Here is a 57146-nt window from a genome sequence, read left to right as displayed (position 1 = left end):
GTTGGACTCCCCTAAACAAGGTCAATGGAACAAGAATTACGGATTCAAACAAAGAATTTTCTCAGGATCACTTTTTATTAATGGCCCAAAGAGGTTTTAGATTAATTTTTACTTACCGCATATTGCTGATCAGTGGATCAGAAATAGACCCGAGATCATACCGCAAAATTAGCCAGAGATCTTCATTCTTTTACACAGTTTTTATGCTTTTTATCCACAGGTAAATGTGATAAGGCATCTCTTATGATAAAGAAACAGACAGGATGATCGTCATTACCCGCTATTTTTCCACATGGCTGGGGATAACTTTAGACGATTTCTCGAAAATATTCTGCTTGATCAAAAAATATTTTCAGATCACTTCAAGATCCTTGCGCTTTGGGGCGGAGTCCGTATAATCTTCCTCCCTGTGTACAGTACTGATGTGATTTTTACACAAAACTGAGGTAAACTTGCTGGGTACCGCTACTCTATTTTAACGCTGACGTTAAAGAGAGAGGGGTTAAAAGCAGGTGGTCAGCCAGTATGAAAGTAAAATAATCAGTTGGCTGTCACAACATATGTCGGCAAACCTGTCAGCCAGGCTATAAATAAAAGTGGTTTGATTGCGTCATTTCATTGACGTGACCCCCTATGTTTTATTACAATCCTGCCTCTTTCTATATTGTTGCGATAGAGGCACAGGTGTAAATCAGTTTTCACTGGTTGCCAACGCGTTTACTGAATCAGTAATAAATTTTAAAGTTAGGTAGAAATCGTTATGAAACGCACTTTTCAACCGTCCGTACTGAAGCGCAACCGTTCACACGGTTTCCGTGCTCGTATGGCTACAAAAAATGGTCGTCAAGTTCTGGCTCGCCGTCGTGCGAAAGGCCGCTCTAGTCTGACCGTTTCATCTAAGTAATAAAGCTAGCCCTCTATTCCAGTGGTTACGCTCGCTTTTACCCGGGAGTTACGTTTGTTAACTCCCAGGCATTTCGATAATGTCTTTAAGCAGCCGCAGAGGGCGAGTTCCCCAGAGATAACTATCCTTGGTCGCCTAAACGAGCTGGGGCATCCCCGCATCGGTCTTACCATCGCCAAAAAAAATGTTAAACGAGCTCATGAGCGAAATCGTATCAAACGGTTAGCCCGTGAATACTTTCGTTTGCATCAACATGAGTTGCCTTCAATGGATTTTGTGGTATTGGTAAGGAAAGGGGTCGCTAATCTCGACAATCAACAGATTACGGAATCGTTGGATAAGTTATGGCGTCGTCACCGTCGCTTGGCTCAAAATTCCTGATCATGCTGATCAGAGGCTACCAACTGGTGATTAGCCCGTTGTTAGGGCCTCGTTGTCGCTTCAATCCCACATGTTCAAATTACGGAATTGAGGCATTGCGCAGGTTTGGTATGCTAAAAGGGAGTTGGTTAACGGCGAAACGCATATTAAAATGCCACCCTTTACACGCTGGTGGAGATGATCCTGTCCCACCTAGAAAAACTGATGATAATAGAGAATTATAACGATGGATTCGCAACGCAATCTTCTACTCATCGCTTTGTTGTTCGTGTCGTTCTTAGTTTGGCAGGCCTGGGAGAGCGATAAAGTTGCTCAGGAAGTTAAAACTGTTCAAACTACGCAACAAGCGGATATGCCAAGCAGTGATGCTCAAGCCGTAACTGGCAGCGGGCAAGGTAAGCTCATCACAGTCAAAACAGATGTATTGGATATTCGTATCAATACTCGTGGTGGTGATATCGATGAGGCTGACCTGTTAGCCTATCCTGCGACCCTTCATTCGGAAGACCCTTTCCGTTTACTGGAAACTAACCCAGGCTTTGTCTACCAGGCACAAAGTGGTTTGATTGGCCTTCATGGCCCAGACAACCCCGCAAATAATAATGGCGAACGTCCACTGTACTCTACAGACTCTGCAACTTTCGTTTTAGAGAACGGTCAGGATGTGTTACGTGTTCCAATGACATTTACAGATAGCAACGGTGTTGTTTATCAGAAAACGTATATTGTGAAACGTGGCCAATACACTGTTGAAGTTGAATACAGTATTCAAAACCCGACAGCTCAACCTTTAAGTCTCGCTTTCTTCGGTCAGTTGAAACAAACTATCGAGTTACCAAAAGAGCGTGATACAGGTAGTAGTAATTTTGCTTTGCATACTTACCGTGGTGCAGCTTACTCTTCAGATGAAAACAACTATAAAAAATATAGCTTTGGTGACATCGAAGATAAAAGCCTTGATTTGACCACTAAAGGTGGCTGGGTCGCGATGTTGCAACAATATTTTGCAACCGCATGGATCCCTGCAAGTTCTGAAAAGAGCACCTTCTATACCATCGACCTTGATAAAAAATCTGCCATTATTGGTTATAAGAGTGAACCAATGACCATTGCTGCAAATGGTGCAGGTACTTATTCATCAACGTTATGGGTTGGTCCAGAAATTCAATCTGAAATGGCGGCAGTTGCTCCTCATTTAGATTTGACCGTAGATTACGGTTGGTTATGGTTTATCTCTCAGCCTCTGTTCAAACTGTTGAAATTTATTCACGGTTTCGTGGGTAACTGGGGTATTGCCATCATTGTTATTACCTTTATCGTCCGTGGTATTATGTACCCACTGACTAAAGCGCAATATACCTCAATGGCGAAAATGCGTTTACTGCAACCAAAATTGGCTGCGATGCGTGAGCGTATTGGTGATGACAAACAGCGTATGAGCCAAGAAATGATGGCGATGTATAAAGCAGAAAAAGTAAACCCACTGGGTGGATGTTTACCTCTGCTGATCCAAATGCCAATATTCCTTGCACTTTATTATATGTTGATGGGTTCTGTTGAACTGCGTCACGCCCCATTCTTTGGTTGGATCCAAGACTTGTCTGCGCAAGACCCGTATTACATCCTGCCAGTATTGATGGGTGTGACGATGTTTGTTATCCAGAAAATGTCACCGACCGCTGTGACTGACCCAATGCAGCAGAAGATCATGACGTACATGCCTGTCGTGTTTACTATTTTCTTCCTGTGGTTCCCATCAGGTCTGGTTCTGTATTATATCGTGAGTAACTTAGTCACCATTATCCAGCAACAAGTGATTTACCGTGGTCTGGAAAAACGTGGTCTACACAGTCGCGATAAAAAAGAGAAAAAATAATTTCGCTTCTCAGTAAATTGAGAATGGCTTCACAAAGCGAGATTCTATAGTAGTATTAAGGCGACCAATTATGGTCGCCTTAATTATTTTCAAAAAACAGTTTTCAAGTCAAAGACAGAGAAACCTCATGCAAATCAACGATACTATCGTCGCACAGGCAACACCTCCCGGTCGTGGTGGTGTCGGTATTTTACGTATATCTGGCCCAAAAGCTGCATTAGTGGCTGAAACCGTGTTGGGTAAACTCCCTAAGCCACGTTATGCGGATTATCTCCCTTTTCGTGATGTAGAAGGTTCTGTCCTTGACCAAGGTATTGCGCTTTACTTCCCTGGGCCAAATTCCTTTACAGGGGAAGATGTCCTTGAACTACAAGGACACGGTGGTCCGGTCATTCTTGATTTATTGCTAAGAAGAATACTCACTATTGATGGTATTCGTATAGCAAATCCGGGTGAGTTTTCTGAGCGTGCATTTTTGAATGATAAGCTTGATTTAGCCCAAGCTGAGGCGATTGCCGATTTAATCGATGCGAGTTCAGAGCAAGCGGCGCGCTCTGCAATGAACTCCTTACAGGGGGCTTTTTCTTCCCATATTCACCAATTAGTGGAAGCACTCACTCACTTGCGCATCTATGTGGAAGCAGCGATTGATTTTCCCGATGAAGAAATTGATTTTCTATCTGATGGTAAAATTGAAGCCAAGCTTAATGAAGTGGTTGCCGATTTAGAACAGGTTCGCTCCCAAGCTCGCCAAGGTAGTTTGTTGCGAGAAGGGATGAAAGTGGTGATTGCTGGGCGTCCAAACGCCGGTAAATCTAGCTTACTGAATGCGTTAGCAGGGCGAGAGGCAGCGATTGTCACGGATATAGCGGGTACAACCCGTGATGTGTTGCGTGAACATATACATATTGATGGAATGCCATTACATATCATTGATACAGCAGGCCTACGGGAAGCCAGTGATGAAGTTGAGCGTATAGGTATCGAGCGTGCATGGAAGGAGATTGAACAGGCTGACCATGTGCTGTTTATGGTGGATAGCACCACGACTGATGCCACTGAGCCACAAGAGATTTGGCCCGAATTTATGGCACGCCTACCCGATGAGCTACCCGTAACTGTGATCCGTAATAAAGCAGACATGACCGGGGAGCCGGTTGAGTTTATTGATAACACTCGTTACCCATTAATCCGTTTATCTGCTCGTGAAGAAAATGGTATTGATTTATTGCGGGATCATCTAAAAGAAGCGGTTGGCTTTAATAGTAATACAGAGGGTGGTTTCTTGGCACGTAGCCGCCATTTACAAGCATTGAATGCGGCCGCAGTTCACCTAGAACAGGGCTATGACCAGTTAGTGAATGCCCGCTCCGGTGAGCTTTTGGCTGAAGAGTTGCGTCTAGCCCAATTAGAACTCAGCGAAATCACGGGGGAGTTTACTTCTGATGATTTATTAGGCCGTATTTTCTCAAGTTTTTGTATTGGGAAGTAATACGGTATCGTATTAACCTACACGGCGTTGTGTAGGTTTCCTTTCTTTTTTGTCGTCTTAATCCAATATTAAGCATTTAGTGTTTTTATTTTTCTAAAATGGTCGATTAAACCAACTAACAGATAAAAGCATGGATAAGTTATTGCAAGTTAACACTCAAAGTTACGCTCAACGCCCTGACTTAATAGAAGAGTGCGAGTTATTTCTTGATAAGTTATGGCCTCAGTTTATGAGCCAATCATCGGTATGTGATGAATATTGGAACAGGCTTGATGAAGAGCCCAATTCTTATTTTCAATTTATTGCCACTGTAAATGAGAACGAAGAGGAGCGGGTCATTGGTATTATTCGCTCTGTGCCTTTTTTATGGCCTTATGGTGATTTTAGCAAATTAGCGGAAATGGGCTGGGATGCGATTTTTAACTTCGCGATGGAAAATCAACAAGGCGGAGAGCCTTATATTTCGGCACTTTCTGTGACGGTTGACCCGCAATATCGTGGGTGTCAAATCCCTGCTTTATTGATTAATGCATTAAAACACGCAGCAAAAGAATATGCGGCAAAAGCGGTGATTGTGCCTGTTCGCCCAACATTAAAACATTGTTATCCATTACAGGATTTTGAGGCGTATTGCGGCTGGCAAAATGAGCGAGGGGAGCCTTTTGACCCGTGGATCAGAACGCATTGGCGGTTGGGTGCCACGGTACTACAGCCCGTTCATCGTTCAATGGTCATTATAGGCTCAATTGCTGATTGGCAATCATGGACAGGTATGTATTTCCCGCAATCAGGGCAATATATTGTACCCAACGCTTTGGTGCCAGTTACTGTTGATATTCAGCGCCAACAAGTTGAATATATTGAGCCTAATTTGTGGATGCTGCACTCGCTTTAAGGCTCAGTATTGTGTCTATCTTTGAATGATACTTATCGATATATTTCTACACTCTATAGCGTGTTATTTATATTTTACCTGTTATAGCGTGTAAAATGATGTTTACCGGTTGTAGTAGGTAAATATCATTAGTGCCAAACAAGGTAGGTGTTAAAATGAAAGTGACCAATACCCGACAACTTAGTGCTTACATGAAAGATGTCAGAGAGACGAAAAAATTATCTCAAAGTAAAGTCGCAAGTAAAGTGGGTATTCGGCAAGATACCGTCTCCAGTTTTGAACTCTCTCCTGACTCTACCAAATTAGAAACCTTCTTTAAGATTTTATCTGCCCTAAATTTAGAACTCGATATTAAACCGCGAAATGAAAGTGGCTCATCAAACTCAAACTCAAATTCAAACTCTGGATGGAAGGAGGAGTGGTGATGGCGATTTTGCATGTATATATGAATGGTTATTGGGTAGGTGACTTTATTCGCTCAAGTACTGGGGCTCATCAGTTTAAATGATGTGCCCCATAGTTTTATTTTAAATGTAGGTGAAATAAAGGCGTTAGCGGTTGAACGTTTTGAGCGTAAATATTCTTCTGATTCCTCGTGGATTATGCGTTTACCACAAGAAGATTTTTGTCAAACATTGAATATTTCACCGGCAAGAAAATATCAAAATCATGGTGGACCGGGTATTTCTGAAATTATGAATTACTTATTAGGTTCAATAAATGCAGAGAAAGATAGATATCAGTTTATGAAGAGCCAGGTTTTGTTTTGGTTACTTGCAGCGACGGATGGCCATGCTAAAAATTTTTCATTATTTATTGAACCTGAAGGCCGTTATCAGTTAACACCTTTTTACGATATTTTGTCCATGTATCCTAGTTATGGGGGGAGGGGAATTAACCCTAGAGATGCCAAATTGGCTATGGGGCTGAAGGGAACAAGGGAGATGAAATACAATATAGAGCAAATTTTTCCAAGGCATTTTTTTGCAACGGCCAAGGAGGTTGGTTTTGACCGCACTGAAATGGAAAAAATCTTAATTGAGTTTGATGAGCAAATGGAAAGTGTTATTACAAAGGTTAGGGAACAGCTTCCAACCAATTTCCCTAAGCACATTGCAGACTCAATTTTATCAGGGTTACATCATAAAGCCGCACGATTAAAAAAAGGTTGGGATTAATCCTTTACCCGACTCGGATGGGTAAACACGGTGGCTTTCCCCTGACGGCAAAAACCGACTAAGGTTAAATTGGCTTTTTCCGCCACTTCGATAGCGAGTGCCGTGGCAGCAGAAACGGCAAATAAAATTTCTGCACCGCAACTGGCGGCTTTTTGTACCATTTCATAACTTGCGCGGCTAGAAACCAATACAGCACCTTGTTGCCATTGGTTACGATGCTTCATTCCGAGTAGTTTATCAAGTGCGACATGGCGACCGACATCTTCGCATCCCCCCACTAATAAACCTTCTGGTGATATCCATGCGGCGGCGTGGGTACAGCCCGTTAGGGCACCTATTTCTTGTACCTTTTTCAATTCATGTAGCGCGTTATCTAAGTAAGACAAGGAAAATGTTTGTGTAAAAGGTAGGGGAGCGATGGGTTTAAAAATTTCATCGAGTTGTTCGGTACCACAAATACCACAGCCTGTACGCCCTGCTAAATTACGGCGGCGTTCTTTTAGCTCCATAAATCGGCGGCTAGATAATTCAACCTGTACTTCAATTCCTCGGTTACAGCCTTCAACGATATCAATTCCACGTATTTCATCACCTGACTGTATTATCCCTTCTGAAAGTGCAAACCCGACGGCAAAATCCGCTAAATCTTTTGGCGTTGCCATCATAACAACATGTGATATGCCATTGAACACTAGAGCGACAGGATATTCTTCTGCAACATAATCATTAACGGGGGAGTTAAGGTTGCCTTTTTGTTGCACGCTTGTGTGATTTAAGCCAATCATTTTAGTTAATTTGGAGTCATTTGTAGTATTTGTTTCATACATTAGATGAATTCCTAGCATTAATGATACATAATATTAATTATGGGTAAAAAGAATTTACACCATTTGCCAGGCAATGTACCTGGATACGATAGGGAAGACGTTGAATAAGAACAGTTTACCTGATTATCGCGATTGGCGTTAGGTAAACATGAGCAATGTATAATGAGGAGATCCCCATGCAAGTCAGCAGAAGGCAGTTCTTTAAGATCTGCGCTGGCGGTATGGCAGGTACGACGGCAGCAGCATTAGGGTTTGCACCCGCCACTGCGTTAGCGTCAACGCGCCAGTATAAATTACTGCGTGCGAAGGAAACCAGAAATACCTGTACCTACTGTTCTGTCGGCTGTGGGCTGTTAATGTACAGCCTTGGTGATGGCGCGAAAAATGCGAAAGAAAGCATTTTCCATATTGAAGGGGACCCGGATCATCCGGTAAACCGTGGTGCACTTTGTCCTAAAGGTGCTGGACTTATCGATTTTATCCACAGTGAAAGCCGCCTTAAGTACCCTGAAGTGCGTGAGCCAGGGACAAATGAGTGGAAACGTATCACTTGGAATGAAGCCTTTGATCGTATCGCTAAGTTAATGAAAGAAGACCGCGATGCGAACTTTATTGAAAAAAATAAAGAGGGTGTCACTGTTAACCGTTGGCTAACCACCGGTATGCTATGTGCATCCGCAGGAAGCAATGAAAGCGGCTTTGTAACCCAAAAATTTACCCGCGCTCTCGGCATGCTTGCCGTAGATAACCAAGCGCGTGTCTGACACGGACCAACGGTAGCAAGTCTTGCTCCAACATTTGGTCGCGGTGCGATGACCAACCACTGGGTTGACATTAAAAATGCAAACCTAGTTGTCGTTATGGGTGGTAATGCGGCAGAAGCGCATCCAGTCGGTTTCCGCTGGGCGATGGAAGCTAAAATCCATAATAAAGCCAAACTAATCGTTATTGACCCTCGCTTTACCCGTACTGCGGCAGTGGCGGATTTTTACACGCCTATTCGCTCAGGTACTGATATTGCGTTCTTGTCTGGTGTTATCAAATACTTATTGGATAATGAAAAAATTCAGCGTGAATACGTGGAAGCGTATACCAACGCCAGTTTAGTTATTCGTGAAGATTATGGTTTTGATGACGGCCTGTTTACAGGTTATGACGAAGAAAAACGTCAATACGACAAAACCACGTGGAACTATGAGATGGATGAAAACGGCCTTGCGCTGCGCGATCCGACTCTGAAACACCCACGTTGTGTGCTAAATCTATTAAAAGAGCACGTCAGCCGTTATACACCTGAAGTGGTGAATAACATCTGTGGTACGCCAATTAAAGACTTCTTGCAAGTCTGTGAATACCTTGCAGAAACGAGTGCTAAAGATAAAACCGCTTCGTTCTTGTACGCATTAGGTTGGACACAACATACTGTTGGTGCCCAAAACATTCGTACTATGGCGATGATCCAGTTACTTCTGGGTAATATGGGGATGCTAGGCGGTGGTGTAAACGCACTGCGCGGGCACTCCAATATCCAAGGGTTAACTGACTTAGGCTTGCTATCTCAAAGCTTGCCGGGTTATTTGACCTTACCATCCGAAAAACAAACGACATTAGACAGTTATTTAACTGCCAATACACCGAAAGCGACGGTTGCAGGCCAAGTTAACTATTGGAGCAACTATCCGAAATTTTTCGTCAGTATGATGAAAACTTTTTATGGTGATAAAGCGCAGAAAGAAAATGACTGGGGCTTTGATTTATTACCGAAATGGGATCAAGGCTACGATGTGTTGCGTTATTTCGAAATGATGGATAAGGGGGAAGTTAACGGTTATATCTGCCAAGGCTTTAACCCGGTTGCTTCATTCCCGAATAAAAACAAAGTCATTAAATCACTTTCTAAGTTGAAGTATTTAATTACCGTTGACCCGCTGAATACGGAAACATCCAATTTCTGGCAAAACCACGGCGAAATGAACGATGTGAAACCGGAAGAAATCCAAACTACGGTATTCCGTCTACCTTCTTGTTGTTTTGCTGAAGAAAATGGCTCGATTGTTAACTCAGCTCGTTGGTTACAATGGCACTGGAAAGGTGCGGATGCTCCGGGCGAAGCCATTAGTGATGGTGAAATTCTTTCGGGGATTTTCCATCGCATGCGTCAGTTATATGCTGCCGAAGGTGGTGCTGTGCCAGAGCAGGTTCTGAGTATGACTTGGAACTACTTTGACCGTGATAATCCAACTCCGGAAGAAGTCGCTCAAGAAAACAATGGCTATGCTTTAGTTGACTTGAAAGATGCAGATGGCAACGTGATTGTTAAAAAAGGCGAATTACTTAGCTCCTTTGCTCAATTACGTGATGACGGTACGACATCAAGTGGTTGCTGGATCTTTACGGGTAGCTGGACACCAAAAGGCAACCAGATGGCTAACCGTGATAACTCTGACCCAACAGGTCTGGGTAACACATTAGGTTGGGCATGGGCATGGCCCTTGAACCGTCGCGTGATTTATAACCGCGCATCAGCTGACCCAATGGGTAAACCGTGGGACCCAAAACGTCAGATTCTCGAGTGGGATGGCAGCAAATGGACAGGAATGGATATTCCTGACTATAGCAATGCTGCTCCGGGTAGTGGTGTTGGTCCGTTTATCATGCAACCGGAAGGTATGGGGCGTTTATTCGCACTGGATAAAATGGCGGAAGGCCCATTCCCAGAGCATTACGAGCCTATCGAGACCCCGCTTGATACTAACCCATTGCATCCAAATGTGGTGTCTAACCCTGCGGCTCGTGTCTTTAAAGATGACTGGGCTCAAATGGGTAAAGCGACTGAATTCCCTTATGTGGGAACCACTTATCGCTTAACGGAACACTTCCACTATTGGACAAAACATGCTCTGTTAAATGCCATTATTCAGCCGCAACAATTCATCGAGATTGGTGAACGTTTAGCGAATGAAAAAGGTATCAAGCAAGGCGATACGGTGAAAGTTAGCTCTAAACGTGGTTACATCAAAGCGAAAGCAGTCGTTACCAAACGTATTCATACCCTGAAAGTGGCTGGAAAAGATATCGATACTATCGGTATTCCAATTCACTGGGGATTTGAAGGTTTGGCAGTGAAAGGCTTTATCGCTAATACGTTAACGCCGTTTGTGGGTGATGCGAATACTCAGACACCGGAATTTAAATCATTCCTTGTCAATGTGGAAAAGGTGTAAGGAGATAAATTATGTCAATGCAATCTCAGGACATTATTCGTCGTTCTGCCACCAATTCCCTGACTCCCGCACCTCAGGTGCGGGACTATAAGGAAGAGGTTGCAAAGCTTATCGACGTTACGACCTGTATCGGCTGCAAAGCTTGTCAGGTCGCATGTTCCGAATGGAATGATATCCGTGACAAAATAGGGACTAACGTTGGGGTATATGATAACCCAACAGATTTAACAGCTAAGTCATGGACAGTAATGCGTTTTTCTGAAGTCGAAGAAAACGATAAGTTTGAATGGCTGATCCGTAAAGATGGCTGTATGCACTGTGCTGACCCAGGGTGCTTAAAGGCATGTCCTTCAGAAGGTGCTATTGTTCAGTACAAAAACGGTATCGTTGATTTCCAATCAGAACATTGTATTGGTTGCGGTTACTGTATTGCGGGTTGCCCGTTTGATGTGCCACGTATCAACCCAGAAGATAACCGTGCATACAAATGTACGTTATGTGTTGACCGTGTTGAAGTCGGTCAAGAGCCTGCGTGTGTGAAAACTTGTCCGACAGGGGCTATTCATTTCGGTAGCAAAGAAGACATGATTAACATGGCAGGTGAGCGTGTTGAAGAGCTGAAAACTCGTGGTTATGCAAATGCAGGTTTATATGACCCTGAAGGTGTTGGCGGTACGCATGTTATGTACGTCTTACACCACGCAGATAAACCTCAGTTGTACCACGGGCTGCCGGAAAACCCGACAATCAGCCCAACCGTCACTTTCTGGAAAGGTATCTGGAAGCCGTTGGCAGCGGTTGGTTTTGCTGCAACATTTGCGGCGGCCATCTTCCACTATGTGGGTATTGGTCCGAACCGCGTCTCCAAAAAAGATGAAGAAGAGGCTTTAGAAGATTTGCATAATGCAATGTCATCTGACACTTCGAAATCAAAAGAAGGGGAGGATCAGAAATGATGCCAGATGATAACGATAAAATTATCCGCCATAAGCCGATTGAAAGGATCAATCACTGGGCGGTTGTGATTTGCTTTTTGTTCACCGCGATCAGTGGTCTAGGGTTCTTTTTCCCATCATTAAACTGGTTTATGAACATTTTAGGTACGCCACAACTGTCTCGAATTTTACATCCATTCGTGGGCACAGCGATGTTCTTGCTGTTCGTGTTTATGTTCTTCCGTTATTTCCACCATAACTTCATTAATAAAGAAGATATTAAGTGGGCTAAGAATATTGGTAAGGTACTAAAAAACGAAGAGGCAGGCGATGTAGGGCAATATAACCTCGGTCAAAAAGGGGTATATTGGGTAGTCACCATTTGCTTACTAGCATTGGTTATCACAGGTGTGATTATGTGGCGCCCTTATTTTGCGGATTATTTCCCTATTCCTGTTTATCGTGCGGCTATCTTAGTGCACTCACTTTCAGCTATCGCATTGATCATCATGATAGTGGTGCATGCATACGCTGCAATTTGGGTGAAAGGCTCTGTACGTGCGATGGTTGAAGGTTGGGTAACTCGTGGTTGGGCAAGAAAGCATCACCCACGCTGGTACCGTGAAATCATCGAAAAAGAAAAGCAGCAGCAAGAGAAAAACTAAGTATCTTGATAGTATTTTTAAAACCCACAAATTATATTTGTGGGTTTTTTTATATTATTTAATTATCATATTCAGATGGGTTTTATTTTAACTGTGTTTAATTATTTATTAAAAATATATTTTAATTTATCGATATTAGAATGTCGATATTAGATTTATTATCTTAATTTTATGCTTTATTTAATAAAGATGGTCATATTTAGAGTAACTAAATAATACATTTAGATGATGTTGATTTATTATTCAATAATAGAGCAATAGTGAAATTAATTACTATATTTAATATTATTTTAGCCTATTGATATTAAAAAATAATTAAAGCGGCGAATCACTGGACTTATACCATAATATTTAATACAAATAGTTAACGGTTGCGGAATATATTACCTCAACAAAATAAAAACCCTCATATTTAAATATATTATTTTAATACAGTGAAATAAATATCATTCATTCCATTTACGATAGCTAAATAAAGAGGTAATGCATGGATCTTCCTTTACAAGGTATCAAAGTACTCGACTTCACCGGTGTACAGTCAGGGCCATCTTGTACCCAAATGTTAGCGTGGTTTGGGGCTGATGTGATAAAAATTGAACGCCCCGGCGTTGGTGATGTAACTCGTAATCAACTTAGAGATATTCCCGATGTTGATGCGCTTTATTTTACCATGCTCAATAGTAATAAACGTTCCGTTGAATTAAATACTAAAACGCCAGAAGGGAAAGAAGTTATGGAGCGGCTGATCAAACAAGCCGATGTCCTTGTTGAAAACTTCCATCCAGGTGCCATCGACCATATGGGTTTTACTTGGGAACATATTCAAGAATTAAATCCTCGTCTGATTTTCGGCTCCATTAAAGGTTTCGATGAAAACTCACCTTATGCCAATGTTAAAGCTTATGAAAATGTGGCTCAAGCCGCTGGTGGAGCTGCATCAACTACCGGTTTTTGGGATGGTCCTCCACTTGTCAGCGCCGCTGCATTAGGTGACAGTAATACAGGGATGCATTTATTAATCGGCTTATTGGCAGCACTGTTACATCGAGAGAAAACGGGTAAAGGGCAACGCGTGACGATGTCGATGCAAGATGCTGTACTCAACTTATGTCGTGTAAAACTACGCGATCAGCAGCGTTTAGAAAAAATCGGCTATTTAGAAGAATACCCTCAGTATCCAAATGGTAAATTTGGTGATGCCGTTCCCCGTGGCGGAAATGCAGGAGGCGGTGGGCAGCCCGGTTGGATCTTGAAATGTAAAGGCTGGGAAACAGACCCGAATGGTTATATCTATTTCACTATTCAGGAACAAGATTGGGAACAGACTTGCATTGCCATTGGTAAGCCGGAATGGGCGAGTGACCCAGCTTATAGTACCCCACAAGCTCGACAGCCACATATCTTTGATATCTTTGCTGAAATCGAAAAGTTCTTGGCAGATAAAGACAAACATGAAGCCGTTGAATACCTCAGTAAGTATGGGGTGCCATGTGCGCCAGTACTGAGCATGCGTGAAATTGCCAGAGACCAATCACTTCGTGATAGCGGAAGCGTTGTTGAAGTAGAACAACCTAAAAGAGGCACTTACTTAACTGTAGGCTGCCCAATGAAATTCTCTTCGTTCACACCAGATATAAAGAGTGCCCCATTGTTGGGTGAGCACACAGAAGAAGTACTGACTGAACTAGGTTACAGTGCAGATGAAATTGCATCTATGCGAACCAATAAAGCTATCTAAATTGTAATTGGGGGAGAATACCTTCCCCATCATTCTGCTATCGATGAGGTGGACATGTCTGCTGACCAAAATCAAAATTTAACGGATGGTATGCATATTATTGTTGATGCACTGAAAAAGAATGGCATTGACACAATCTATGGCGTTGTTGGTATCCCTGTTACGGATATGGCGAGACATGCTCAAGCCGAGGGAATACGTTATATTGGCTTTCGCCATGAACAGTCTGCGGGTAATGCGGCTGCCATTAGTGGTTTTATTACCCAAAAACCCGGTATTTGTTTGACGGTTTCTGCACCGGGCTTTTTAAATGGTATGGTGGCACTAGCCAATGCGACAACCAATGGCTTTCCGATGATCCAAATAAGTGGCTCAAGCGATAGGGCGATCATAGACCTGCAACAAGGGGACTATGAAGAGCTGGACCAGATGAATACTGCAAAGCCATTTGTCAAAGCTTCCTACCGAGTTAATAAACCAGAAGATTTAGGGATTGCTTTAGCAAGAGCCATACGAGCTTCGGTATCGGGTCGCCCTGGCGGTGTATATCTTGACCTTACCACTGAGGTGTTAGCGGCGGTGATGGATAAAGACGAAGCAGACAAAACGATTTTTAAGGTAGAAGACCCTGCACCAAGACAAATTCCATCACCTGATTCAGTGAATAAAGCGCTTAAGTTACTTGCATCAGCTAAGCGGCCATTAATTATTTTGGGTAAAGGCGCCGCATATGCACAAGCGGATGACAATATTCGTCAATTTATTGAAACGACGGGTATTCCTTATTTACCGATGTCAATGGCAAAAGGTTTGCTACCGGATACCCACCCCCTATCAGCGGCATCAGCTCGCTCATATGCCTTATCCAGTGCGGATGTTGTGGTGTTAATGGGCGCACGCCTTAATTGGTTGCTTGATCATGGAAAAGGTAAGCATTGGTCGCCAGACACTCAATTTATTCAATTGGATATTGAGCCATCTGAGATTGATAGTAACCGCCCAATAACCGCACCTGTTGTTGGTGATATTTACTCAAGTATTGAGTCTTTACTGGCTGGTCTTAAATCAATCCCTGTTAAATCCCCAACAGAATGGATTGCCAGTATTGATGAGCATAAGAAAATCAATGTCGAGAAAATGGCTGCTAAGTTAAATACTGACACTTCTCCGATGAACTATTTCAATGCATTACGTGCAATCCGTGATGTGCTGGTCGATCACCAAGATGTTTATGTCGTTAATGAAGGCGCTAACACGCTTGATAATGGACGAAATATTATTGATATGTACCAACCACGTAAGCGCTTAGATTGTGGAACATGGGGCGTTATGGGGGTGGGGATGGGTTACGCTGTTGGTGCGGCAGTAACCAGTGGTAAACCCGTGGTGGCTATTGAAGGTGACAGTGCATTCGGTTTTAGTGGTATGGAGATAGAAACTATTTGCCGTTATAAACTGCCAGTGACCATTCTAATTTTTAATAATGGCGGAATATACCGTGGCGATGGTGTGAATTTGCATGGTGATAGCGACCCTTCTCCAACGGTATTAATGGGAACTGCCCGTTACGACAAGATGATAGAGGCTTTTGGTGGTATCGGCTATAACGCAACGACACCAGCAGAAATACAACAGGCATTGAAAGCAGGGTTAACATCAGGTAACCCAACGTTAATTAATGTGGTGATAGACCCTGATGTGGGGACTGAAAGTGGCCATATAGGCAGCTTGAATCCTAAATCAGTAGTAAAAAATTAACCCAACATCAATTTAAAACGTTGAAATTTCATAGCGCCACTTACTTGATATAAGTGGCGTAAGGTACTTTATCGTCAAAAAATAGGTGGGTCTTATGGCTGACTTTATGTTGAAGATTTTTATGAGTGACCTATTGCCTATCATTATTATTATGGTCCTTGGTTATGCGAGTGGTAAGCGTAATGTATTTACGGAAGACCAAGCAAAGGCATTCAATAAATTAGTTTTAAATTATGCATTACCCGCGGCATTATTTGTTTCAATTGCACGCGCTAATCGTGAAATGATATTTGCTGACACTAAACTGACCATTATTTCGTTTGTAACTTTATTAATTTGTTTCTTTTTCTCTTTCTTTAGTTGTAAATATTTTTTTAAACATAGCCGTGGTGAAGCGGCGGTATGTGCATTGATTGCAGGTTCTCCGACCATCGGTTTTCTTGGGTTTGCAATACTCGACCCTATTTATGGCGCGACCGTTTCTACAGGTCTCGTTGTGGCAATTATCTCAATTATTGTTAATGCCATTACTATTCCTATTGGTCTATTTTTACTTAACCCATCTGATGCAGAAGGTAAGAAAGGGGGAGGAGGAATGGACGCTTTGGTCTCTGCTTTCAAAGAGCCAGTGGTATGGGCCCCAGTATTAGCAACGGTATTGGTTCTTATTGGTATTAAAATCCCCCCTATTTTAGACCCGACTTTTGAATTAATTGCTAAAGCGAATTCAGGTGTAGCGGTATTTGCCGCAGGCTTGACATTAGCAGCGAATAAATTCGAGTTTGATGGTGAAATTGTTTACAACACATTATTAAAACTCGTGTTAATGCCAGGCTTAATGTTACTTGCGGGAATGACGTTTAATATGGAATCTGAGCAATTGCAAATGATGGTATTAGCGGGGGCATTACCACCTGCGTTCTCAGGGATTATTATTGCAAGTCGCTTTAATATTTATACCCGTACTGGAACCGCATCACTGGCGGTAAGTGTACTTGGTTTTATTATTGCAGCACCCGTGTGGATCTATATCGCTCGAGTCGTCGCTTAGAAATGTCTGTTTGATAAAAGTCTCGACCATGGTGGGATTGGCATCATGGTCTTTCGGCAAAAAGAGGTAAATGATGACAGCTACAAAGCCTTTAGATGGAATACGTGTTCTAGATTTTACAGGGGTTCAGTCTGGGCCATCTTGTACCCAAATGTTAGCGTGGTTTGGGGCTGATGTGATAAAGATAGAACGACCAAGAGTTGGAGATGTAACTCGTCATCAATTGCGTGATATTCCTGATGTGGATGCATTATATTTTACCATGCTTAATAGTAATAAGCGTTCTTTAGAGCTGGATACTAAAACCCCAGAGGGTAAAGAAGTCATGGAAAAGCTGATACGCCAAGCGGACGTGTTAGTTGAAAATTTCCATCCGGGGGCGATTGACCATATGGGATTCACATGGGAGTACATTCAACAATTAAATCCTCGTTTAATTTTTGGTTCCATCAAAGGGTTTAATCAAAACTCGCCTTACGCAGATGTGAAAGCGTACGAAAATGTTGCCCAATCAGCAGGAGGTTCAGCCTCAACAACAGGGTTCCCTGATGGCCCCCCTGTTGTAAGTGCAGCAGCCCTTGGGGACAGTAATACGGGAATGCATTTACTGATTGGCTTGTTAACCGCATTGTTACACCGCGAAAAAACCGGTAAAGGTCAACGCGTGACGATGTCAATGCAAGATGCTGTGCTGAATTTATGCCGTGTAAAATTACGCGACCAACAGCGCTTAGAAAAAATAGGTTATTTAGAAGAGTACCCGCAATATCCAAATGGAAAGTTTGGTGATGCGGTTCCCCGAGGCGGAAATTCCAGCGGGGGAGGTCAGCCCGGCACCATGCTTAAATGTAAGGGCAGTGATACTGATCCTAATGCTTATATTTACTTTATTAATCAGGATCATAATTGGGAAAACACCTGTGATGCGATTGGTCGACCGGAATGGAAAACCGACCCTAATTTCGCAACGACCGAAGCTCGGGTAAGCCATATTCAGGATGTATGGGATGCGATTGAAGATATTGCGAAAGACAAAGATAAACATGAAATAACCGATTATTTCGATAAGTTTGGCGTGCCTTGTTCCGCAGTGCTGAGTATGAAAGAGATTATGGAAGATAAATCTTTGCGTGGTAGTGGTTCTATTGTTGAAGTTAAGCAACCCATACGGGGTTCTTATTTAACGGTAGGGTGCCCAGTGAAGTTTTCTAGTTTTATTCCAGAAATTAAGAGTGCTCCATTACTGGGAGAACATAATCACGAAATATTGAAAGAGCTTGGTTATAGCGATGAACAAATTATTGAGATGAAAAATAAAAGTGTTATTTAATTAATAATACTTTAAACACCTAATAATTGGTGAGCTTAAATAGATAGTCAATATTAAATTGTTATATTTGGATATTAATATATTCAAATATAACAATAATGCACAGAATTTGAATGGATTAATTCACTTTTTAAACCCATAAATTATTTTTCTATTCTATCCACGATTAATTATTCATTAATAGTGGGGGCTTTTTACTACTCTATTCGTTGAATAAGGATTGTCATATGCGTATTTCTGAAATTAAAAAAAGCAGTAAGGTTGCTGCCGTTGATTTTGTTCCTGCATGGGGTGATTTAAATGGGAATATTCAACGCCTAGTTGCAGCTGCAGAGAAAGTTGCTGCTCAGGGTGTCGACTATGCCGTTTTTCCTGAAACAGCGGTTAGCGGTTATTTATTTTCGGACACGGCTGAGTTAGCACCTTATTTAGATACTATTCCGGGTAAAACGACGGCGGCAATTTTACCTGTCCTCGCACAGACTGGCATGTATATGAGCGTTGGTATTGCTGAGCGAGATAGTGAAACAGGTTTAGCTTATAATTCAGCGGTCCTAATGGGGCCTGAAGGTATCATTGGTAAATATCGAAAAATAGGGTTGAACTCCCAAGACCAAAAAGTATTTGCTCCGGGTAATACTGGTGTGAAAACGTTTGATACCCCGATAGGCCGCATCGCATTATTAATTTGTTATGACGATACCTATTGGCAATATGTTCGTTTAGCGGCACTTGAAGGGGCTCAAATTATTGGTTGGCATTCAGTTTCGGACCGTATGATGCCTGATGCAACAGCGGCAGAAATGCTAGGTGACCACTCAACAGTGGCCCATGTTCAACATATGAGTGCACTGAATGGCGTATGGGTAGTTTGTGCGACACGCAGCGGTATTGAAACGAATCCAATTACCAAGGGACAGCTGTATTATAATGGGGGGTCGAGTGTGTGGTCCCCGTCCGGTCATAAGGTGGCGCAGTCCCCGGTGTTAAGCCCTTTAGAATTGGAACCCGGGTTGAATGGCATATATAGCGCAATGATTGATTTAGATGAAGCCGATAAACAGCGTAATACTTTGCTTGCTAAGCGTCGTCCTGACTTATATTCCCCAACACTTGCATTTCATCGTAGCCCTACGGATATCAATGCAACTTCGACGATAGTGCAAACCACTTTTATTGCAGCCCAGTGGGAAAAATCAGTCTCTAAGTTAGACTCTATTCAGGTGGGTGAGAATGAACTCTTAGTTTTACCTGAGCTTTCGGCACTTCCTTATACCGATGACCCGAATATTATTTTGTCCCATGCCGAAACACGAGGAGGGGTATTTGAACAAATCCTTTGCAAAGCAGCTTATGAAGGGAAAGGGTATATTGTAGGTAGTTACCCTGAAATTGATACCGATAAACTGTACCACACGGTGGTGCTAGCGGGCCCCGCGGGGGATATACTCGCCCGTTATAGAGTGACACACCTTAATGAGCGTGATAGTGGCTGGGCAATGGCAGGCCATGCAGTCAGTGTCACGGCAACTCCTATTGGGCGCATTGCTTTGGCTGCGGCACATGAATTAGAAGTCCCAGAACTCGCGGGGTTATATAGTGCATTACGCGCTGATATTTTGGCGGCGCCAGCGGGCATACCGAGTGATTTGAAAGTTGAAATTGATAGCCATCTTTATTCTGTGGAAAACCCACCGACTGGGCGAGCGGATTTTATCCCTTATGCTATCGCAACATTAAACCAACTATGGGTGATATGTGGAGGCCGCAATGAACGAGATTCAACGTCGGCCGCCATATACGGGCCTGAACCCGTCGTACTGACGCCAACATTAACAGCACAGAGAGGGGCCGAAGATGTTAGATTACAAACACAGGTTCCTGCTCCTTTTACTTGGATTAATCAAGAGCGTTTAATTAGTGGGCAGCAAGCCATTTGGTTTACGCCGCTAACTCGGTAGTTATTTTTGTTTTCCTGTTGTAATTCATTTGGTTACAACAGGAATGCTAAGTTATTAATATGAAAAATATTACTCATTAGCAATTAAAAGCCGGCAAAGGAGAGTTAAAACACTTCACTTTTTTGGTGTTGTTGCCTTGTTGGTTTTAATTGCGAGTATTTCTAGTGAAGTTTTTAATCACGGTTTATTTTGAATTTCAATTCTGAATTTGCATTTATTTTACAGTTGGTTTTTTTATTTTTATTTAGCTCTAAAAATAAAAAACGGTTTATTAAGAAATACTCAATTATTGTTCCGCCCTCTATTCATTATTTTGGTTATTTTGGATTATGTATCGACCAAATTGGCAAAAAAACAAATTTATTTAAGACAATTTTTAAGGTGCATATCACTTCGATTATGAGTCGGCCGAGCTGCTCAAAAATAGAGAGTTCAATACAGGGAAATAAAATATGACAACCTCTTCACCACAAGTGCCGTTTATGCAATTACCCACTATTGCATTTTTATTAGCGATTGCCTCAGGGATGTTGGATGGCTATGCCTTTTTCACAACGAAATCATTTGCGACGTTTCAGTCGGGCAATATCATCATGCTAGGTTATCAATTTGCTGAAAACGGTCTGGCTGCGGTGACGCCTTATGTTATTTCTATTTTCTCATTTGGTGCGGGAGCTATGTTACTGGCATTGATCCGTTATCGCTATAATACCGATGAGAAAACATGGACATTCACTTTACTGTCACTTGAAATAGCCCTTTTATTGCTGCTGATCGCGTATATTTTTTTATTCAATATCCAATCTAAGGGGTTTCATGCCGTTTGGGCTTTGTCTTTTATTGCAGGTATGCAGGGTAATGCATTCCACAAAATTAATGGCATGTTATACGGGAATATTGCAGTCACCTTAAATGTACAGCTAGGTTTTAGTTCTTTAGCAGAGTCTATCGCATTTAAAGGTAAAGCCAGAAAAAACGCATTGTATAAAAGTTATTGTTATTTTCTGACGCTCTTGGGTTTTGCTGGTGGGGCATTTCTCATGGTATTACTCGCTGATTATGCAAGGGAATATGCATTGTTTGCTACATTAATCCCGTTATGTTTGATATTTTTCTCTGGTCGCCAGTTTTCGAAAGAAAATAAACAGCTACCAATAGATTCGGATTGATGTGGGTGAAAGAGGCGGGGGAAGTCCCGCCTACTAAAATGTTATTATAAGTCGTGCTGGTGGTTGAGAGCTTCAACAGTTTTCTTGGCACCGTTATCACGTAGTGAAAGGTAGAATGCAGTCACCTTTTCAGTAAATAACGAATTATTAACCAGTTCTTCGGTAAACAAACTGTTAAGAGAAAGTAGTGTGCGAACACGGCTTTCATCATCAGTACTGTTTGCAACGAGCTCGGCCAACTTTACAGCCTGTGGGTCGCTGACTTGAATTTCTACGTCATGATCATCTTTTCCGCTGACATAACGCATCCATCCCGCAACAGCTAAGGCTAAATAATCAAATGATTGGCCGTTTTTCAGATGAATTTGGATAGAATCGAGTAAACGTTGAGATAATTTCAATGTTCCATCCATAGCGATTTGCCAAGTACGATGTTTCAACCCCGTATTTTTAAAACGTTCAATCAGGGCATTAGCATAGGCGGGTAAATCCACATTTTTGATGGATAACGTTGGTGCTTGCTCATTGACCATCAGGTGATAAGCTGCTTTTTCATAAGCACTATCCTGCATGCATTCATTAATATATTGGTAACCAGCCAAATAACCTAAATAAGCAAGGAATGAGTGGCTACCATTTAACATGCGCAGCTTCATTTCTTCAAATGGAACGACATCTGTGACTAACTGAGCGCCCGCTTTTTCCCACTCAGGGCGACCCGCGACAAAATTGTCTTCAATCACCCACTGGCGAAATGGCTCACAGGCAATGGCGACTTTGTCAACGACAGGGCCTAGTTGGGATTGAATTTTTTCTGCGGTGTCTGGTGTCATGGCAGGCACAATTCTATCCACCATGGTGGATGGAAAGGTGACATTGGCTTCAATCCAATTGGCCAATGCAATATCCTGTTTTGCAGCCATCGCTAAAATGACATTTTTCGTAATATGGCCATTTTCAGGCATATTGTCACAGGACATGACTGTAAATGGTGCAATACCCAGTGCCTTGCGGCGTTTTAAGGCTTCAACAATCAGACCCGGCAGTGATTTAGGGGTGTTTGGTGAGGCTAAATCATGCGCAATAGCGGGGTTCGCAAAATCAATCGAGCTTGTCGCGGGCACATAACAATAACCTTTTTCAGTAACCGTCATGGAAACGATGGCAATATTAGGGTCTAACATGCGATTGATAACGGCATCAATTCCGTGAATGGTTGGGTGTAATGCTTCTCTTACCACACCGACAGTACGGGTTTGCCAATTATCGCCTTGCATTTCAACTACGTTATAAAGGCAGTCTTGAGCGAGTAAATCTTCAATTTGTTGTTCCCCACCGACTAAATTGACCTCACAAAAACCCCAATCACTCTGCTGCTCCGTAGCTAAAATATCCGCAAAGATGGCTTGGTGGGCGCGATGGAACGCGCCGAAACCTAAGTGAAGCATTTTTACCTTTACCTGCTCCCTATCATAGCTTGGTACTTTGATTGTGGCGGGTAATTGGTTTAGGTTATTGGTTGACAGTTGCATATTTCACTTTACCTTTTTGTTGTTCAGCCTCTTCAACCGCATCCAACGTGCTGGTTAAATCACGATCTTTCACTTCAGGCATGATAATGGCACTGATTAATGAAATGGCAGAGTAAATGATGATCATGATTGCAATTGGCCACCAGCTTCCTGTGATGCTACAGAAAATGCCTGCTAGAACTGGGCCTAAGCCAGAGGCAATTAAGCCACCAATTTCTTTGGCTACAGCCATACCAGTAAAACGGTTACGTGAGTTGAACATTTCAGCCATCGTAATATTTTCTAAGGCAAATAATCCGAGTACTGAACAGTTATGAACGATAATAATACAGATGGTAATTAAGCTAACGCTGTTCGCGCCATCGACGATGACAGATAACATCGGATAGGCGAGCAACATGGCAGATAAGCTAAGAATAATATAAGGAATACGACGACCAAATTTATCTGATATCAGACCAATTACAGGAATAGTTAGGAAACCGACAACGGAGCTGATCATGATCGCATCAGTTGGAATACTCTTATCAAACAATAGGCTTTGAACTAAATATCCTGCTAAGAAAGTTTGAATTAACCCAGAGTTACCTGCTTGGCCAAAACGAATGCCAGTCGCTAACCAAAATGCTTTAGATTTAAACATGGCAAAGAAACTTTCTTTCGGTGGTGCTTGTACTGCGACTTTGGCTTCTTGTTCTTCCGTATTTTGCACTTTCTCAAATACAGGGCTTTCTTTCAGATTCAGTCGTAACCATACTGCAAACAGCATTACCACGAAGCTTGCCAAGAAAGGTACACGCCAGCCCCAAGCCAGTAAGTCTGACTTATCTAACCAGAAGAACATAACAGCCCAAATTGCAGTTGCGCTTAATGTGCCACAGTTTGTTCCCAGACCCACTAATGAGGCCACAATACCACGACGGCCTTTTGGTGCATATTCTGCCAGCATGGTGCCTGCACCCGAAATTTCAGCGCCTGCCCCTAAACCTTGAATAATTCGCAAGAGAACTAATAACAGCGGTGCGAGGATACCTACCTGTGCGTAGGTTGGTAATACCCCGATTAATGTAGTACACACCCCCATCATGGTGATGGTGATAAAGAGTACTTTTTTACGGCCGATTCGGTCGCCCATTTGACCAAAGAAAATCGCACCAACAATACGTGCGACATATCCGGCACCGTAAGTTCCCATAGCAAGAATTAATGCCATTGAAGCGGATTGTTCAGGGAAAAATATTTCATGGAAAACAAGTGCTGCGCCTAACGAGTAAAGCTGGAAATCCATAAACTCCAGAGCGGTTCCTAGCCAGCCTGAAACTGCAGCTTTGGTCAGATCGCCAGAGCTGCGTTCCACTTTCCCTGATGGGTCAATTGACTGAGTATTCATATTATTATCCTATTAATCACGTAGAGTAGTATCCAAAATCGGATTTAGTTTTTTTAATTAAATTAAAAGGTTAAAAGAATTTTACAGCAGGTCTTCTGGTCTTTTTCAAAGGTTAATATTGCCTCTTGCGCTTCAGTGAATGGGAACTGATGGGTTAAGATTTTTGTTGGGTCAATTTTTTTAGATTCTATCCAGCTAATTACTTCTTGGAATTTTTTGGCATTCAGACGCGAAGAAAATAATGAAATCTCTTTGCTGGTAATACTTTGCTGTGTAACGGCACTTGCTTCACTTGAAAAGCCCATAATAGAAACTCTTGCCGCGGGGGAAGCAATCAAGATGGCTTCTTGTAAGATAGCGGGATGGCAAGCTGCATCAAGTACTAACGTTGGGCGGAGCCCCAGTGCTTTGAGTTGTTCTGGCAGTGGGCTTTGTGAATTATCAATGATAATATCAGCACCACAATCTTTTGCTCTTGCTAAACGTTCAGTCACGCGGTCAACCACAATTAAGGTTTTGACCTGATAAACTCCTTTAAGAACCTGTGCGCAGGTTAACCCAATCGTACCCGCACCATAGACTAATGCGACATCATCTTGAGTTGGGTGAACATGCGAAGTCACGTTGGCGGCAATAGAGTATGGTTCAACGGTAACGGCACATTCATCGCTGATTGAATCGGGAATGGTATAAGCGTTTGCCGCAGGGACATTAACATATTCAGTGAACCCGCCATCAGTATGAACGCCTAATACTTCTAGTGTCTCGCAAACATTTGGTTTACCAATTGAACATGGGTAGCAATGACCACAACTGAGAACAGGGTCGATAGAGACTCGTTCACCAATGCGTTTACTGTCTACGCTGGAACCGACTTTTTCAATGACACCGAAAAATTCATGGCCAATCACGCGTGGATATTTTGCAAATGGGTTATGGCCACGGTAGATATGGCTGTCAGAACCACAAATACCGGCTAAGCGAACTTTTATTTGTACTTGATTTTCAGTTGGCTCAGGAACTGAACGCTCTTCAATCAATAATGTATTAGGTTCTTTAATTACTACCGATTTTACAGCTTTCATATTTGACTCCGAATAAAATAAAAATTACCAGTTCCACAACGTGCCGTCTTCGAGACGAGCAACTGGAAGATAAGCTGGGTTGTACGGGTATTTCGCTGCCAGTTTTTCATCAAAATCGATACCTAAACCGGGCTTATCACTTGGGTGCATATAACCATCATTGAACGTCCAGTTGGTCGTAAATACGGATAACATTTCTTCGGAGTAGCCCATAAACTCTTGAACGCCGAAATTTGGTACCCATAGATCAAAGTGTAAGGCGGCAGCATGGCAAATTGGGGATAGGTCAGATGGACCATGAGAACCTGTTCTGACTTGGTAAAGAGAAGCGAAATCAGCAATCCGGCGCATACCCGTGATCCCTCCAGCATGCGTGATTGTGGTGCGGATATAATCGATGAGTTGCTCTTCAATCAATTGTTTACAATCCCAAATGCTATTAAAAACTTCACCTACAGCGATTGGGGTGACGGTATGTTGACGAATTAATCTAAAACAAGATTGGTTTTCCGCTGGTGTTGGGTCTTCCATCCAAAATAATCGATAATCTTCAATACTTTTACCGAAGCGAGCTGCTTCAATAGGGGTCAAGCGATGGTGCATATCGTGTAAAAGGTGTTCATTGAAACCATATTTGTCGCGTACGGCTTCAAACAGTTTGGGCATAAAATCGAGGTATTTTTCGGTTGACCAAAATTGCTCTTCAGGGTGATGGCCTTTTGTGGCAGGTTCATAAGCAAGGTTTTTTCCTTTGCTCTGCCCATAGGTGGTTGCCATTCCTGGTATGCCGCACTGCACACGGATCGCTTTAAAACCTTTTTCTTTATATTTCGCGTAGTTATCTAGTGTTTCGGCAATATCGGTGCCTGTTGTGTGGCAATAAACCATCACACCTTCACGAGAAGCTCCACCGAGTAATTGATAAACTGGAAGGTTGGCAATTTTGCCTTTAATATCCCACAGTGCCATATCAATCGCAGAAATGGCGGACATAGTAACTGGGCCTCTGCGCCAATAGGCTCCCTTATAGAAGAATTGATAAATATCTTCGATTTTATGTGGGTCACGGCCTATCAACTGAGGACAGAGGTGATCTTGAAGATAGGATGCCACTGAGAGTTCTCTCCCGTTAAGGGTGGCATCACCGAGTCCATATATGCCTTCATCAGTAGTAATTTTTAATGTGACAAAATTACGACCGGGGCTACATACAAAGACTTCTGCTTTTATGATTTTCATTTTGGCCTAAATCCCTATTACTTGTTAACCAACTGATCAACCAAATTACCCCTTTACACTCAAACTGGTTTATTTATTGGTTAACCAAATCTTCTTTTTTTCACTCTATCAATCGATAAATTAAAAAACAATGACTAAAAAGACGACAATAAGTGAATCTGATCACAAATTGGTTAACTAATTTTGCAGAAATAGTGGATAAATTGGTTGACCATTGTGGTGAGGGACGATAATCTACAATGGAAGAACTAAATTTAATTCGACAACGCGTTGTACATATATATGAAAACTCAATACCGCTCGTACCAATACCTAGGTCAGCAGTTAAAAGAGCTCATTGCATCTGGTGAATATCCGATAGGAAGTCGTTTAATGCCAGAGCGTGAGATCGCTAAAAAATATGATGTTAGTCGCTCATTGGTACGTGAAGCACTCATCATGTTGGAAATTGAAAAATTGGTTTCTATCAAGAAAGGTTCTGGTGTTTATGTCATCAATCACCCAGACCTATTAATTGATGAAGTCAAAAGCTTAGACCATGGCCCTTTTGAAATACTGCAAGCGCGCCAAGTGATTGAAAGTGCGATAGCAGCATGTGCTGCTTTATCAGCAACAAAAGCCGATATTCAAGAGATCCGCGCATTATTAGAAGATGAGCGAATCAAAGTCGCAAATAATGAAAGTGACGATGCTAATGATCATAAGTTCCACGTGTTAATTGCTCGCGCAAGCAAGAATGACATGATGGCGAAGATTATTGATGATATCTGGGCTGTGCGGTTACAAAGCCCTATGTGGGATAAGCTACATGAGCATATCGACAATACGACTTACCGGAAGAAGTGGTTGATTGATCATGAAAATATTTTAAATGCACTACAAAAACGTGATCCTGAATTGGCTAAAAAAGAGATGTGGCAGCATTTAGAAAATGTCAAAAATACGCTAATGCAGCTTTCTGATTTTGATGACCCCAATTTTGATGGTTACTTATTTGAAACAATTCCTTATCAGACTATTTTTGAATAATCGCAGGAGAAGTACTCATGGAGCATACGTGGCGTTGGTACGGTCCTAATGACCCTGTTTCTTTAAGTGATGCTAGGCAAGCAGAGGTGACGGGAATCGTCTCTGCGCTCCATCATATTCCTAACGGTGAAGTTTGGAGTGTTGAGGAGATTTTAAAGCGTAAATCTATCATTGAAGATGCTGGGTTAGTTTGGTCTGTCGTGGAAAGTATTCCTATTCACGAAGATATTAAAACTCAACAAGGTAATTTTGATTTCTATATTCAAAATTACCAGCAAAGTATCCGTAATTTAGCATCCTGTGGTATTAAGACCATTTGCTATAATTTTATGCCAATTCTAGATTGGACGCGTACTGACCTTGCTTATACGCTACCTGATGGCTCCAAAGCGTTACGGTTCGACAATATTGCCTTTGCTGCGTTTGAAATTCATATTTTAAAACGTAAAAATGCGGCGGCGAGTTATTCAGAACAAGAAGTTAAAGAAGCGGCTGAGTATTATGCCAATATGTCATCTGATGATATCGAAAACCTGATTAAAACCATCATTGCAGGGTTACCGGGCGCAGAAGAAGGTTATACATTAGACCAATTCCGTGAGCGCTTGGCGCTGTATAATAATATTGATGAAAATCAGTTACGTGAGAACTTACGTTATTTCTTGCAGAAAATCGTTCCTGTGTGTGAAGAAGAAAATGTGGTTTTAGCTATTCACCCTGATGACCCTCCACGCCCAATTTTAGGCCTACCACGTATTGTTTCTACCATTGAAGATATGCGGTTTATTAAGCAAAGCTGCGATAGCATTCATAATGGGTTTACTATGTGCACAGGTTCTTATGGTGTGCGAGCCGATAACGACCTAGTAAAAATGATTAATGAATTTGGTGATCGTATTCATTTCACACATTTACGTTCAACGGTGAGAGAAAACAACCCAAATACTTTCCATGAAGGAAATCATATTGCAGGCGATGTCGATATGTTTGAAGTGGTCAAAGCCATTTTAGCGGTTGAACAAAAACGCCATGCTGCGGGGCTTGCACCAATTCCAATGAGACCAGATCATGGTCACCAAATTTTGGATGATTTGAAGAAAGTGACTAACCCGGGTTATTCCGCCATAGGGCGTCTAAAAGGTCTAGCGGAGGTTAGAGGTTTAGAGCTCGCAATTAAACGTATGTATTACCCTGAGTTACTGAAAATCTAAAGACTAACTGGTTATTAATGATATTTGCTTTTTATTTGGTATTTTGATTGTACCAAAGGGGCTGTTATACCTCTAAGGAAGCAAAATTGTTATTTTATTAATACGCGACCGAATAGTATTTGGTCGCGTATTTATTGACCATAAGTGCTTTTTATATTTATCTTTATCTAAAAGATACAATAGATATTAATTATATTTATGTTTTTATTTCGTTCTGATTGAACAACAGCAATAAAAAAAACATCTTGAAATAAGGACAAAATACCAATTTCTGTTGCAAATAGAAGGCTGTTTACATCATAAGCTTGCAGTTATAATCACTCCAAACCACAACTCCAGAATTTTTATCCTAGAGATAACAATTTATTTATATCAAATAAAACAACCATCATCCTGATTTACATTTACCTTGATCTACTACGGGGTTATATCATAGATAATTCGAGGGCCAGAGTAGCCTCAACGCTACTTTTGTTTTATCCTGAGTATTAGAGCACCGCTTTCGCGGATATAAAATATGATGAGCAAAGACGCTTCGGGAAAATGGTCAGCCATTTCTCGGGGATTGTCGTTATAAAAAAATAGAAAAGAGAGAACGCAATGGGTATTCGTATCGTTCCTAAAGAAGAGTTAGGGCAAGAAAGATTGAAAGAAAAAGGAATTGGTTTTATTCCTCCGGTTCTATTTCCTAACCTAAAAAGTTTATATCAACGCCGTGCTGAGCGGTTGAAAGAACTCGGTATTGGTGAGCATCCCTTTGCAGATTATCTGAATTTTGCAGCTGAAGTTGCTACTGCGCAACATAATGCACAACATGATAATCCATTAGACGTGGATATGGCGCCTATTCTTGAGCGTTCAATTAATACAAACAACTCCCCCTTAGATGCAAAAACCTTCCCACGTACAACACATTGGCACAAATTATTGACCGCTATTATCGCTGAGTTAATGCCAATTGTCCCTGAATCAGTTCGCCCAGCATTAGAAAACTTAGATAAAGCATCCGAAACTGAATTAGAGGCAATGGCGACCGCGTTATTAAATGAGGAGTTTGAGAAAGTCCCTGCGGAAAAATCCATGTTTATTTGGGCTGCTCTATCTGTGTATTGGGCGCAAATGGCTGCAAATATCCCCGGTAAAGCGCGCGCGGAACATGGTGACCACCGTCATTTCTGCCCAGTATGCAATAGCATGCCTGTATCAAGCATTGTACAAATTGGGACTTCGCAGGGGCTGCGTTATTTACACTGTAATTTATGTGAAACCGAATGGCACATGGTGCGTGTGAAATGCAGCAATTGTGAGCAAACAGGCCAACTGAATTATTGGTCACTGGATGACGAAAACGCAGCCATTAAAGCGGAAAGTTGTGGTGATTGTGGAAGTTATCTGAAGATCCTTTACCAAGAGAAAGAAGCTAAAGTCGAAGCAGTTGCTGATGATTTAGCGTCAATTATTTTGGATGCACGTATGGAAGAAGAAGGTTTTGCACGTAGCAGTATTAACCCGTTCTTATTCCCTGGTGAAAAATAAGCGGTAACAAACAGAGAATCGTAACTATGGCTGAATCAAATTCTGTTTTATATCGCCAACTTCCTGCAATCGATAAATTATTGCAGCTTGATGAAGTACAAGTATTGGTCGAGCAATCAGGATTGCATTGGGTAACAGCATGCTTACGTGAAATGCAAGAACAAGCCCGAACTTGTATTTCACAGTTTGGAAAATTACCCGCTTGGCACGATGACTGGCTAAAAGAACTATCTGTCCGCCACCAAACATTAGGGCAAAGTGCGTTAAAAAGCGTCTTTAATCTAACGGGAACGGTACTGCATACCAATTTAGGTCGAGCAGTAATGCCAACCTCGGCGATTAATGCAGTTAGCCAAGTGATGAATTCGCCAGTTACACTAGAATATTCTCTTGATGGCGCCATGCGTGGTCACAGAGACCGCGCGATTGCGGATTTACTCTGTGAATTAACAGGGGCAGAGGATGCATGCATTGTTAATAATAACGCAGCGGCAGTTTTGTTATTATTGGCAACAGTCGCGAATGGTCAGCAAGTCATTGTTTCTCGTGGTGAACTCGTCGAGATTGGCGGGGCTTTTCGCGTACCAGATGTGATGGCACAGGCCGGTTGCCAACTGGTTGAGGTGGGCACAACAAACCGTACTCACTTACGTGATTATGAAAATGCAATTAATGAGCAAACTGCATTGTTAATGAAGGTGCATACCAGTAACTATAGCATCGAAGGGTTTACTGCTGAGGTAGAGGGAGATGAATTAGCGGAACTGGGCAAAAAATACCAGTTACCGACGGCGATTGACTTAGGTAGTGGCTCCATGATTGATATGACAACCTTGGGGTTACCCGCTGAGCCAATGCCTCAAACCTATCTTGCTCAAGGTGTTGATTTAGTTTCTATTTCCGGTGATAAGCTTCTTGGTGGGCCACAAGCAGGGATTATCTTAGGGAAGAAAAAATGGATTGAGGCAATCCAAAAGCACCCGTTAAAACGCGCACTGCGCGTTGATAAAATGGTGTTAGCTGCGCTTGAAGCTACCCTAAAACTCTATTTAACCCCTGAAAAACTAGTTACTGAGTTACCGACCTTGCGATGGTTAACCCGTGAGCCAGAAGTGATCCAAAGGAGCGCAGAAAATATCTTAGTAGCACTGCAAGCTTTTTACGGTGACAAGTTTATTGTGGAAGTTGAGTCTTGCTTATCGCAAATAGGAAGCGGCTCGCTACCTATTGACCGGTTACCGAGTTTTGCGGTGACTTTTGCACCATTAGATGGAAAAGGCAGTACGCTGGAACAACTTGCCTCCCAATGGCGGCGGCTACCTCAACCCGTTATTGGTCGTATGAAAGAAGGCAAGCTGTGGCTTGACCTGCGTTGTCTTGATGATGAACATGCTTTATTACAGGTTTTACTTTCATGATTTTTGCGACAGCTGGCCATGTTGACCATGGTAAAACATCATTAATTCAATTGATTACAGGTATAAATACATCTCACCTTCCCGAAGAAAAAAAACGTGGGATGACGATTGACCTCGGTTATGCCTATTGGCCGCAACAGGATGGTAGTGCAATCGGCTTTATTGATGTGCCAGGGCATGAAAAATTCTTAGCGAACATGCTAGCTGGGGTTGGCGGCATTAACCATGCTCTACTGGTTGTGGCATGTGATGATGGTGTAATGGCTCAAACACTTGAGCATCTATCCATTTTAAGGCTCGCTGGCTGCCAAGATATCACGTTAATCCTTACCAAGGCTGACCGAGTTGACCATTCACGTATTGAACAAGTGATACAACAAGCTAAATCAGAGCTAGCACGGCAAGGTTGGCCTGACGCTAAATTATTTATCACCTCTAGCGAAGATGGGCGTGGTGTTGAATCACTACGTTTATATCTACAACAGTTACATCAACTCAACGGCGCTCATGAAAATTTGCAGCGCCGTTTTCGTTTAGCCATTGACCGAGTTTTCCATGTAAAAGGGGCTGGGATTGTGGTGACGGGAACTGCGTTAGCAGGGAAAATACAAGTCGGGGACTCACTATGGGTTACTGGTGCAGATAAACCGGTTAGAGTCAGAGGGGTCCATCGGCAAAATCAATCCTCAGACTGTGCGCAAGCGGGTGACCGTGTGGCATTGAACCTATCCGGTGATATCGCGAAAGAAGACATCACTCGAGGTGATTGGCTGTTGTCTCAGCAACCGGCCTTTATTGCAAACCGTGTGATTGTTGAGCTGGAATGTGACGCATTAATTAAGCATTGGCAACCTGTACATCTTTATCATGGAGCAAGTCACATTACCGGACGTGTATCTTTATTAGTGGAGCAAGGGGAAACCCCCATTCTTGCCGAGTTAATTTTAGATACTCCATTATGGTTAGTGGATAATGACCGGCTGATTATCCGTGATATAAGTGCTCGCCAGACATTAGGCGGGGCACGTGTGATCCGCTTAGTCTCCCCGCGTCGTGGCAAAAGGCTTCCCGAGTTTTTAGATTGGTTATCAAAGCTGTGTAAAGAGCATGATGAGCTTGCGCACTTTAAGTTACAACTTCCTCAGGGGGAGCTTAATTTACAGGAATACAGCTGGGCGCGGCAATTAACCCATGAAGCGGTAGAAAGCTTATTGGTGCAAACAGATGCAGAGCGTGTCGGTAACAATGTACTGTCAGCATTTAAAGCCCAAGTGGCTAAAGAGCGTTTAGTACAGACCCTTGAGAAATTTAACCAAGTCCATAGTGACCAAATCGGGGTTGGGAAAGCCCGATTAAAACGCATGGCCCTCCCTTCTATGAGTGAAGCGCTAGTGTTTAAGCTGATTAATGACCTTATTGATGAAAAGGTCATTAAGCAAACGCGCGGTTGGTTACATATGCCTCAGCATGGGTTGGTTTTCGACGCTGAGCAACAATTAATTTGGCAGCAGATTTACCCGTTATTTTCTCGTAATGAGGCTTGGTGGGTACGTGATCTCGCATTAGAAAGTGGCTATGAAGAAGAGACAATGCGGCGCGTACTTAAAAAAGCCGCACAAATGGGGTTAGTTATCGCGATTGTGCGTGACCGTTATTACAGCAATGAGCAAATTAGCTATTTTGCTGCGAAGATCCATCGTTATTGCTTAGAAAATGAAGTGATTTTTGCGGCGGATTTTCGTAATCAATTGGGCATTGGTCGAAAACTTGCGATTCAAATTCTTGAGTTTTTTGATAAAAGCGGTTTTACTCGTCGTAAAGGCGATGGGCACTATTTGCGTGATAAAGGGATTTTCGTTGAATAAACTGAGTGTTTTAGTCCGTTATAGTAGTGCTTCATAGCAAACCTTCAATATTAACCTTGTGGTAAAACCGATGAAGAAAAAGTTATTTGCAGGCTTTTATCTGGCATTAATTTTTATTGGCTCACTTTTTTTAGTGTTTGAAAAAGGGAGTGTGATTTATCCTGCGCTGATTTCAATCAGTGTATATGCTACCTTATTTGGTGTTTTAATGGTGCTTACAGCTCGCTGGTTATTTTCAGTGGTTATTACCAGTACCTTGTTTATTATCATTAAATTTTTAAACCAGTTAAAAGTTCATTACTACAAAGAACAACTTTTCTTCACCGATATTAACATCATGACCGATACCTCCAATATGGGCACCTTGGGCCATTATTGGTTAGCGGGTGTTGCCTTGGTCGCCTTGGTTATTTTGCTAGTGGTTAATGGTGTTATCAGTTGGCGCCTAGTGTCATCATCTAAATCATTAACTTCACGTATTGTTGGGCTGATCTTAGTTGTTGCGGGTTATTTTGGGGCGAGTTTTACAAGCGACCATTATTATGATCGGTGGTCTCAAACTTTACCTAAGGGCCGTGGGACAGTCACAAATATTATCATGTCTGCAAAAAACTCGAGTTATCAATCACCACAATTTGCAGGTTCTGCGGATTATTTCATCGAGAAAGCGGCAACGGTAACGTTAGAAAATACAACGCCTTCAGAAAAGCCAGATATTGTTTTATTACTTCAAGAATCAACGGTTAACCCAAATATTTATGATTTACCTGCTGGGACAAAACTTCCTGAATTATTCATGTTCCAGCAAGATGAGGGTGTTGCTGCATCTAGCCAAATGCGGGTTCAGACTTTTGGCGGTGGTACTTGGTTATCAGAGTTCTCAGCGCTCACAGGTTTAAATAGTGATGATTTTGGTGCACAAAAAAGCGGTGTTTTTTATTTTATTGTCGATAACTTAAAAAATAGCCTATTCAAAGAAATGAAAGCCAATGGCTATTACACAGTTGTCTTAACACCGTTTAATAAAGGGGCTTACCATTCAGGTCATGCTTATGAAACCCTCGGTGTCGATAGAATTATCCAGCCACAAGAACTCGGTTATCCAGGTAAATTACAAGATAATCTATGGACAATCAGCACGGAAGATATGCTGAAATATGTCAAAGAAATTTTAGCAAAAGAAACGGACAAACCTGTTTTTATTTTCTCTTTAACAATGTATGAGCATGGGCCTTATAAAGAGAGCCACAGTGATGATTACGGGATAAAAGACAAAATTAAACAGGCAGATGCTGCCGGTGAATTTAGCCACTATATGGAGAAAATTATTGCCTCAGATGCATCAATCCGTGACTTTGCTAGCTTTATTGAAAAGCGAGACCGCCCACTAATGTTCTTGTATTTTGGTGATCACCAGCCGGGTATTAGTTTAAATCAATATAATTCCCCTCTGTCGTCACCAGCTTACCTGACTCAATTTACGTTACGTGATAATTTGAAATCAGGGACACATATTGAAATAGGCCCATTAACCGATATTTCCTTCTTAGGGGGTATCCTATTGGAGCGCGCAAATTTAAAGGTTTCGCCATTCTATGAGGCTAATATTAAGATGCGCCATCTTTGTGAGGGTAAATTGAATGATTGCGAAGACCAGAAGCTACTAGATAGCTATCGTAATTATATTTACCGCACTTTAAAATCCGCAGATAAAGTAGATAACAACTAAATATCAGTAAGTTGTGGCAGGTATCTAACCATACCTGCTACTGATTTTATCTTTATATCGTCTACCTTTCTTCCTATCTAACCTTAACGTTTCTTTAAAAGGAAAATTTTTTATTTATTATTCGGTTAGCGATAAAACCATTTTTGACTTTTTGTGTCTTATATTCAGGTCAGTTTATTTAAATGACCAAAACGCTCAATTAGAGCTTGGAAATGGTTTAATGCTAGAAGATGGTGAATATGAAATACTTGGTCACGGGAAGTGCAGGCTTTATTGGTTTTAGGCTATGTCAGCGTTTATTAGAAAGTGGGCATGAGGTCGTCGGTATTGATAACCTTAATGCTTACTATGATCAGGGCCTTAAACAATCCCGCTTACATTTATTAGAACAATTTCCGCTATTTCGTTTTCTTCACCTTGACCTAACCGATCGCGAAACCATCAGGGTATTGTGTACCCAAGAGCAATTCGATAGGGTTATTCACCTTGCGGCACAAGCGGGGGTTCGTTATTCGTTGGAAAACCCATTTGCTTATGCAGATAGCAATTTAACGGGTCACCTAGCTATTTTAGAAGGTTGCCGCCAAGCCAAAGTAAAACACCTTGTGTATGCTTCTTCTAGTTCCGTGTATGGCGTGACAGATAAGGCCCCATTTACTACCGATATGCCAACCGATCACCCAATCTCATTGTATGCAGCAACGAAGAAAGCCAATGAATTGATGGCGCACTCCTACTCACATCTATACCAGTTGCCTACAACAGGGCTGCGCTTCTTTACCGTTTATGGCCCTTGGGGCCGGCCAGATATGGCCTTATTTAAATTTACTAAAGCTATTTTGGCGGGGGAGCCCATTGATGTCTATAATAACGGCAATCTCAGCCGTGATTTCACTTTTGTTGATGATATTGTCGAAGGTGTGATCCGTATTTCGGATATAATTCCACAAGCAGACCCGCACAATAACGGTGCCTCACCGGCAGAAAGTAGTGCGCCATACCGTATTTATAATATTGGTAATGGGCAGCCCGTTAAATTGATTGAGTTTATTTCAGCGTTGGAAAAAGCGCTCGGTAAAGAGGCCATTAAAAACTTCTTACCTATGCAAGCAGGGGACGTCTACACAACTTGGGCAGACACTGAAGACCTATTTAATGTGACAGGTTATCGTCCACAAGTATCTATTGAGCAGGGTGTTCAGGCCTTTGTTGATTGGTATCGTTCTTATTACCATCAATAAAATAATACATCCGTAGCAGAAATTGAGAGGCAAGTTTGAAAATAGCAATCGCAGGGACCGGCTACGTCGGCCTATCTAACGCCATGTTACTGTCACAAAATCACGAAGTGGTTGCAGTCGATATCATCCCTGAAAAAGTGGCAATGCTAAACAATCATCAATCACCGATTGTTGACGCTGAAATTGAGCAATTCTTAACGGAGAAAACGCTCAATTTCCGTGCCACAGAAGATAAAAACGAAGCCTATACGGGCGCGCAGTATGTGATAGTGGCGACGCCAACAGACTACGACCCAAAAACCAATTACTTCAATACTCAATCGGTTGAATCTGTTATTCATGACGTGAATAACATTAACCCCGCAGCCACGATTATTGTGAAATCCACCATTCCTGTGGGCTTTACTGAGCGTTTACGTGAAGAGTTTGGTTACACCAACGTGATTTTCTCCCCTGAATTTTTACGTGAAGGCCGTGCTCTGTGGGATAACTTACACCCTTCCCGCATTGTGGTCGGGGAGCGTTCTGAGCGTGCAAAGGTTTTTGCTGATTTACTGCTAGAAGGTGCAATTAAAAAAGACGTTCCGGTGTTATTTACCGATGGAACCGAAGCCGAAGCCATTAAACTGTTTGCCAATACCTATTTGGCGATGCGAGTGGCGTACTTTAATGAACTCGACACTTATGCAGAAAGCCGTGGTTTAAATGCACGCCAAATCATTGAAGGTGTCTCTTTAGACCCACGTATTGGCAGCCATTATAACAACCCATCATTCGGTTACGGCGGTTATTGTTTACCGAAAGATACCAAACAGCTACTGGCTAATTACGATGACGTGCCAAATAACTTGATTAACGCCATTGTCGAATCCAACCGTACCCGTAAAGACTTTATTTCTGATGCTATTATTGCTAAAGCACCACACAAAGTAGGGGTTTATCGCTTAGTGATGAAAGCGGGCTCTGATAACTTCCGTGCTTCAGCGGTACAAGGTGTGATGAAACGCATCAAAGCCAAGGGCATTGAAGTGGTGGTGTATGAACCTGTTTTAAATGAACCTGAGTTTTTCCGTTCAAAAGTGGTCAATGACTTAGCGGAATTTAAGGCTCAGTGCGACGTTATTTTAGCCAACCGTATGGTGCCTGAGCTGGAAGATGTAGCGAGTAAAGTCTATACCCGTGACTTGTTTGGTAACGACTAAGCTTATCAACCTGAAATAGATTGGTCATCGAATTGGCCAATCTATGCGTCAAGTCCCCGTATTGTCGCTAAAACCCTATCTATTTTGTGCTAAATGCCACAATTACTCATTTTATTCGCTGATTTTGCAAGAATCGCTAAGAAATGCCTTTTCCCCTTTGCTAGCATCAGCTGATCTACTTAAATAAACTGGCTTTTTGTCATGCAAAAAATAATAAAAAAACAAATGGATAGTTTTGTGACTTATCAAAAAGAGGGAACAATCGATTTTTGGCAGGTTATTAATGATTTTATTCAAGGGAAAATTGATGGCAAAAATTTAGGTAGTGGCAATATCGATAGAAGTGTTGCACGTATTAATATTGATGGTCGGAATTTTATTATTAAGTGTGAAAAAGAGCGTGATAAACGCCTTGAAAAGAGAATAATGCGCATTATCTCTGGGCCTTTTTATTCAACCTTATTAAAACGCTTAGTTGTCGCTCAAAATAAAGGCTGTACTGTTACAAATGATATTTACTTTGTGGCTGAAAAAATAAAATGCCGTGAATCAATCGAAACGTGGATTATTGCTGAGTATGTAGAAGGGACAGTACTCTCTGAGCTTGACGATATCACGCCTTACTATGAGGAGATGAAATCGGTCATTCATCAGTTACATCAATACGGGTTATCTTCTAATGATGTCCATACGGGGAATTTTGTTTTAACGGACAATGGATTGAAAGTCATTGATTTATCAGATTATGGTAATTTGTCTATTTGCAAAGCTAATGACTTAATTGCTTTACAACGTTTTTACGGTATCGAACCTGATCACAAAAACCTTATCTATCGATTTATTCGTTTCAGGGATAACTTTCGCCATTGGTCGAGAAAACTTAGAGGAAAGAAAACGCGGTTATAACTTAGCGACTTTATTTTCTTTATCAATAAGTGATTAATTTAGCTGGTAAATGGCATCTAAAAATTCAGGGATAAAACTGCCTGTACCGTGGCACCGTCGTGTCGCTGTTTCTCCTGCTTGTTTCATTAATGCGCATGCTGTTGCAACATGCTGTAAACGGTCGCCAGTTAAGGTACAAAATGCGCCAACAACAGCAGAAAGCGCACACCCAGTGCCAACCACTCGAGTCATTAATGGATGACCCCCTATGACGGCAATCGTTCGCGCCCCATCGGTGATGTAGTCAACTTCGCCGCTAATTGCCACGATTGTAGCCGTTTTTCGCGCTAATAACTGAGCTGCCGGTAGCGCATCACTCGTGGTATTCAGGGAATCAACCCCCCTCCCACCAAGGCTTTCACCGGCTAATGCCATGATTTCGGATGCATTGCCACGAATAGCGGCGGGTTTTAGTGTGAGTAGCTCTTGACAAAATTGTGTCCGAAAACTCAGCGCCCCCACGGCAACAGGGTCTAACACCCATGGCTTATTGGCAGCATTAGCACTCTGTACCGCTAAACGCATAGCATGCTGCCGCGGTGCAGTTAGCGTGCCTACATTGATTAATAACCCACTGGCTATGGCAGCAAATTGCTCCGCTTCTTCGGGCTCAATGACCATGGCGGGGGAACAACCCAAGGCAAGAAGTACATTGGCTGTAAAGGTTTGAACGACATCATTGGTCATGCAGTGGACAAGGGGAGAGGCAGACTTAAGTTGCTGTAATATATTTGATTTTGTTACGTTGTCGATACTTTCAAATTCAGCCATGTGCCCCTCTCGCATAATGGAAACTGTAGAATAACTCATGCAGTTTACAGGTTATAATCATTAATGAAATAGCTTAATAATCAGAAAGATAGTTTTGTATCACCATCCCCCCAGCCCCTTGAGCGACAATTTCATAAGAGTCATTTGCTGGGTAAATACGTGTTTTAATATGCGGGAAAATAGACAGTTTGTCTTCAATGGATTTTTTAGTCACCGCAAAAAAGTGGTTTTTAGGTGTTAATGTGCCCCCGCATACAACGACATCCGCTTGCGTGATCAAAACGGCATTAGCAATCGCAATACCATAATAATAGGCAGCTTCTTCAAGTGCCTCAAGACACAATGCATCATTCAAGGTTAACGCTTTGAAAATAATATGGTAATTAATCTCAGATTCATGATTAACTAATTCATTGATAACTGAGGGCTTTCCTAAGCGAAGTTGTTTTATTATTCGGGTTTTAATCGCAGATAGTGAGCTATACTGCTTTAAACAGCCAAATGACCCACATTCACAGCGTTGGCCATTGATATCAATCGTGGTGTGACCAAATGCTTGGGCGGTACTGATAGGCGCAGGGGCGTAGTGATTATTAATTATGGTGCAGCTGCGGATGTCAGTATCACAAGTAGTGAATAAAAACCTTTGGCTATCAGAGGCATAGCGTAAGCGATATTCAGCAAAAGCCGCAAAGCTGATCCCACTCCCGAGTAATACAAAGCAAGGTACTTTGTCAGTAATATAACGATATAGCTCTTGTATCCGGGCGCTATATTGGTGATAAGGTAGTTTATCGCGCTCTAAAATATGGTCGATAGCAATCCCTATGCCAAGCAAGCTTTCAAGCTTGAGATGGTGTTCCTCAAGCAGGGTGTTAACCTTATTTAGCAGATGATCTAGCATGTTTTCTGCTGTTTCTAAGTGTTCATATTTCACTTTGACCATGCCTAAAATATCCAGCTTTAGGTTTTGTAAAACAATGGTCGAGTAGATATCACTCATTTCAATCCCAACTAAATAACCATCAGCAGGGTTGATGCTATACAGAATGGGTTTACGCCCACCAGTTGATTCTCCGAGTTCTGAGGTCGAAATTAATTGGCATTTACTCAGCTCATCGAGCAGCCTTGCACAGGTGGCAGGCTTCATACTGGCCAATGATGCCAAGGTTTCAGCTCTAATTGGACCATGGTTAAGAATCAACCGATAGAGGACTTTGAGTTTTTGTGTTTTTGAATTTTTTGAGGTGCGAAATTCATTTAATAGTGTATGTAACAAGCGCCCCGCTCCTTTCTATTGCCAACTCTTGCGCTAGAGATTAGCAAATCTACGCATAAAATACTGTTTCGTCCGACACATCATACCGAAATACTTTTTCTTAAAATGAGATTAAGATCGCTGTTCTGTTTTTAAATTGCTTTATGATCGATTTTAACAATTTTTAGTCGATGTCAATTTGGAGACCGCCATGCATCATACAAAAGATATTTTAGAAAGCTTGAGTTTTATTCAGTCTCGCACAGATATGAAACCTACTGTTGGCATTATTTTAGGGTCAGGATTAGGGCCATTCGCCGACACATTAGAAAATGCGGTACATATTCCTTATAGTGAAATTCCCCATTTTGCGAAATCAGAGGCGGTTGGTCATGCCAACGAGTTAGTCATAGGGACTATCGCAGGTAAAAATGTTGTTGCTATGAAAGGGCGTTTTCATTATTACGAAGGCTTTTCCCTTGATCAAGTCACTTTCCCTGTGCGTTTAATGAAAGCTCTGGGGGTCGAAAAACTGATTATTACTAATGCTTGCGGTGCAGTGAATACTGAGTTTAACCCAGGCGATCTGATGATTATCACAGACCATATTAATTTGACGGCGAACAACCCATTAATTGGGCCAAATAACCCTGAATTAGGTGTGCGCTTCTTGGATGTTAGCGAAGTCTATAACAAAGAGTTACGTCAAACGATTAAAGATGTTGCCACAGAGCAAGGGGTCAGTGTGCGTGAGGGCGTATATGCATGGTGGACAGGGCCAACTTATGAAACACCTGCCGAAATTCGCATGATCAGAACGTTAGGCGCTGACGCCGTTGGGATGTCTACTGTACCTGAAGCCTTGGTTGCTCACCATTCACAAATTAAAACAGTCGGGATTTCCTGCTTAACCAATATGGCGTGCGGTATTTTAGAACAACCTCTCAGCCATGACGAAGTGATTGAAACGGCAGAAAAAGTCAAAGCAACTTTCTTGAAGTTAGTGACAGGTGTGATTGAACGCTTCTAATTTTTTAAGCTTCTTTTTCTCAAAATAATATAAAGAATGTTGTAAGTATAGGCAGGATGAATATTGAAATGAAACTCAAAGGTTTAATTCTAGTTTCTTTAGGCGCTTGTAGTTATGGCATTCTTTCGACGTTAGTCATTCTAGCTTATCGTGCTGGGTATTCCCTTAATGATGTCATCGGTAGCCAAACGGTACTTGGTGCGATATTACTTTGGTTTTTTGTCGTCGTTGGCGCATGGGTAAAAAGAGTTCGTTTAGTCTGGCCAACGGGTCAGCAGGGGTTGTTGATGTTACTCACGGGGACAACAACAGGCTTAACGGGGCTACTGTATTATGCATCGCTACAGTATTTATCGCCTGCTCTTGGTGTTGTGTTATTTTTGCAATTTACCTGGATGGGGGTAGTAATTAATACGGTATTGACGCGCCAAATACCGCCTTTCATGACGGTAATTTCTGTTGTCGTCATATTAATCGGAACAGTACTGGCGACAGGGTTACTGAATAGTGAAACGGTGGTGTTTCATTGGCTTGGTGTGTTATTAGGGCTATTAGCCGCATTATCAAATGCTATCCGCGTGTATGTCAGTGGGGCCTTAGCAATAAAAACTGACCCAATGATGCGTTCTGCAATTATGGTAACAGGCGGAGCTATTTTGACATCAATCGTTGTACCACCCACCTTTTTGCTAAGTGCTTCAACGTTTCAATCGTTATTTTTCTCTTATGGATTACCTCTCGCTTTTTTTGGTTCCTTTTTTGGTATGTGGATGTTTGCCAAGGGCACTCCACTTATTGGCACCAGCCTAGCGACCATTGTTAGCTCAATGCAACTTCCCGTTACTATTTTATTGTCTGTAACGGTATTGCATTTACCTCTTGAATTCATTCAGTTTGTTGGTGTTGTCGTCATTCTTATGGGTGTCGCCATTGCTGAGTTGAAAATAAAAACGAATAAATGTAACTCCAAACGGAGCTTCGTATGAATATTAAATCCCGCTTAAAAATCATGCTTTTTCTACAATATTTTGTCTGGGGAAGTTGGTTGATTACACTCGGCTCTTACATGATGAAAACATTGAGTTTCTCAGGTGCAGAAGTCGGTATGGTTTATAGTTCGAAAGGTGTAGCCGCTATTTTAATGCCCGGTATTATCGGGATAATTGCAGATAAATATATTCCAGCAAATCGGCTATATATGATTTGTCATTTGATTGGCGCTGCGGCTTTATTTTATGCAGCTACAGTAACCAACTCGACAGTGATGTTTTGGGTGATGCTGATTAATGCGATGGCTTTCATGCCAACCATTGCGCTTTCGAACAGTATTAGCTACTCATCATTAAGCCAATATCAGTTAGACTCGGTCAGTAATTTCCCGCCTATTCGTGTATTTGGTACCATTGGTTTTATTGTGGCGATGTGGAGTATTAGCTTATTGAAATTTGAGCTAAGTAGTATGCAACTTTATATTGCAGGTGGTTGTTCATTACTTTTAGCGCTTTATTCACTAACCTTGCCAAAAATTGATGTCAATAAAAAAGCCATTTCAAGTAGCTGGATCAGTAAGCTAGGTTTAGATGCGCTCGTTTTATTTAAAAAACCGATTATGGCGGTGTTTTTCTTATTCGCTATGTTACTTGGTGCTGTTTTACAAATCACCAATACGTTTGGTAACCCATTCTTGCATGATTTCGGCCTGAACCCGCTATACCAAGATAGCTTAGTTGTTCAGTACCCATCGATATTATTGTCGATTTCTCAGATGGCTGAAGTGGGTTTTATCTTAGCAATTCCCTTCTTCTTAAAACGCTATGGCATTAAAACAGTCATGTTATTGAGTATGTTTGCTTGGACATTAAGGTTTGGTTTCTTTGCGTTTGGTGACCCATCTGCGATTGGCTTAATGTTCTTAATCATGTCAATGATTGTTTATGGCTGTGCGTTTGATTTCTTCAATATTTCAGGGTCTATCTTTATCGAAAGAGAAGTCGACACAAGAATGCGGGCAAGTGCTCAAGGTTTATTTATGACGATGGTGAATGGCGTTGGTGCGTATTTTGGCGCTATTTTAAGTGGGTTAGTTGTCGATTATTATACGGTAGATGGGGTTAAAGATTGGCAAATGATTTGGTTGGTCTTTGCATCTTATACCGTAGTATTAGCAATAATATTCCAATTTACGTTCCATTATCATCACGATAAAAACACTGGCTTCAAAGAAGCCAAAGCCAATTAGTCAAAAGTGGCGTAAACCCCGTTCAATACGAGCGGGGATACCCGGATAAGCTGTTAAAAATTAAGCCAATCAATACAAGTACCAATTGGCTTAATTTTTTAGTTATTGAAGAGGGTTATTCAATATTCTGAATTTGTTCTCTCATTTGCTCAATCAATACTTTTAGCTCGACGGCAGAGTTAGTGACTTCGCTATTGATTGACTTCGACGCTAATGTATTTGATTCACGGTTAAATTCTTGCATCATAAAATCAAGGCGACGACCTGTTGCCTCTTTTTTCTTCAGAATATTACGTGTTTCTTTAACATGTGCTTCTAGGCGATCTAATTCTTCAGAAACATCAATACGCTGTGCTAACAAAATAAGCTCTTGCTCTAAACGGTTGTTATCCACTTGGATTTCCGCTTCTTCAAGCTTGCTGTGCAAGCGGTCACGTTGCCATTGTAAAATTTCAGGCATATGTTGGCGGACTTTAGCTACTTCAACCAGTACACCATCGAGGCGTTGTTCGATTAATGCATGCAGTGACGCGCCTTCAGCTTCACGGCTTTGAATGAAAGCATCAATGGTTTCATCTAAGCCTGCCATTAATTGTTCGCTAATGGCGTCTAAATCTTGCTCACCTGCTGACATCACCCCAGGCCAACGTAAAATTTCCAATGGGTTAATTTCACCTTCATGGCTATAATTTTTTACCCAATTAGCGGCACTAATTAATTGGCGAGCAAGCCCCTCATTAAGAATTAATTCACCACGATTTGCCCCATCTAGCTCAAAACGCAGGTTACATTCTACTTTTCCTCGAGTTAGGCGAGAACGTAAACGCTCACGTATAACCGGTTCAAGGCTTCTAAATTGCTCAGGTAAGCGAATATAGGTTTCTAAATAGCGTTGGTTTACGGAACGCAGCTCCCAGGCCGCACTCCCCCATTCACCCTTGATATCACGGCGGGCAAAAGCGGTCATACTTCGGATCATAATTCGTTCCTATCATCATCAAATTAGGGGGATTATAACGCTATGAGGGATGACAGGATAGGCATTATCGCTTTAAGGACGTATAATGCGTCCCAATTTGAGTTGATAATGGAGATAACACCATGCGCCCAGCAGATAGACAAGCAGACCAAATGCGCCCGATTAATATCACGCGCAACTATACCAAGCATGCAGAAGGCTCTGTTCTTATTGAGTTTGGCGACACTAAGGTGTTATGTAATGCAACTGTTGAAGAAGGCGTTCCACGCTTTTTAAAAGGGCAGGGGCAAGGCTGGGTAACCGCTGAATATGGCATGTTACCGCGAGCAACTAATTCACGTAATCAACGAGAAGCGGCGAGAGGAAAACAAACAGGCCGCACGATGGAAATTCAGCGGTTAATTGCCCGCTCTTTACGAGCTGCGGTTGACTTGAAAAAATTAGGCGAATACACCATAACGCTAGATTGTGATGTGATCCAAGCCGATGGGGGTACTCGTACCGCTGCGATTTCAGGCGCTTGCGTTGCTTTAGTTGATGCTCTGAACAAAATGGTAGAGCAAGGTAAGCTAGCTAAGAGCCCATTAAAATCGATGGTTGCAGCAGTTTCTGTTGGAATTGTTAATCAAGAAGCACTGTGTGATCTTGAATATGTTGAAGACTCTGCCGCAGAAACCGATATGAATGTTGTTATGATGGATGACGGCCGTATGATTGAAGTACAAGGCACCGCAGAAGGTGAACCGTTCAGCCATGAGGAGTTACTCGCATTATTAGCACTTGCTAAAACGGGCTTAGAAACGATTTTTGAAGCTCAGCGAGAAGCGCTGAAATAAGTTAATGATTCGTTAGGCGGCTAAATAGTCGCCTTTTTTATGCTTAGAGATCGACCCTTGTTTTTAAGTACGGTACTTATAACAAATAGTCTCTAATTCGTTTTGTCAGATATTAAACAGTAATCCATGAGGAGAATGACCAATGAAAGCCTATCAGCGCGATTTTATTGAACTTGCCATGAAAAAACAGGTGCTTAAATTTGGTGAGTTTACGCTGAAATCAGGTCGCAAAAGCCCTTATTTTTTTAATGCAGGGCTATTTAATACGGGACGTGATTTGGCACTTGTCGGTCGTTTTTATGCGCAAGCGCTACAAGATAGCGCAATAGAATGTGATGTCATTTTTGGGCCAGCGTATAAAGGTATCCCAATCGCAACGACAACCGCAGTCGCACTAGCAGAACACCATGATATTGATATGCCATATTGCTTTAATCGTAAAGAAGCAAAAGATCATGGCGAAGGGGGCATACTCGTGGGGAGCCCATTACAGGGAAAAGTCGTGGTCGTTGATGATGTGATTACCGCGGGGACCGCTATCCGTGAGTCTATGGAAATTATTAAACAGCATAAAGCGACGTTGAATGGTGTTTTATTGTCCCTTGACCGTCAAGAAAAAGGCAAAAGTGAAATTTCAGCGGTACAGGAAGTTGAACGCGATTATCACTGCAAGGTTTATTCAATCATTACGATGAGTGATTTAATTACCTATCTTTCTGAAAAAGAGGGAATGCAGGAACATTTAGTGGCAATGAAGGCTTACCGAGAACAATACGGAATTGAATAAAAAAATCCCCGCGCCCAATAACGGGCGGGGTGAGTAGTATAAATAATCGGTTATTGTAACTGAGCTAGAATTAAAGGCCAGCGTGCTTCGAACTCCACCGTTGGCCGATAACGAAATTCAGAGCGTACAAAACGTGAGAGCATACCTTCACAAAAGGCTAATAGTTGAGAGGCAAGTAATGACTCATCATGGATAAACCCATGGCCATCACGTATTTTTTTCTCTTTCAACACCTGCCGTAATTGCGATTCAATACGTTCAAACAATTGGTTAATACGGTCTTGTAGCCTATCTTGCTCAAACATTAACGCATGACCAGTCATTATACGCGTTAGCCCTGGGTTTTTCTCTGAAAAGCCTAGAACTAGCGCTAATATTAACTTGATTCTGATAATAGTATCTTTTTCATCATTTAAAATCAGATTGATGCGCGAAACCAGTGAGTCTTCTATAAACCCAATGAGGCTATCGAACATTTTCATTTTACTTGGAAAATGACGATATAGCGCAGCTTCTGACACACCAACGGTGGCCGCAAGTTTTGCCGTTGTAATACGCTGGCTACCATCACTACTTTCTAACATTAACGCAAGAGCTTGTAAGATCTCATCACGCCTGTTACGTTTTTTTGTTGTCGCTTTTTCTGCCATGTCTAATAAGACCCCTGCTAAAACAGCAAAACAAACTATCCAAAATTTTGCTTTTAGTAAAGAGACTTACGCAGCAAAATAGGTTTTAAAAATGTAGAGTTTATAAGCAATTTTGAGCTTTTCCCTGTTGTTGATTATATGACTGATTGTTTTTATTGATAAATATAGAACCTAGTGTCGGTTCTATATAGCATATTAAACATCAGGGGGTTTTATTTATTGACGGCCAGAATGACCAAAGCCACCTGCACCGCGCTCAGTTGCATCAAAATCATCAACAATATTAAATTCAGCTTGAACAACGGGAACAAACACCATTTGTGCCATACGCTCACCAGGTTCAACTGTAAAAGATTTATCGCTACGGTTCCATACAGAGACCATAAGCTGCCCTTGGTAATCGGAGTCAATCAACCCAACTAGATTACCAAGTACCACCCCGTGTTTATGACCTAAGCCTGAACGAGGTAAAATCACAGCAGCAAGGTTTTCATCTGCTATATGAATAGCTAAACCTGTTGGAATCAATTCTGTTTGACCCGGTGCTAAGTCGATCGGTGCGTCAAGGCATGCACGTAAATCTAAACCGGCAGAGCCTGTAGTTGCATAGGTCGGCAGAGGAAATTCAGTACCGATACGGCTATCAAGAATTTTTAGGTCAATTTTTTTCATAACGTTGAAGTATCTCGTCAAGTAAGTAGTGGCTTAATTCAGTTTTACTGCAATGAGGCAAACGAGTATCACCATTGCTATCAAAAAGGTGTAATGCATTGTTATCGCTATTAAACCCGTTATCCGCAAGGGATACATCATTGGCACAAATTAAATCTAATTGTTTTTGTTGCCGTTTTTGGCGTGCATATTCTTCCACATTTTGGGTTTCTGCTGCAAACCCAACAACATAGGGCCTGTTTTGTTTCAGGTTGCCCACACTCGCTACGATATCTGGGTTTTTGACCAGTGTAATCATAACTTCATCGCCTTGTTTTTTTATTTTATTTTCGGCGATCGTTTTGGCGCGATAATCTGCAACGGCAGCACACCCAATAAAAATATTTTGTTCAGCAATGGTTTGATGCACTTTATCATACATATCTAAACCACTAATGACGTCGATTCGATTAACCCCTGTTGGAGTTTCAAGGTTTACAGGGCCTGCAATTAATGTCACTTCGGCACCACGTTGACTAGCTGCTTGTGCAATAGCAAACCCCATTTTCCCTGAACTGTGATTACTGATAAAACGAACAGGGTCCAATGCTTCACGTGTTGGGCCCGCGGTAATCATCAATTTAATGCCTTGTAAGTCAAGCTTAGGGTTGAAATGTTCAGCTGCGAGACGAACGATTGCTAATGGGTCAAGCATACGGCCTGGGCCAATATCACCACAAGCTTGGTTACCGTCATCCGGCCCCCAAATCATACATTGGCGTTGTTGCAATCTGATTAAATTGTCTTGTGTGGCGCTCGCCCGATACATTTGTTGATTCATGGCTGGCACAACGGCAATAGGAGCTGAAGAGGCGAGACAGACCGTCGTTAGTAAGTCATTTGCCATTCCAGCACTAAGTTTAGCAATTAAATCCGCAGTTGCTGGTGCTAAAATAATTATATCAGCCCATTTAGCCAATTCAATGTGACCCATTGCGGCCTCTGCTGCTGGGTCTAACAGGTCATCAGAAACAGGATGCCCTGAAACAGCTTGCAAAGTTAAAGGGGTAATAAAGGCCTTTGCGCCCTGAGTCATGACGACTCGCACTACTGCACCTTGATCACGCAAGCGACGTGTCAGCTCAGGGATTTTATAGGCAGCGATGCCCCCGCTGATCCCAATAACTACCTGCTTACCTAATAGTGATAGCTGATTCATTATTTTTATCCGATTCGCTCAATGTGGAAGGCATATTACCACATCATCAGTTTAGGTGGCGCGCTCGATTTGACATCAGATTGTTATTTTTGCGAAGCGTTACTCAAACACGGATAGGCAGGCTTGTTAACGTTTTCTAAGCTATATAAAAAGGTTCGAAAAGGGTTTTGGGGCGAAGGAATAAAGGGATGAGAGAACATCAGGAGTTACCACCGAGGGAAAAACTACTTGCATACGGGGCCGCCTCATTATCGGATGCGGAACTATTAGCGATTTTCTTGCGAACAGGAAGCCAAGGGGAACCCGTTTTACAGTTAGCCAAACGTATGATCAAAGAATTTGGTTCCTTATATTTACTCATCCAAGCTGATTACGAAAAGTTGATGCAGTGTAAAGGTATGGGGAACTGTAAATTTACACAGTTACAAGCCATAAGTGAATTGGCTCGTCGTTTTTTTTCTGAGCAATTTTTACATGAAGATGTAATGAGCGGGCCTGAATTATTGAAGTCAAAGTTGTTAGATTTGTTTGCGGGCCGGGAGCGTGAGGTTTTTATTGTTTTGTTTTTAAATAATCAAAATCAAATTATTTGCCATGAAGAAATGTTTAAAGGCACATTAAATAGAGTTGAGGTACATCCGAGGGAAATTATTCGCTTTGCTATTAAAATGAATGCTAGCGCAATTATACTGGCTCATAACCATCCTTCGGGTAATCCTTTATCCATAGTATAATGAATAATAGTAGTTAAAGTAGTTTAGGAGGGGGATATTAGGGAGGTTTTTACTTTAAATAAAAATTAACAAGGTCTATAATTTATAGTAGTTAAAGTGGTTAAAGAGAGGTGGGAGGATGTGAAGGTTCAAAGGATAAAAGTGGAGAATAAGCCATATCCATTGTATTTATTGCTAGATGAAGAATATCAGGTAATAGAACCAGTAATGAGGTTTATAAAATATCTAGATAATACTGGTAAGTCACCAAATACCATTAAAGCATACTGCTATCATTTAAAGTTGCTATATGAGTTTATGGAACAGAGGGGGATTACCCTTAATGATATTAACTTTGAGAAATTAGCAGATTTTGTAGGTTGGTTGAGATACCCAACAGCAGCAAATGTAATTGATCTCCAGTCAAAAGAAGCCATAAGAGAAGAAACGACAGTGAATACAATTTTAAATGCTGTTATGAGTTATCTGGAATATTTAAGTAGATTAGGAGAATTTAAGTCAATTGATGTATTTAAACAAGCAAAGGGGAGAAATTTTAAGGGGTTTTTACATCATATTAATAAGGGTAAATATCAAAAGAATATCTTAAAGTTAAGGGTTAAAAAGAAGCAGATAAGAACACTAACATCAGAGGAAGTTAAGCAAATTATTGATGCTTGTCATACGAAGAGGGATAAATTAATTTTAATGCTTATGTATGAGGGTGGTTTAAGAATCGGTGAAGTGTTATCGCTAAGGCTTGAGGATATTGCCACTTGGGACAATCAAATCCATTTAACACCCAGAGACGTTAATGTTAATGAGGCCTATATTAAATTAAGGAAGGAAAGAACAATACATGTGAGTAAAGAACTTATGGCACTTTATACAGATTATTTGGTATATGAGTATGGTGAGGACTTGGAGCATGATTATGTTTTTATTTCTTTAAAAGAAGGCTATTTTGGAAAACCACTAAAGTACCAAAGTGTTCTTGATCTAGTTAGAAGAATAGTTAAAAGAACTAGAATAGAGTTTACGCCGCATATGCTACGCCACACTCATGCAACGCAGCTAATTAGGGATGGATGGGATGTTGCACACGTTCAAAAGAGGTTGGGCCATGCACATGTTCAAACAACGTTAAATACCTATGTTCATCTTTCAGATCAAGATATGAAAAATGAGTTTAATAAATATCTTGAGAGAAAGGAACATAAGAAATGAATGATTCTAGTAAAAGGAAAATTATCAGTCAGAGTGAGATCAGTAAGAAAATAGCTGCAATGAATGAAGAATTGCAGGGATTTTGGGCTAATAATAGTTGGGATATAAGGAAATGTCCGCATCCTTCTGCCATAGAATTAAGTAAGAACCCTACTTTAAGAAATCGGTGGGTTCGTTTTGAACGTGTTAAAAATCTGTGGTTAAGAACAGAATTGAAATATTTTTATTTTTACCATTTAAATAATGGAATATGGAATGCAAAAACTGTATGGATTAGAAAAGGAACTGTAATTAATAGAATGTTAGATTTTTTAGATTTAAAGTATCCTAACATTACTTCAATTACTGAAGTTCCTATTAAAAAAGCAATGACGGAATATAGGACATATTTGACAGAACAGGGTGTTAGAATTACCACTACTAATTATAAGATTACTGCTAATCAAGAAAAAATAGCTGTAGAAGCTAATTCTTACTATGTTACTAATTTAAAACAATTTATGGAGTTTTATGAGGACTTTTATTTTGATGGGGAGGAGTGGGATAAAGACATTTGGGATAGACGTAAGTTACCTTTGCCAGATGATAAGGTTAATCCGACACAATATGAATATGTAATTAACTTTAAAGGGGTTCGCAATACGTATTTTAAACAACTCGTAAAAAGATATTGTAAATTGAGATTAAATACGGATAGCTTTTCCTATGTATGTGATATCGCCCAAAAACTTAAAGAGTTCTTTAATTTCTTGGACATGAATTTTAAACACGTTCAGAGAATAAACCAATTAACGAGAATGGAAATTGAAGCATATTTAAGCGAATTAAATATGATGGGGATAAAGCCTAGCACAATAACTGGGAGGATCTCTATATTGGAAGGACTATTTAGTACCCTTCTAAGGCTAGAATGGAATGATATTCCTTCCAAGGTGTTAATCTATCCAGAAGACTATCCCAAAATACCGAGAGCAAAACCTCGTTTTATAGATGAATACGTTCTGGAGCAATTGAACAGTCATCTTGATAAATTACCCGAATATATAGCTACGATGACTATGATAGTCCAAGAATGTGGGATGAGGATAAGCGAATTGTGCACCTTGAAAAAAGGTTGTCTATTAGAGGACAAAGATGGAGATTACTTTTTAAAGTATTATCAATGGAAAATGAAAAAGGAGCATATAGTTCCAATATCAAAAGAGGTAGCTTTATTGATTAAAGTTCGGGAAGATAAAGTTTCATGGGAGTTTCCAGATAGTGAATACCTCTTTCCAAGAAAAGATGGATCGCCATTAAAACAAGAAACATTTAGAGACGAGTTAAACAAATTAGCTTATGAGCAAAAAATAGTCGATAAATCAGGCGAGATTTATAGATTCCATGCCCATGCCTTTCGCCATACAGTAGGAACAAGAATGATTAATAACGGAGTACCGCAGCATATTGTACAAAAGTTTTTGGGTCATGAAAGTCCTGAAATGACAAGCAGATATGCTCATATTTTTGATGAAACCCTTAAAGCTGAATTTACAAAATTCAAAGAAAAACTGGTAACTAATAATGGAGATATAATTGAGTTAGATAATGACAATGAAGTCGATGATGTTGATCTTCAATGGTTCAAGAAAAATATTAATGCACAAGTTCTTCCAAATGGTTATTGCCGATTACCAGTAATAGCAGGTTCTTGTCCACACGCCAATGCTTGTTTAGATTGTACTCATTTTTGTACAAGTAAGCAGTTTTTATCGCAGCATGAGGAACAGTTAAATCGTACTGAGGAGTTATTGGCAGTCGCTAAGGAAAAGCAATGGCAAAGGCAAATAGAGACTAATAACCGTGTTAAAGAGCGACTAGAGCAAATAATTGGCAGCCTGAAGGGGATTAGTTAGATGGTTAAACAGGTACGAAATACAGAGGAAATTGTGCGTTTGGCAAAGCAAAAGTCCAGGCGGACTAGAGAAAATGTAGACAAGGTTATCTCTAAACTATCGCTTGAAGGTAAGACTATTAATTTTAACACAGTTGCAAAGGAAGCTAATGTTTCTAAATCATGGCTTTATAAGGAACATGATATTAGGCAAAGGATTGAATCTCTCCGAAAACAGCAAAAAACAGAAAATGTAATATCAAAACCCAAGAAAAGCTCCCGTTCTGAAGAAGTCCTTATTAAAACCTTAAAAACAAGAGTAAAGGAATTAGAAGAGGAAAATATAAGATTAAGGAACCAGATCCAAAAATTATACGGAGATTTGTACATTAGAGAATAGTTAATCTATGAGTTTCGCCAACTTGTGCTTTGAACTTTGAAGTGTTAAAATTAATATACTATTAATCGAAAGGAGAGATGGGTGGACAATGAAGAACTAATCTAATTTTTAACAAATGAAATAGTATATTTCAGTTTAAAAACTTAGGATTAGTCTGCCCATTTTTCCATATACTAAATAAATGTAAGACTGAATAGCTAAAAAGGCTAAATAGTTTTATTTGAGTGTCTTAAAAAGTGACATGACTAATCCTTCCAACATTATTTGGGAGGATTTTTTATTTCTCCCTGAATCAAAATAAAGAAAGAAGGAATCGAATTGTTAAAACAAAAGGAACTAATGGCAAGGGTTAAGGAACTTGTCCAGTCAGATGAACGAATATCTGCTTGTATGATGTATGGCTCTTTTACAAAAGGAGAGGGAGATCAATACTCTGATATAGAATATTACGTTTTTCTAAAAGATGATACAATTTCCACCTTTGATTCAGCAAAATGGCTAAATGAAGTCGCTTCCTACACTTTACTCTATCAAAATGAGTACGGTACGGAAGTAGTAATTTTTGAAAATCTAATACGTGGTGAATTTCATTTCCTTTCCGAAAACGAAATGAATATTATTCCTTCATTCAAAGAATCAGGCTACATTCCTGACACAAAAGCAATGTTTATTTATGATGAAACAGGACAACTAGAATTGTATTTATCAGAGTTGGAAGGTCCGGGACCAAATAGACTTACAGAAGAAAACGTAAATTTTTTATTGAATAATTTTTCCAACCTATGGTTAATGGGGATTAATGTTCTTAAAAGAGGGGAAAATGCACGTTCACTGGAACTTTTATCTCAATTACAAAAAAATATACTACAACTCATTCGAATTGCGGAAGAAAATGCCGATAATTGGTTTAATATGACAAAGAATCTTGAAAAAGAAATTAGTCCTGAAAACTATGAAAAGTTTAAAAAGACTACTGCCCGATTAAATGAATTAGAACTATATGAAGCCTATAAGAACTCTTTGCTTCTCGTTATGGAACTTCGAAATCTCGTTGAAAAACAGTATCAATTAACCATTAGCGATGATTTTTTAGGCAAACTGTTTAATTATATGAACGAATAAATAAAAAGCCTGTATCTCAAGTGATAACTAAGATACAGGCTTTAATTGTTATTTACTTTAAATACATGTTCTCAAAGTGAAAGTATTGATTTTAATGGATTTTTAATAGTTTACTCTTGATAATTCTCGGAACCGAGTATGGCTGATAAACAAGTTACTGAACAAATTCAACAAGCTTGCTCTCTTATGGGCGTGAAATTACTTGACCATTTTGTAGTCGGGCACAAACAATGCGTCTCATTTGTAGAGCGGGGATGGCTATAAAATTATTTTTTTGCCTAAAAAATGACAACTTTCGTTGTGTTGGGCTTGAGTGAAATCGATTGAAAGCGTATACTACGCCACCTTTAAGGATCTTGGGTTTGGCGAGAAGGGCCTATCTCAGTAAATTTTTTACTCAGGTATAAACGGTTTTTTCAGTCAATGAAAGTTTGCTGAGATGGGCTCCTAAGCCTGACGAGGCGGCCATACCCAGAACAAAAAAGCTCGAGCTGATTAGATTTTTGGAGAATAGACATGTCACGAGTCTGCCAAGTTACTGGCAAGCGTCCAATGAGCGGTAACAACCGTTCACACGCATTAAACGCGACCAAACGTCGTTTTTTGCCAAACCTGCACTCTCACCGTTTCTGGGTTGAGTCTGAGAAACGTTTCGTAACACTGCGTGTATCTGCTAAAGGTATGCGTGTGATCGATAAAAAGGGAATTGATGCGGTTCTTGCTGAACTGCGTGCCCGTGGTGAGAAGTACTAAGGAGCTAAAAAATGGCTAAAGGTATTCGCGAGAAAATCAAGCTGGTCTCTTCTGAAGGTACAGGTCATTTCTATACCACTACGAAGAACAAGCGCACAATGCCAGAAAAACTGGAAATGAAAAAATTCGATCCAGTTGTTCGTAAGCATGTGATCTACAAAGAAGCAAAAATCAAGTAATTTTGCTATCTGCGTTAAAAACTCAGCTTCGGCTGAGTTTTTTTTTGCTTAAAAATTGGTTAGTTACGGATATGCGCATTCGAGGCTATGACCATTATTCTGTAAGTAGTAACATAGCTAGTAATTATTGAATTAATAATGATATTCGTTGTCAAATATCTATCGTCTTTTACACATAATATAGACCTGATTAAGAGTGCCTGGTGAAAAAACAGTTTAAAAAAATTCTTGTGATCAAGATGAGGTTTCATGGGGACATGCTGCTGACTACACCTGTTATCAGCTCATTAAAACACCAATATCCTGATGCAGAAATTGATGTTTTGCTTTATCAGGAGACCATTCCCATCCTCTCTGAAAACTCTGAAATCAATGCCTTATATGGCATGGCGAGTAAAAATAGTTCTGGATTGAGTAAAGCCTGTAATTTTATCAAGCTAATGCTAAAGCTACGTAAAAATAAATACGATTTAGTTGTTAATTTAGCTGATCAGTGGTTGGTTAGCTTATTGGTTAGGGCTATCCCTGCTGAAATGAAAATCTCTCATCAATTTACTCATCGAGACTCTCAATATTGGCGTAACAGTTTTACTCATTTGACCCCACCTGAAGGGGAACATGTTGTTGTAAATAATTTATCCGTACTTAAGCCGTTAGAAATTAAAGAATTAAAAACGCATCTAACGATGTCATACTCGGCGCAAGATTGGAAAAATATTGACGAAAAGTTATTAAGCTTAGGCGTCCATAGTAGCTATGTGGTTATCCAACCAACAGCCCGTCAACTTTTTAAGTGTTGGGATAATGAAAAGTTCTCAGCGGTCATTGATGCACTGCAGTCTCGTGGTTACCAAGTTGTTTTGACTTCAGGGCCGAGTAAAGAAGACCTTGAATGTATTAATCAGATTGCAGATGGCTGTAATACAAAACCTGTTACTGAGCTTGCGGGGAAAACAACGTTCCCTGAGTTAGGGGCTCTTATTGCTCATGCCGCTTTATTTATTGGTGTGGATTCTGCGCCAATGCATATTGCTGCAGCGGTAAACACACCTATCGTGTGCCTTTTTGGCGCGACAAATCATATTTTTTGGCGCCCTTGGAGTGATAATGTTGTTCAATTCTGGGCCGGTGACTATGAATCGATGCCACCCAGAGATGAGCTAGACCGCAATAAAAAGTATTTATCCATTATTCCAGCGTTAGATGTAATTAACGCAACAGAAAAAATGTTACCCATGAATATCCGCTCCATGATGAAAAGGTATTAATATGAATGTGGCATTCTGCTTATATAAATATTTCCCGTATGGTGGTCTACAGCGGGATTTTCTGCGTATTGCTACTGAATGCCAGTCACGTGGTCACCATGTTCGAGTGTATACCCAATCATGGGACGGTGATCAGCCTGATGGCTTTGAAATTATCATTGTACCGGTGACATCAAACACGAATCATGGCCGTAATACTCAATATTGCCATTGGGTTTTAGACCATTTGCAGCATCACCCAGTAGACCGTATTGTCGGTTTTAATAAAATGCCCGGCTTAGATATCTATTACGCTGCTGATGTGTGCTATGCCCAAAAAGTTGCGGAAGAAAAAGGTTTCTTTTATAAGCTAACCCCGCGTTATAAGCATTACGCAGCATTTGAA

52 protein-coding genes and 1 pseudogene (1 of these 53 running past the window's edge) are annotated in these 57146 nt (G+C 41.1%); 42 read left to right on the top strand and 11 right to left on the bottom strand.

The window, feature by feature from the left end; all coding sequences use genetic code 11:
- The first annotated feature begins 512 nt into the window (after positions 1-512).
- The 9 genes from ABE954_RS21835 to ABE954_RS21795 all read left to right on the top strand — a co-directional run bounded on the left by ABE954_RS21835 (position 513) and on the right by ABE954_RS21795 (position 6726).
- A complete protein-coding gene (locus ABE954_RS21835; RefSeq protein ID WP_367575689.1) occupies positions 513-590 on the top strand; it encodes a hypothetical protein in 78 nt (25 codons plus the stop codon).
- A gap of 170 nt (positions 591-760) precedes the next feature.
- On the top strand, positions 761-904 hold the full coding sequence (gene rpmH, locus ABE954_RS21830; RefSeq protein ID WP_042846776.1) for a 50S ribosomal protein L34: 144 nt from the start codon (positions 761-763) through the stop codon (positions 902-904).
- Positions 905-925: 21 nt separating this feature from the next.
- Positions 926-1285, top strand: coding sequence for a ribonuclease P protein component (gene rnpA, locus ABE954_RS21825; RefSeq protein ID WP_072035181.1), 360 nt, complete (start codon positions 926-928; stop codon positions 1283-1285).
- A complete protein-coding gene (gene yidD, locus ABE954_RS21820; protein ID WP_042846775.1) occupies positions 1249-1509 on the top strand; it encodes a membrane protein insertion efficiency factor YidD in 261 nt (86 codons plus the stop codon). Before rnpA ends, yidD begins: the two co-directional genes overlap by 37 nt.
- A gap of 2 nt (positions 1510-1511) precedes the next feature.
- Complete coding sequence (gene yidC, locus ABE954_RS21815) at positions 1512-3161, top strand: membrane protein insertase YidC (RefSeq protein ID WP_042846774.1); 1650 nt, start codon at positions 1512-1514, stop codon at positions 3159-3161.
- Between the two features lie 127 nt (positions 3162-3288).
- Positions 3289-4653, top strand: coding sequence for a tRNA uridine-5-carboxymethylaminomethyl(34) synthesis GTPase MnmE (gene mnmE / locus ABE954_RS21810; RefSeq protein WP_042846829.1), 1365 nt, complete (start codon positions 3289-3291; stop codon positions 4651-4653).
- 130 nt (positions 4654-4783) lie between these two features.
- On the top strand, positions 4784-5548 hold the full coding sequence (locus tag ABE954_RS21805) for a hypothetical protein (protein ID WP_042846773.1): 765 nt from the start codon (positions 4784-4786) through the stop codon (positions 5546-5548).
- Between the two features lie 155 nt (positions 5549-5703).
- The gene (locus ABE954_RS21800) at positions 5704-5973 is read left to right on the top strand and encodes a helix-turn-helix domain-containing protein (protein ID WP_131680787.1); all 270 of its coding nucleotides are present in this window, start codon (positions 5704-5706) and stop codon (positions 5971-5973) included.
- A gap of 39 nt (positions 5974-6012) precedes the next feature.
- Positions 6013-6726 (top strand): HipA domain-containing protein, encoded by a 714-nt coding sequence (locus ABE954_RS21795; protein ID WP_225833099.1) that lies wholly within the window; start codon positions 6013-6015, stop codon positions 6724-6726.
- Here ABE954_RS21795 and fdhD read toward each other — a convergent pair.
- Positions 6723-7553: a formate dehydrogenase accessory sulfurtransferase FdhD gene (gene fdhD / locus ABE954_RS21790; RefSeq protein WP_042846771.1), complete on the bottom strand. Its 831-nt coding sequence runs from the start codon at positions 7551-7553 to the stop codon at positions 6723-6725. The genes ABE954_RS21795 and fdhD overlap by 4 nt on opposite strands.
- Positions 7554-7729: 176 nt before the next feature.
- On the opposite strand from fdhD, the gene fdnG reads away from it, so the two are divergent.
- From fdnG to ABE954_RS21745, 9 genes are all read left to right on the top strand, one after another.
- Positions 7730-10777, top strand: a complete 3048-nt coding sequence (gene fdnG / locus ABE954_RS21785; protein WP_080750904.1) for a formate dehydrogenase-N subunit alpha — start codon at positions 7730-7732, stop codon at positions 10775-10777.
- A gap of 11 nt (positions 10778-10788) precedes the next feature.
- The gene (fdxH, locus tag ABE954_RS21780) at positions 10789-11733 is read left to right on the top strand and encodes a formate dehydrogenase subunit beta (protein WP_004906826.1); all 945 of its coding nucleotides are present in this window, start codon (positions 10789-10791) and stop codon (positions 11731-11733) included.
- Positions 11730-12377 carry a formate dehydrogenase cytochrome b556 subunit gene (fdoI, locus tag ABE954_RS21775; RefSeq protein WP_042846768.1) on the top strand — a complete coding sequence of 216 codons (648 nt, stop codon included), beginning with the start codon at positions 11730-11732 and terminating at the stop codon, positions 12375-12377. The genes fdxH and fdoI overlap by 4 nt, the downstream gene beginning before the upstream one ends.
- Positions 12378-12864: 487 nt before the next feature.
- Positions 12865-14115, top strand: a complete 1251-nt coding sequence (gene frc / locus ABE954_RS21770) for a formyl-CoA transferase (protein ID WP_371025684.1) — start codon at positions 12865-12867, stop codon at positions 14113-14115.
- A 54-nt stretch (positions 14116-14169) separates the two neighbouring features.
- Positions 14170-15873, top strand: a complete 1704-nt coding sequence (gene oxc, locus ABE954_RS21765) for an oxalyl-CoA decarboxylase (protein WP_042846766.1) — start codon at positions 14170-14172, stop codon at positions 15871-15873.
- Positions 15874-15979: 106 nt separating this feature from the next.
- Positions 15980-16924: a transporter YfdV gene (gene yfdV, locus ABE954_RS21760; RefSeq protein ID WP_210814372.1), complete on the top strand. Its 945-nt coding sequence runs from the start codon at positions 15980-15982 to the stop codon at positions 16922-16924.
- Positions 16925-16997: 73 nt separating this feature from the next.
- A complete protein-coding gene (gene frc / locus ABE954_RS21755) occupies positions 16998-18254 on the top strand; it encodes a formyl-CoA transferase (RefSeq protein WP_371025912.1) in 1257 nt (418 codons plus the stop codon).
- A gap of 227 nt (positions 18255-18481) precedes the next feature.
- Complete coding sequence (locus ABE954_RS21750) at positions 18482-20215, top strand: nitrilase-related carbon-nitrogen hydrolase (RefSeq protein ID WP_131680785.1); 1734 nt, start codon at positions 18482-18484, stop codon at positions 20213-20215.
- Between the two features lie 452 nt (positions 20216-20667).
- On the top strand, positions 20668-21384 hold the full coding sequence (locus tag ABE954_RS21745) for a YoaK family protein (RefSeq protein ID WP_042846762.1): 717 nt from the start codon (positions 20668-20670) through the stop codon (positions 21382-21384).
- Positions 21385-21428: 44 nt separating this feature from the next.
- Here the strand turns inward: ABE954_RS21745 and ABE954_RS21740 are convergent, their stop codons facing one another.
- From ABE954_RS21740 to manD, 4 genes are all read right to left on the bottom strand, one after another.
- Entirely contained in the window at positions 21429-22916 is a 1488-nt protein-coding gene (locus ABE954_RS21740) for a mannitol dehydrogenase family protein (RefSeq protein ID WP_166686679.1), read from the bottom strand.
- Entirely contained in the window at positions 22897-24306 is a 1410-nt protein-coding gene (locus tag ABE954_RS21735; protein ID WP_042846759.1) for an MFS transporter, read from the bottom strand. Before ABE954_RS21735 ends, ABE954_RS21740 begins: the two co-directional genes overlap by 20 nt.
- Positions 24307-24368: 62 nt before the next feature.
- Positions 24369-25391, bottom strand: coding sequence for a Zn-dependent oxidoreductase (locus ABE954_RS21730; RefSeq protein WP_042846758.1), 1023 nt, complete (start codon positions 25389-25391; stop codon positions 24369-24371).
- A gap of 24 nt (positions 25392-25415) precedes the next feature.
- Positions 25416-26630 carry a D-mannonate dehydratase ManD gene (gene manD, locus ABE954_RS21725; protein WP_166686678.1) on the bottom strand — a complete coding sequence of 405 codons (1215 nt, stop codon included), beginning with the start codon at positions 26628-26630 and terminating at the stop codon, positions 25416-25418.
- Between the two features lie 282 nt (positions 26631-26912).
- On the opposite strand from manD, the gene ABE954_RS21720 reads away from it, so the two are divergent.
- The 9 genes from ABE954_RS21720 (at position 26913) to ABE954_RS21680 (ending at position 38767) form a co-directional block, all read left to right on the top strand.
- Positions 26913-27659, top strand: coding sequence for an FCD domain-containing protein (locus tag ABE954_RS21720; protein WP_004906196.1), 747 nt, complete (start codon positions 26913-26915; stop codon positions 27657-27659).
- A gap of 17 nt (positions 27660-27676) precedes the next feature.
- On the top strand, positions 27677-28870 hold the full coding sequence (gene uxuA, locus ABE954_RS21715; RefSeq protein ID WP_042846757.1) for a mannonate dehydratase: 1194 nt from the start codon (positions 27677-27679) through the stop codon (positions 28868-28870).
- Between the two features lie 600 nt (positions 28871-29470).
- Positions 29471-30406, top strand: coding sequence for a formate dehydrogenase accessory protein FdhE (fdhE, locus tag ABE954_RS21710; RefSeq protein WP_048605675.1), 936 nt, complete (start codon positions 29471-29473; stop codon positions 30404-30406).
- A 26-nt stretch (positions 30407-30432) separates the two neighbouring features.
- Entirely contained in the window at positions 30433-31824 is a 1392-nt protein-coding gene (gene selA / locus ABE954_RS21705) for an L-seryl-tRNA(Sec) selenium transferase (protein WP_042846755.1), read from the top strand.
- Positions 31821-33689, top strand: a complete 1869-nt coding sequence (selB, locus tag ABE954_RS21700) for a selenocysteine-specific translation elongation factor (protein ID WP_048605678.1) — start codon at positions 31821-31823, stop codon at positions 33687-33689. Before selA ends, selB begins: the two co-directional genes overlap by 4 nt.
- 70 nt (positions 33690-33759) lie before the next feature.
- A complete protein-coding gene (locus ABE954_RS21695; RefSeq protein ID WP_071548792.1) occupies positions 33760-35418 on the top strand; it encodes an LTA synthase family protein in 1659 nt (552 codons plus the stop codon).
- A gap of 239 nt (positions 35419-35657) precedes the next feature.
- Positions 35658-36659, top strand: a complete 1002-nt coding sequence (locus tag ABE954_RS21690) for an NAD-dependent epimerase (protein WP_042846752.1) — start codon at positions 35658-35660, stop codon at positions 36657-36659.
- 35 nt (positions 36660-36694) lie between these two features.
- Positions 36695-37861, top strand: coding sequence for a nucleotide sugar dehydrogenase (locus ABE954_RS21685; RefSeq protein WP_042846751.1), 1167 nt, complete (start codon positions 36695-36697; stop codon positions 37859-37861).
- A gap of 201 nt (positions 37862-38062) precedes the next feature.
- A complete protein-coding gene (locus ABE954_RS21680; RefSeq protein ID WP_129467284.1) occupies positions 38063-38767 on the top strand; it encodes a lipopolysaccharide core heptose(II) kinase RfaY in 705 nt (234 codons plus the stop codon).
- 33 nt (positions 38768-38800) lie between these two features.
- On the opposite strand, the gene thiM is transcribed toward ABE954_RS21680, so the two are convergent.
- Together thiM and ABE954_RS21670 are read right to left on the bottom strand one after the other, a co-directional pair.
- Positions 38801-39577 (bottom strand): hydroxyethylthiazole kinase, encoded by a 777-nt coding sequence (gene thiM / locus ABE954_RS21675; RefSeq protein WP_080972684.1) that lies wholly within the window; start codon positions 39575-39577, stop codon positions 38801-38803.
- Between the two features lie 73 nt (positions 39578-39650).
- A complete protein-coding gene (locus ABE954_RS21670) occupies positions 39651-40856 on the bottom strand; it encodes an ROK family protein (RefSeq protein ID WP_042846748.1) in 1206 nt (401 codons plus the stop codon).
- Positions 40857-41046: 190 nt separating this feature from the next.
- Here ABE954_RS21670 and ABE954_RS21665 point away from each other — a divergent pair, with 190 nt between their 5' ends.
- The 3 genes from ABE954_RS21665 to ABE954_RS21655 all read left to right on the top strand — a co-directional run bounded on the left by ABE954_RS21665 (position 41047) and on the right by ABE954_RS21655 (position 44104).
- Positions 41047-41865, top strand: a complete 819-nt coding sequence (locus ABE954_RS21665) for a purine-nucleoside phosphorylase (protein WP_048605686.1) — start codon at positions 41047-41049, stop codon at positions 41863-41865.
- A gap of 68 nt (positions 41866-41933) precedes the next feature.
- Positions 41934-42851 (top strand): EamA family transporter, encoded by a 918-nt coding sequence (locus ABE954_RS21660; protein WP_371025683.1) that lies wholly within the window; start codon positions 41934-41936, stop codon positions 42849-42851.
- Entirely contained in the window at positions 42848-44104 is a 1257-nt protein-coding gene (locus ABE954_RS21655) for a nucleoside permease (protein ID WP_048605687.1), read from the top strand. The genes ABE954_RS21660 and ABE954_RS21655 overlap by 4 nt, the downstream gene beginning before the upstream one ends.
- A 115-nt stretch (positions 44105-44219) precedes the next feature.
- Here the strand turns inward: ABE954_RS21655 and ABE954_RS21650 are convergent, their stop codons facing one another.
- Positions 44220-45083 (bottom strand): YicC/YloC family endoribonuclease, encoded by an 864-nt coding sequence (locus ABE954_RS21650; RefSeq protein WP_042846745.1) that lies wholly within the window; start codon positions 45081-45083, stop codon positions 44220-44222.
- 122 nt (positions 45084-45205) lie between these two features.
- Here ABE954_RS21650 and rph point away from each other — a divergent pair, with 122 nt between their 5' ends.
- Positions 45206-45919: a ribonuclease PH gene (rph, locus tag ABE954_RS21645; protein ID WP_042846744.1), complete on the top strand. Its 714-nt coding sequence runs from the start codon at positions 45206-45208 to the stop codon at positions 45917-45919.
- Positions 45920-46061: 142 nt separating this feature from the next.
- A complete protein-coding gene (gene pyrE / locus ABE954_RS21640; RefSeq protein ID WP_042846743.1) occupies positions 46062-46706 on the top strand; it encodes an orotate phosphoribosyltransferase in 645 nt (214 codons plus the stop codon).
- Positions 46707-46756: 50 nt separating this feature from the next.
- Here the strand turns inward: pyrE and slmA are convergent, their stop codons facing one another.
- The 3 genes from slmA to coaBC all read right to left on the bottom strand — a co-directional run bounded on the left by slmA (position 46757) and on the right by coaBC (position 49226).
- Positions 46757-47356, bottom strand: coding sequence for a nucleoid occlusion factor SlmA (gene slmA / locus ABE954_RS21635; RefSeq protein WP_042846742.1), 600 nt, complete (start codon positions 47354-47356; stop codon positions 46757-46759).
- Between the two features lie 216 nt (positions 47357-47572).
- Positions 47573-48028, bottom strand: coding sequence for a dUTP diphosphatase (gene dut, locus ABE954_RS21630; protein WP_042846741.1), 456 nt, complete (start codon positions 48026-48028; stop codon positions 47573-47575).
- The gene (gene coaBC, locus ABE954_RS21625; protein ID WP_048605688.1) at positions 48015-49226 is read right to left on the bottom strand and encodes a bifunctional phosphopantothenoylcysteine decarboxylase/phosphopantothenate--cysteine ligase CoaBC; all 1212 of its coding nucleotides are present in this window, start codon (positions 49224-49226) and stop codon (positions 48015-48017) included. Before coaBC ends, dut begins: the two co-directional genes overlap by 14 nt.
- Before the next feature lie 188 nt (positions 49227-49414).
- Between coaBC and radC the strand changes: the two genes are divergently transcribed.
- From radC to ABE954_RS21575, 10 genes and pseudogenes are all read left to right on the top strand, one after another.
- Complete coding sequence (gene radC, locus ABE954_RS21620) at positions 49415-49960, top strand: DNA repair protein RadC (protein WP_226693306.1); 546 nt, start codon at positions 49415-49417, stop codon at positions 49958-49960.
- A gap of 120 nt (positions 49961-50080) precedes the next feature.
- Positions 50081-51166 carry a tyrosine-type recombinase/integrase gene (locus ABE954_RS21615; RefSeq protein ID WP_031911637.1) on the top strand — a complete coding sequence of 362 codons (1086 nt, stop codon included), beginning with the start codon at positions 50081-50083 and terminating at the stop codon, positions 51164-51166.
- On the top strand, positions 51163-53061 hold the full coding sequence (locus ABE954_RS21610; RefSeq protein WP_031911636.1) for a site-specific integrase: 1899 nt from the start codon (positions 51163-51165) through the stop codon (positions 53059-53061). Before ABE954_RS21615 ends, ABE954_RS21610 begins: the two co-directional genes overlap by 4 nt.
- A complete protein-coding gene (locus ABE954_RS21605; protein ID WP_002333497.1) occupies positions 53062-53439 on the top strand; it encodes a DUF6262 family protein in 378 nt (125 codons plus the stop codon).
- Positions 53440-53757: 318 nt separating this feature from the next.
- Positions 53758-54561, top strand: a complete 804-nt coding sequence (gene lnu(G) / locus ABE954_RS21600; RefSeq protein WP_002333496.1) for a lincosamide nucleotidyltransferase Lnu(G) — start codon at positions 53758-53760, stop codon at positions 54559-54561.
- Positions 54562-54690: 129 nt separating this feature from the next.
- Positions 54691-54825: pseudogene (locus tag ABE954_RS21595) on the top strand (JAB domain-containing protein); the annotation flags it as partial.
- A 252-nt stretch (positions 54826-55077) separates the two neighbouring features.
- Positions 55078-55314: a 50S ribosomal protein L28 gene (gene rpmB / locus ABE954_RS21590; RefSeq protein WP_042846738.1), complete on the top strand. Its 237-nt coding sequence runs from the start codon at positions 55078-55080 to the stop codon at positions 55312-55314.
- Positions 55315-55325: 11 nt separating this feature from the next.
- On the top strand, positions 55326-55493 hold the full coding sequence (gene rpmG / locus ABE954_RS21585; protein ID WP_004924244.1) for a 50S ribosomal protein L33: 168 nt from the start codon (positions 55326-55328) through the stop codon (positions 55491-55493).
- A gap of 203 nt (positions 55494-55696) precedes the next feature.
- A complete protein-coding gene (rfaQ, locus tag ABE954_RS21580) occupies positions 55697-56761 on the top strand; it encodes a lipopolysaccharide core heptosyltransferase RfaQ (RefSeq protein WP_166686673.1) in 1065 nt (354 codons plus the stop codon).
- Between the two features lies 1 nt (position 56762).
- A protein-coding gene (locus tag ABE954_RS21575) for a glycosyltransferase family 4 protein (RefSeq protein ID WP_042846736.1) crosses the window boundary here: on the top strand, positions 56763-57146 show its 5' portion. 741 nt of this gene lie beyond the right edge of the window; the window shows 384 of its 1125 coding nt (coding positions 1-384); the start codon lies at positions 56763-56765; its stop codon lies off the right edge, out of view.

This window comes from Providencia sp. TYF-12 (assembly GCF_041344805.1).
Lineage (GTDB): Bacteria > Pseudomonadota > Gammaproteobacteria > Enterobacterales > Enterobacteriaceae > Providencia > Providencia huashanensis.
This window is presented reverse-complemented; position numbering and strand designations above follow the sequence as displayed.

What these genes read in the sequence shown, in the direction of transcription:
- frc (WP_371025912.1), top strand. Translation starts at nt 16,998, where the DNA reads ATGACAGCTACAAAGCCTTTAGATGGAATACGTGTTCTAGATTTTACA.
- yidD (WP_042846775.1), top strand. Translation starts at nt 1,249, where the DNA reads ATGGCGTCGTCACCGTCGCTTGGCTCAAAATTCCTGATCATGCTGATC.
- slmA (WP_042846742.1), bottom strand. Translation starts at nt 47,356, where the DNA reads ATGGCAGAAAAAGCGACAACAAAAAAACGTAACAGGCGTGATGAGATC.
- rpmB (WP_042846738.1), top strand. Translation starts at nt 55,078, where the DNA reads ATGTCACGAGTCTGCCAAGTTACTGGCAAGCGTCCAATGAGCGGTAAC.
- yidC (WP_042846774.1), top strand. Translation starts at nt 1,512, where the DNA reads ATGGATTCGCAACGCAATCTTCTACTCATCGCTTTGTTGTTCGTGTCG.
- pyrE (WP_042846743.1), top strand. Translation starts at nt 46,062, where the DNA reads ATGAAAGCCTATCAGCGCGATTTTATTGAACTTGCCATGAAAAAACAG.
- uxuA (WP_042846757.1), top strand. Translation starts at nt 27,677, where the DNA reads ATGGAGCATACGTGGCGTTGGTACGGTCCTAATGACCCTGTTTCTTTA.
- mnmE (WP_042846829.1), top strand. Translation starts at nt 3,289, where the DNA reads ATGCAAATCAACGATACTATCGTCGCACAGGCAACACCTCCCGGTCGT.
- fdhE (WP_048605675.1), top strand. Translation starts at nt 29,471, where the DNA reads ATGGGTATTCGTATCGTTCCTAAAGAAGAGTTAGGGCAAGAAAGATTG.
- frc (WP_371025684.1), top strand. Translation starts at nt 12,865, where the DNA reads ATGGATCTTCCTTTACAAGGTATCAAAGTACTCGACTTCACCGGTGTA.
- ABE954_RS21735 (WP_042846759.1), bottom strand. Translation starts at nt 24,306, where the DNA reads ATGAATACTCAGTCAATTGACCCATCAGGGAAAGTGGAACGCAGCTCT.
- rpmH (WP_042846776.1), top strand. Translation starts at nt 761, where the DNA reads ATGAAACGCACTTTTCAACCGTCCGTACTGAAGCGCAACCGTTCACAC.
- rpmG (WP_004924244.1), top strand. Translation starts at nt 55,326, where the DNA reads ATGGCTAAAGGTATTCGCGAGAAAATCAAGCTGGTCTCTTCTGAAGGT.
- ABE954_RS21805 (WP_042846773.1), top strand. Translation starts at nt 4,784, where the DNA reads ATGGATAAGTTATTGCAAGTTAACACTCAAAGTTACGCTCAACGCCCT.
- ABE954_RS21690 (WP_042846752.1), top strand. Translation starts at nt 35,658, where the DNA reads ATGAAATACTTGGTCACGGGAAGTGCAGGCTTTATTGGTTTTAGGCTA.
- ABE954_RS21660 (WP_371025683.1), top strand. Translation starts at nt 41,934, where the DNA reads ATGAAACTCAAAGGTTTAATTCTAGTTTCTTTAGGCGCTTGTAGTTAT.
- coaBC (WP_048605688.1), bottom strand. Translation starts at nt 49,226, where the DNA reads ATGAATCAGCTATCACTATTAGGTAAGCAGGTAGTTATTGGGATCAGC.
- thiM (WP_080972684.1), bottom strand. Translation starts at nt 39,577, where the DNA reads ATGGCTGAATTTGAAAGTATCGACAACGTAACAAAATCAAATATATTA.
- ABE954_RS21750 (WP_131680785.1), top strand. Translation starts at nt 18,482, where the DNA reads ATGCGTATTTCTGAAATTAAAAAAAGCAGTAAGGTTGCTGCCGTTGAT.
- radC (WP_226693306.1), top strand. Translation starts at nt 49,415, where the DNA reads ATGAGAGAACATCAGGAGTTACCACCGAGGGAAAAACTACTTGCATAC.
- ABE954_RS21680 (WP_129467284.1), top strand. Translation starts at nt 38,063, where the DNA reads ATGCAAAAAATAATAAAAAAACAAATGGATAGTTTTGTGACTTATCAA.
- ABE954_RS21745 (WP_042846762.1), top strand. Translation starts at nt 20,668, where the DNA reads ATGACAACCTCTTCACCACAAGTGCCGTTTATGCAATTACCCACTATT.
- ABE954_RS21665 (WP_048605686.1), top strand. Translation starts at nt 41,047, where the DNA reads ATGCATCATACAAAAGATATTTTAGAAAGCTTGAGTTTTATTCAGTCT.
- ABE954_RS21655 (WP_048605687.1), top strand. Translation starts at nt 42,848, where the DNA reads ATGAATATTAAATCCCGCTTAAAAATCATGCTTTTTCTACAATATTTT.
- dut (WP_042846741.1), bottom strand. Translation starts at nt 48,028, where the DNA reads ATGAAAAAAATTGACCTAAAAATTCTTGATAGCCGTATCGGTACTGAA.
- ABE954_RS21720 (WP_004906196.1), top strand. Translation starts at nt 26,913, where the DNA reads ATGAAAACTCAATACCGCTCGTACCAATACCTAGGTCAGCAGTTAAAA.
- manD (WP_166686678.1), bottom strand. Translation starts at nt 26,630, where the DNA reads ATGAAAATCATAAAAGCAGAAGTCTTTGTATGTAGCCCCGGTCGTAAT.
- yfdV (WP_210814372.1), top strand. Translation starts at nt 15,980, where the DNA reads ATGTTGAAGATTTTTATGAGTGACCTATTGCCTATCATTATTATTATG.
- selA (WP_042846755.1), top strand. Translation starts at nt 30,433, where the DNA reads ATGGCTGAATCAAATTCTGTTTTATATCGCCAACTTCCTGCAATCGAT.
- ABE954_RS21650 (WP_042846745.1), bottom strand. Translation starts at nt 45,083, where the DNA reads ATGATCCGAAGTATGACCGCTTTTGCCCGCCGTGATATCAAGGGTGAA.
- ABE954_RS21695 (WP_071548792.1), top strand. Translation starts at nt 33,760, where the DNA reads ATGAAGAAAAAGTTATTTGCAGGCTTTTATCTGGCATTAATTTTTATT.
- ABE954_RS21800 (WP_131680787.1), top strand. Translation starts at nt 5,704, where the DNA reads ATGAAAGTGACCAATACCCGACAACTTAGTGCTTACATGAAAGATGTC.
- ABE954_RS21610 (WP_031911636.1), top strand. Translation starts at nt 51,163, where the DNA reads ATGAATGATTCTAGTAAAAGGAAAATTATCAGTCAGAGTGAGATCAGT.
- selB (WP_048605678.1), top strand. Translation starts at nt 31,821, where the DNA reads ATGATTTTTGCGACAGCTGGCCATGTTGACCATGGTAAAACATCATTA.
- ABE954_RS21730 (WP_042846758.1), bottom strand. Translation starts at nt 25,391, where the DNA reads ATGAAAGCTGTAAAATCGGTAGTAATTAAAGAACCTAATACATTATTG.
- fdoI (WP_042846768.1), top strand. Translation starts at nt 11,730, where the DNA reads ATGATGCCAGATGATAACGATAAAATTATCCGCCATAAGCCGATTGAA.
- ABE954_RS21740 (WP_166686679.1), bottom strand. Translation starts at nt 22,916, where the DNA reads ATGCAACTGTCAACCAATAACCTAAACCAATTACCCGCCACAATCAAA.
- oxc (WP_042846766.1), top strand. Translation starts at nt 14,170, where the DNA reads ATGTCTGCTGACCAAAATCAAAATTTAACGGATGGTATGCATATTATT.
- fdxH (WP_004906826.1), top strand. Translation starts at nt 10,789, where the DNA reads ATGTCAATGCAATCTCAGGACATTATTCGTCGTTCTGCCACCAATTCC.
- rph (WP_042846744.1), top strand. Translation starts at nt 45,206, where the DNA reads ATGCGCCCAGCAGATAGACAAGCAGACCAAATGCGCCCGATTAATATC.
- fdhD (WP_042846771.1), bottom strand. Translation starts at nt 7,553, where the DNA reads ATGTATGAAACAAATACTACAAATGACTCCAAATTAACTAAAATGATT.
- ABE954_RS21605 (WP_002333497.1), top strand. Translation starts at nt 53,062, where the DNA reads ATGGTTAAACAGGTACGAAATACAGAGGAAATTGTGCGTTTGGCAAAG.